Below are 56,387 nucleotides of genomic sequence, written 5' to 3'. Positions count from 1 at the left end.
TGGGCCTGCACCCGGCGCAGGCCGACGGCCCGCAGAAGCGCGAAGGCGACGGCCGCAGCCCGGCCGGCATCTTCACCGTCGGCGAGGCCTTCGGCTACGCCCAGCGCATCGACAGCGCGCTGCCGTACCAGCCGATGCAACAGAGCAGCTATTGCATCGACGTGCCCGATTCGCCGCTGTACAACCGCATCGTCGACGCCGAACGGGTCGGCGCGGACGCGGTGGCCGGCTCCACCGAACCGATGCGCCTGGACCTGCACCACGACGGCGACCGCCGCTACGAAGAGGGCTTCGTGATCGGCCACAACCCGCAGGCGCGGCCCGGCGCCGGCAGCTGCATCTTCGCCCACCTGTGGCGCGCGCCCGGCGAGGCCACCGCCGGCTGCACCGCGATGGAGCCGGCCGACATGCAGCGCCTGCTGGCCTGGCTGCAACCGGAGGCCGCACCGCTGTTCGTGCTGCTGCCGCGCAAGGACTACGCGCGCCTGCGCACCGCCTGGGCGCTGCCCGCCGTGGCGCCGGCGCCATGAGCAGCGCACCCGAACCGAGCCTGGTCCGCGCGGTCAGCCGCTGGCAGATCGTCGGCCTGTCGATCAACGATGTGATCGGCAGCGGCATCTACCTGCTGCCCGCCGCCACCGCCGCGCTGCTAGGACCGATGAGCCTGTGGGCGGTGCTGCTGGCCGGGCTGGCGGTGGGCTTGCTGGTGCTGTGCTACGCGCAGGCGGCCAGCTATTTCGACGAGCCCGGCGGCAGCTACCTGTATGCGCGCGAGGCGTTCGGCCGCTTCGCCGGCTTCGAGATCGGCTGGATGATCTGGCTGACCCGGATCAGCTCGGCGGCCGCGCTCGGCAACGGACTGGCCGATGCGGTGGTGCGCTTCTGGCCGGCCGCGGCCGGCGGCGGCGCGCGCCTGGCGATCGTGGTCGGCTCGCTCGGCCTGCTCACCGCGATCAACGTGATCGGGGTGAAGTCGGCCGCGCGCACCGGCGTGGCGCTGGTGATCGGCAAGCTGGTGCCGTTGCTGCTGTTCGTGGCCATCGGCCTGTTCTACGTGGACTGGTCGTGGGCGTTCTCGGGCAAGGCGCCGGATCCGCGCGACTTCGGCAACATGGGCGAAGCGGCGCTGCTGTTGCTGTTCGCCTACGCCGGCTTCGAGAACATTCCCGCCGCCGCCGGCGAATACCGCAATCCGCGCCGCGACGTGCCGTTCGCGCTGATCACGATGATCGTCACCGTCACCCTGATCTATGCCGCGGTGCAGGTGGTCGCGCAGGGCACGCTGGCGAACGTGGCGCAGTCGGCGACGCCGCTGGCCGACGCCGCCAGCGGCTTCGGCGGCGAGGCGCTGGCGCTGCTGCTCACCGTCGGCGCCACCATCTCCATCCTCGGCACCACCAGCAACACGGTGATGCTGGGGCCGCGCTTCCTGTTCGCGCTCGCACAGGACGGCTACGGCCCGGCGTTCCTGGCGCGGGTGCATCCGCGCTTCCGCACCCCGGCCGCGGCCATCCTGCTGCAGGGCGTGCTGTCCCTGGCCCTGGCGCTGTCCGGCTCGTTCGTGCAGTTGGCGCTGCTGTCGATGGTCACCCGCCTGTTCGCCTACATCGGCACCGCCGCGGCGGTGCTGGTGCTGGCGCGGCGCTATCGCGACCGACCCGGCGCGTTGCGCCTGCCGGGCGGCCCGCTGATCCCGCTGGCGGCGCTGCTGCTGGCGCTGGCGCTGCTGCTCAGCGCCAGCTGGCAGAACCTGGCCGCGGCCGGCGTGGCGCTGCTGGTCGGCGCGCTGTTCTACCGCTTCCCGCGCAAGGCGCCGGCCTAGGCCTTCACGCGGCGTTGCGCCGCTGTCACGCCTGGGTAACCGCGTCGCTTCGACCCTGGACGCCCGCCTCAGCGACGGAGTCCGCGATGAAACTGCGCCATGTCTACAGCGCCCCCGACTTGGCCACCGCCACCCGCGCCCTGCAAGCCGCGCGCAGCGCCGGCATCGACAACGACGACCTGTCGCTGATCGCGCGCGGCGACATCGAACTGGAGGCGATCCCCGACGACCGCAAGGACGTCAAGACCGATACCTTGCCGGCGGCCGCGCGCGGCGCGCTGGGCGGCGGCGCGGCCGGCCTGCTCGCCGGGCTGGCGGCGATCGCGGTGCCGCCGCTGGGCATCACCCTGGCCGGCGCGGGAGTGATGGCGATCGCCGGCGCGCTGGTCGGCAGCTGGTCTTCGGCCCTGGTCGGCGCCACCGTGCCGGACCCGGTGCGGCGCAACTTCGAGGAAGAGATCGAGGCCGGCCGGATCCTGCTGGTGGTCGAAGGCGACGCCGCGCAACTGGACGCCGCCGACGCGGCACTGCGCGCGGCCGGCACGACCGCGCTGCCCTACGAGTCCGCCGCGGCCGCGCAATGACGCGGCCCTGCGTGTCGTAGGCCGGCGACGATCGCCCAGCTAGGACACCTGCGCCGGCGCCAGCGCGCGCATGCGCAGCAGCAGGCCGCCGCTGTGCACCAGCGAGTAGGAGATCAGCGCCGCGGCGATGGCCAGGGTCAGCGGGCTGGCATTCTGCAGCGATTGCGCGCTGCCGCCGGAAAACGCGCCGCTGGCCCAGCGCCAGGCCAGGCGCCCGATCAGCAGCACGCTGAGTCCGGCGCCGATCCACGGATTGGGCGTGTAGTAGCGGCGGCCATCGAGCAATTCGATGCGGGTGTGATGCAGGGCGAAGGCGCCCAGCGCCGCACCGGCCAGCACCCCCAACCCCATGCCCAGCCGCACCGGCGGCAACACCGCCGCCAGATAGCTCAAGCCTGCCGTCGCCAGCGCCAGCAGCAGCAATCGCGCCACGGTGCGCCGCGGCTGCCACGGCTGGCGGCCGAAATAGCGGCGGATGCGCCGGTAGTACAGCCAGCCGATGCCGGCGGTGGCCAGGTACGGGGTGAGCAAGGCGATACCGTTAGCGGCCATGGGAACCTGCGGAGGGGGACGAGCGGCGTTGCCGGATCGTAATCCATTCGCGGCTGCCCGCGTAGCGGCGCTGGGGGCTGCGGAACGTGAACCGCCGCCGCACGCTTCATGCCCCGATCACGCAGCGCTGGACCCGCATTAACGGCGCCATCGCTAACGTCGGACGCCACATTCCCGCAGGAGACACCGATGAGCGTCCCTTATCAGATTCCCGGCCGCGAACCCAACGACGACGACCGCAGCCTCGTCTCGCAATACTGGCGCGAGCGCTTCGCCGAGGAGCCCTACTACAGCGAGGGCGAGCGCTTCGAGGACTACGAGCCGGCCTACCACGCCGGGCACGAGGCGCGCATCCGCAACCTGACCCGCGCCTACGAGCAGGTCGAGGCGGAACTGCACCGCGACTGGGACAGCACCAAGGGCTCGCAGACCCTGAGCTGGAGCAAGGCGCGGCATGCGGTGCGCCGCGCGTGGGAGCGCGCCGGTCAGGATTGAGGCAGGAACGCGATCGCGGGTTGCCGTCGCCGTTGCGTCGGCGTGCCCTGCGGGCCGGCGCGGATGCCGTGGCGCATTGGATCCGCGCTTGGCTTGCAGGAGATTTCAGGCATCTCGCGGGATGGCAGCATCCATCTCGTACGGATGCGTTAGGTCGGGGCTGAAGCCCCTCCTACACAAGAGCGTTAGCGTTCCGGCCACTCCCATCGGCCTGCGACCGCCACCTGTAGGAGCGGCTTCAGCCGCGACGAACGGAGCCTGAAACCTCGACGGCTCGGGAATCCATCGGAGCCGTGACTACTCCCAACTGCGCAGTCAGGTAAAGCGCCGCCCCAAGGTCTCACAAGACAAGCGCCCCCATCGGCGCACCAACCCCACACGGTGCGCCGACAGAAAATCCACCCGCTCGCTCAGCTCTCCACCGGCTGCAATTTCAGCAGGCGTCCGCCGCTGCCGTCCTCCAGCAGCCATAGCGCGCCATCCGGGCCCTGTTCCACCTCGCGGATGCGCTTGCCCATGTCGTAGCGGGCCGCTTCGCTGGCGCTCTCGCCGTTGAACTCGATCCGCACCAGCGACTGCGAGGACAGCCCGCCGATGAAGCCGTTGCCGCGCCATTGCGGGAACGTGCTGCCGCTGTAGATGACGAATCCGGCCGGCGAGATCACCGGCGTCCAGCTGACCTTGGGCGCGGCGAATTCCGGGCGCGTGGAGTGGTCGGGAATCGGCCGGCCGTCGTAGTGGTCGCCGTTGGACACGATCGGATAGCCGTAGTTGGCGCCACGCTGGATCAGGTTCAGTTCGTCGCCGCCGGCCGGACCCATCTCGTGTTCCCACAGCTGGCCGTTGGCGTCGAAGGCCAGGCCGAGCACGTTGCGGTGGCCCAGCGACCACACCTGCGCGGCCACGCCGCCACGGCGCGCGAACGGATTGTCGGCCGGCACGCTGCCGTCGTCGTTGAGGCGCACGATCTTGCCCAGGTTGCCGCTCATGTCCTGCGCCGGATCGAACTTCTGCCGTTCGCTGGAACTGATCCACAGCTTGCGGTCGGGCCCGAACGCCAGGCGATGGCCGTAATGGCCGTTGCCGGAGACCTTGGGCTGCTGGCGCCAGATCACCTTCATCTGCGACAACGTGCCGCCGCCATCGCCGTCCAGGGTCAGCTTGGCGCGCGCCACCGCGCCGCCGCGGGTATCGCCGCTGCCGGCCTCGGCATAGCTCAGGTAGACCAGGCCGTTCTGGGCGAAGCCCGGATGCGGCAGCACGTCGCCGAAACCGCCCTGGCCGCCGTAGGCGACCGCGGGCACGCCGCTGACCGTGCCGGTGCGGCCGCTGGCCGGATCGAAGCGCTTGAGCGTGCCGCCCTTTTCGCTGATCAGCGCGCTGCCGTCGGGCAGGAAGCTCATCGCCCAGGGTTCGTTGAAGGTGGCGAACGGCGTCGCCGAGAACGGCCAATCGCCGCGCCGTTCGGCGCTCTTGGCGGCCGGCGCCGCCTGCGCGGCGGAGATCGCCAGGCTCACTATCACTGCACAGGCCAAACCCAGGGGAGTACGTTGCATGACGTGCACCTATCGGATGGGGTCGAAGGGCGAACCTAGCAAACCCGGCGTTGACGGCAAGCATGCAGCGGCCAAGCCGTGGTCGCGGTCACGCGCGGCGTTCGCGCAACGTAGACGGGTCTGCCGCACGCAATGCGATGCAGCGGCGGCGCCGGCAGGCGCCGCCCGGACGCCCGTGCCCTGGGCGCCCGCATGCAGGTCTCAGGCCGGCGGCAGCAGCTCGAAGCCGACCGATTCGCCGCTGGCCGAGGACGCGCAGACCCACAGGTCGAACTGCCCCGGCTCGGCCTCGAAGCGGCCATCGCGGCCGCTGAAGGCCAGCGTGCGGCGGTCCAGGGTGAACACCACGTCCAGGCCCTGCCCCGGCGCCAGCCGCACCTTGCGGAAGCCCTTCAGTTCGCGCACCGGGCGCACCCGGCTGGCGACGCGGTCGTGCACGTACAGCTGCACCACCTCCTCGCCCTCGCGCTCGCCGACGTTGTCGATGCGGGTGGTCACGGTCAGCGTCTCGTCCCAGCCCAGGCGGGTGCGATCCAGCTGCGGCGCGCCGTAGGCGAAACGGGTGTAGCCGATGCCGTGGCCGAACGGGTACAGCGGCGCGTTCGGGATCTCGCGCCAGCGCGCCTTGAACTCGCTCATCGTCGGCAGTTCCGGGCGGCCGGTGCGCGCGTGGTTGTAGAAGTAGGGCTGCTGGCCCGGATCGAGCGGGAAGCTGACCGGCAACCGCGCCGACGGGTTGTAGTCGCCGAACAGCACGTCGGCCACCGCCGGGCCGGTCTGCGTGCCCAGGTACCAGGTCACCGCGATCGCCGCCGCGTCGCGCACCGCGCCCTGCAGCGCCAGCGCGCGGCCGTTGCGCAGCAGCACCACCAGCGGCGTGCCGGTGGCGGCGACCGCCTCGGCCAGCGCCTGCTGCGCCGGCGGCAGCACGATCTGCGTGCGCGACTGCGCCTCGCCGCTGTAGCGCTGCGGCTCGCCCAGCGCCAGCACCGCCACGTCGGCGGCGCGCGCGGCCGCCACCGCGGCCTCGATGCCGCCGTCCAGCGGCGCTTCCAGCTCGCAGCCCGGCACCACGCTCAGCGCGTCGCCATCCTCCAGCGCCGCGCGCACGCCCGCTTCCAGGGTCACGTAGCGGGTCTTGTCGCCGAACAGCGTCCAGCAGCCCTCGATGTTCTCGCGGTCCTGCACGAACGGCCCGATCAGCGCGATGGCCTGCCCGCGCTTGCGCAGCGGCAGCACCTCGCCGTCGTTCTTCAGCAGCACGATCGAGCGCCGCGCGGCATCGCGCGACAGCGCGTCGTGCGCGGCGATGTGCGACTGGTCGGCCTCGCGCTGCGGGTCCAGCGAACGGTACGGATCGTCGAACAGGCCGATGGTTTCCTTCAGCGCCAGCACCCGCCGCACCGCCTCGTCCAGCGCGGCCATCGGCACTTCGCCGTCGGCCACCAGCGACGGCAGGTGCGCGGCGTAGAAGCCGCTCTGCATGCTCATGTCCATGCCGGCCAGGAACGCCTTCTTGGTCGCGTCGCGCTCGTCGGCCGCATAGCCGTGCGCGATCAGCTCCATGTCGGCGGTGTAGTCGGAGATCACCACGCCGGGGAACTTCCATTCGCCGCGCAGGATCTCGGTCAGCAGTTCGTGGTTGGCGCTGGCCGGCACGCCGTTGATGTCGTTGAACGAGGTCATCACGCTCAATGCGCCGGCGCCGAACGCGGCCTGGAACGGCGGCAGGTGCACGTCGCGCAGGGTCTGCGGGGCGATGTCCACGCTGTTGTATTCCATGCCCGCGGCGACCGCGCCATACGCGGCGAAGTGCTTGGGCGTGGCCAGCAGCGCGTCGTGCGCGCGCAGGTCCGGGCCCTGGAAGCCGCGCACGCGCGCGGCGGCGAACGCGCAGCCCAGCACCACGTCCTCGCCGGCGCCCTCGGCGCCGCGGCCCCAGCGCTGGTCGCGGGCGATGTCCACCGCCGGCGCATAGGTCCAGTGGATGCCGGCGGCGGTGGCTTCGATCGCGGTGGCGCGCGCGGTGCGCTCGGCCAGTTCCGGCTCGAAGCTGGCGGCCTCGCCCAGCGGGATCGGGAACACGGTGCGCATGCCGTGGATCACGTCCGCGGCCAGGATCACCGGAATGCCCAGGCGGCTCTCTTCCAGCGCGGTCTGCTGGATCCGCCGCCCCAGGTCGGCGCCCACGCCGTTGAACAGCGAGCCGACCAGGCCGGCGCGCACCTGCTGCAGCACCTCGTCGGCATTGCTGACGTTCGCTTCCGGATTCACGTCCGGCGCGAACGGGCGCACCATGTCGGCGAAGACGCCGAGCTGGCCGACCTTCTCTTCGACGGTCATGCGGGCGATGAGCGATTCGATACGATCCGAAGCCATGGGGTCCTTTGAGAAAACGTTTACATAGCCGTCAATTCTAGCTCTCCGGCCAGACGAAAGAGCAAATGCCGGCGCCGGATCCGCCTATTCAGGAACAGTGTCTACGGCCGCCAGCCGGCGCTGCCGATCGTCCCATACGCCCCCGAATCCCGTCGCCCAATCGTTTGCGGCGCATGCAGGGCAGCCCCGCGCCAGCCGCCGCGGGCAGGTCGCACCGACAGACGCGGCCGCGCTCGCGGCAGTGCCGCGCCCTCGACCGATGCCGGATTGCGTCTCAACCACCCTGCGACACCCCGCCTCCATACACCCGGCCGGCCGCCGCCCCGACCGGCGGCGCGCCGGCCGTGCCCCGCTCACGAACTGAAATAGGCCTCGGCGATCGCGCTGTGCAGATAGCCCAGGTGGGTCTGGATCTCGTCCATGAACTCCGCCGGGTTGTGCCGCGCCAGGTAGGCCGGGTCGGCGTTGCGCACCAGCCCGTTGATCCGCATCAGCGCGCGCTCCACGTTCGGCCGCGGCGGCATGGTCGGCAGGATGTGCTGGGCGCGGGTCAGGCAGAAATGCACGCTGCGCGGGAAATCGTTGTTCTGCAGCAGGAAGCGCAGCGCGTGCTCGCCGGTGACGCGCTGGCGCACGTGGCGCCGGTACATCTGGTAGGCGGCCAGCGAGCGCAGCACGCTCATCCACTGCATGTTCTGGTAGGCCTCCAGGTCGTCGGCCTTGCGCGGGGTGATCAGGCCCGAGGCGCCGGCGTCGATGATGCGCGTGGTCATGTCGGCCTGTTCGATCGCCGTGCCCAGGCGCAGGAACTGGAAGCCGATGTCGCGGCTGACGTTGGCGGTCAGCAGCCCGGACACCTTCAGGCAGGCGTCGGTGACGTGGCCGAGGAACTCCATCCGGTAGCGGCGGCCGACGCTGCGCTCGCCGTTGGCGTCGATGTACAGGTGCAGGTCGTTGACCGCCTCCCACACTTCCTGCGGCAGCGTGTCGCGGATGCCGCGCAGCAGTTCGCGCGCCTGCCGCGCCGAACTGCGCAGCGAGGACGGATTGCGCTCGTCCAGCAGCAGGAAACGCACCACGTCGGCGTCGCCGACGTCGTCGCCGGCGTTCGGGAACCAGATGTTGAAGATCTCGCCGGCGCCGACCGTGTCGATCATCGGCCGCCAGGCGAAACGCACCGAGCGCGGCAGGTCCAGCTGCAGCAGGCTGCCCACGCCGACCAGCCGCGCGGTGGTCTCGGCGCGGCGCACGTAGCGGCTGAACCAGTAGAGGTTGTCGGCGACGCGCGAGAGCATCAGTCGAGCTCCTCGTCCAGGTCCACCACCCAGGTGTCCTTGGCGCCGCCGCCCTGCGAGGAATTGACCACCAGCGAGCCCTCTTCCATCGCCACCCGGGTCAGCCCGCCGGTGGTGACGTAGACGTCCTCGCGCGACAGGATGAACGGGCGCAGGTCCAGATGCCGCGCCGACGGGCCGACCTCGGTCACGATCGGCGCGGTGGACAGGCCCAGCGTCGGCTGCGCCATGTAGTTGCGCGGATCGGCCTGGATCAGCTTGCGGAACTCCTCGCGCTGGCGCTTGGTCGAGCGCGGCCCGATCAGCATGCCGTAGCCGCCGGATTCGTTGGCCGGCTTCACCACCAGCTGGTCGAGGTGCTCGAGCACGTACTGGCGGTCCTTGTCGTCGTGGCACAGGTAGCTGGGCACGTTGGGCAGGATCGGCTCCTCGTCCAGGTAGTAGCGGATCATCTTCGGCACGTAGGCGAACACCACCTTGTCGTCGGCCACGCCGGCGCCCGGCGCGTTGGCCAGCGCCACCTTGCCGGCGCGCCAGCTGCGGATCAGCCCGGGCACGCCGAGCACCGAATCGGGGTGGAACACCTCCGGGTCGATGAACAGGTCGTCGACCCGGCGGTAGATCACGTCGACCCGGCGCGGCCCGTAGATGGTGCGCATGTAGGTGCAGTCGTCGTCGGCCACGAACAGGTCGTCGCCCTCGACCAGCTCGATGCCCATCGCCTGCGCCAGGTAGGCGTGCTCGAAATAGGCGCTGTTGAAGATGCCCGGGGTCAGCAGCGCGATCACCGGCTGGTCGCCGGGGCGCGGCGACAGCGCGGCCAGGGTGTCGTACAGCTGCGCCGGATACTCGTCCACCGGCAGGATCGCGCTGGTCTCGAACAGCTCGGGAAACACGCGCTTGGCGACCATGCGGTTTTCCAGCATGTACGACACGCCGCTGGGAATGCGCAGGTTGTCCTCCAGCGCGTACAGCGTGCCGTCGGCGTCGCGCACCAGGTCCGAGCCGCAGATATGCGCCCACACCCCCAGCGCCGGGGTGATGCCCACGCATTGCGGGCGGAAGTTCACCGAATGCTCCAGCAGCATCGCCGGGAACACCTTGTCCTTGACGATGCGCTGCGCGCCGTAGACGTCGCCGATGAACAGGTTGAGCGCGCGCATGCGCTGCTTCAGCCCGGCCTCGGTGCGCTGCCATTCGCGCAGCGGGATCACCCGCGGGATCAGGTCGAACGGCAGCGTGCGGTCGACGTTGCGGCCGTCGGAATAGACGGTGAAGGTGATGCCCATGACCCGTGCGGCGACATCGGCGGCGAGCTGGCGCTCGGACAGTTCGCGGCCGGACAGGCTGGACAGGTATTCGATGACCCGGCGGGCGGCGGGACGCGGCTGACCATCTGCCTGGATCAGCTCGTCGTAGGTGGCCGTGCGGTACTTGCTCCAGTCCATCGTGCCCCGTCGTCGTACGCCACCGAGCGCGAGCGGCCAAGTGTTGCGTTGCACAGCAACATGCCCGGAACCGGAATGAGCGTCAAGCGGCTGCGACGCCGCGGCGGAACGCGCTCAGCCGGCGTCGCGGCTGCGTTCGATGATCACGCCCACCGCCTGCGCGCCGCGCACCGCACCCGGCTTGCTCAGCTTCAGGCGCAGCCAGCGCACGTCGAACTCGGCCAGCACCGCGGCCGCGCAGCGCTCGGCCAGCGTCTCCACCAGGCCGAAATCGGACTGCTCGACCAGTTCCACCAGGCGCTTGCTGACCGCCTTGTAGTTGAGCGTATCGGCGATGTCGTCGCTGGCCGCCGGCACGCGGTTGTCGAAGCCCATCTCCAGATCGAAGCGCAGCGTCTGCCGAATGCGCCGCTCCCAATCGTAGATGCCGATCAGCGCGTCGATCTCTAGACCTTCTATGAAGACTTTATCCATTGGGGGCCGGGATTCGGGATTGGGGATTCGGGAATGGTAAGAGCAAAGGCAAAAGCAGGGGCGAAAGCAGAGGCCGGCGCCGCATGGAGCCGCTGCTACGAATCCCCAATCCCCAATCCCGAATCCCGCGCTGCCGCCAACGGCGGCAGCGCCGCCATGTCCCAGCGCGGCGTCACCCGCACCGCCGCGTCGCTGGACTGGCCGGCCTGCAGGCGCAGCGCGCCGGCGAAGGCGATCATCGCGCCGTTGTCGGTGCACAGCGCCGGGCGCGGGAAGCAGGCGCGGCCGCCGCGCGCCTGCGCCATCGCCTGCAGCCTGGTGCGCAGGCGCAGGTTGGCGCCGACGCCGCCGGCGACCACGATGGTGTCGCTGCCCGCCGCCTGCAGCGCGCGCTCGCACTTGATCGCCAGCGTCTCCACCACCGCGTCCTCGAAACCGCGGGCGATGTCGGCGCGCGTGCCCTCGCTCTGGTCGCTGCCGCGCCAGGCCAGCAGCACCTGGGTCTTGAGCCCGGAAAAACTGAAGTCCAGCCCGGGGCGGTCGGTCATCGGCCGCGCGAAGCGGAACCGCCCCGGCGTGCCCTGCGCGGCCAGCGCCGCCAGCTGCGGGCCGCCCGGGTACGGCAGGCCCATCATCTTGGCGGTCTTGTCGAAGGCCTCGCCGGCGGCGTCGTCCAGGGTCTCGCCGAGCAGCCGGTACTGGCCGATCGCCTCCACCGCGATCAGCTGGGTATGCCCGCCGGACACCAGCAGCGCCACGAACGGCGGCGCCGGCACGCCGTGCACCGGATCCGGATCCTCCATCAGCGGCACCAGCAGGTGGCCTTCCATGTGGTGGACGCCGATCGCCGGCACCTCCAGCGCCCAGGCCAGCGCGCGGGCGACGCCGGCGCCGACCAGCAAGGCGCCGACCAGGCCCGGGCCGGCCGTATAGGCCACCCCGTCCAGGTCGCGCACGCCCAGCCCGGCCTCGGCCAGGGTCTGGCGGATCAGCGGCAACAGCTTGCGCACGTGGTCGCGGCTGGCCAGTTCCGGCACCACCCCGCCGTATTCGGCGTGCAGCGCGATCTGGCTGTACAGCCCGTGCGCGCGCAGCGCGGCCGCGCCGGACAGGGCGGTGTCGTAGACGGCGACGCCGGTTTCGTCGCAGCTGGATTCGATGCCGAGGACTCTCATGGCTGCCATTGTGGGGCCGAATCGGCGGCAGGCAAACGCCCCGCTTGCAGCCAGGAAATCAGTCGCTATAATGTGCGGCTCGCCGGGCGTGACCCGGTCACCATTGTGTCCCGGAGATTCCATGCCCAGCGTCAAAGTCCGCGAGAACGAGCCCTTCGAGTTTGCGCTCCGTCGCTTCAAGCGCACCTGCGAAAAGGCCGGCGTGCTGGCCGAAACCCGCAAGCGCGAGTTCTACGAAAAGCCGACCCAGGAACGCAAGCGCAAGGCCGCAGCCGCGGTGAAGCGCCAGCTGCGCCGGACGTCTCGCGACGTCACCAAGCGCCAGCGTCTGTACTGAGGATCGCGGTTTGCGGTAGCGGGTTGTGCCGGTTTCGGCATCCGCTACGGTAAGCCCACGAAGCCGGCACGCGCAAGCGTCGCCGGCTTTTTGTGTGGCCGCGGGTCAGGCCCTGGCCAGCTGCGCGTCGCCGCGCACCCGCCCCATCCGCAGCGGGCCGGCGGCCGCCCCGGCACCCCCGCCACCTGTCCCCAGGCCGGCCTCGGCGCGCCGCCGCCCGCGTCCCACCCGGACCGCCGCGGCGCGGCGCCTAGAATGACCACCCCTTTCTTCCCTTTCCCCTGGAGCCCCTCATGACCCTCAAGCAGCAGCTCACCGACGACATGAAGGCCGCGATGAAGGCCCGCGACACGCACAACCTGGGCGTGATCCGGCTGATCAACGCCGCGATCAAGCAGAAGGAAGTGGACGAGCGCGTGGAACTGGACGACGCCGCGGTGCTGGCGGTGATGGACAAGATGGTCAAGCAGCGCAAGGACTCGGTGAGCCAGTACGAAGCCGCCAACCGCGAGGACCTGGCGGCGATCGAGCGCGAGGAGATCGTGGTGATCGAGCGCTACCTGCCGGCCAAGCTCGGCGAGGCCGAGATCGTCGCCGCGATCCAGGCCGCGATCGCGCAGACCGGCGCCAGCGGCCCGGCCGACATGGGCAAGCTGATGGGCGCGCTGAAGCCGGCGCTGGCCGGCAAGGCCGACATGGGCCTGGTCTCGACGCTGGTCAAGCAGCAGCTGGCCGGCTGATCCGCGCGGCGGGTTTTTCACCCGCCTTTCGGCCGCCGGCTGCTACAACGCCGGCGAGCCTGCGGCACCTTTCGCGCACACGCAGGCCCGGCATCGCGATGCCGCGCCCGTCGGAAGGCCATTGCCGCCCCATGTCCCTGCCGTTGTCGAGTGCACGCCTGCACAAACACCTGGACCGCCTGCAGCAGAGCCTGCCGGCGGCGCTGCTGCGGCGCTTCGTCGAGATCGACGTGATGACCCAGGCCGCCTCGCTGTCGTTCTACGCGCTGCTGTCGCTGGCGCCGCTGCTGGTGCTGCTGCTGTGGCTGACCGCCTCGCTGTACCCGCAGGCGCAGCAGGCCTTCATCGAGCAGATCGGGCAACTGGCGGGACACGGCGCGCGCGAAGTGGCGCAGACCATCATCGACAACGCCAAGAACCAGCCCAACGTCGGCTCGCTGGCCGGGCTGTGGAGCACGCTGCTGCTGTTCGTCGGCGCCACCGCGGTGTTCGCGCAGCTGCAGAACGCGCTGAACCTGATCTTCCGCACCGACAAGCAGCGCCTGGAAGGCATCGTGGCGTGGCTGAAGAAGCGCGTGTTCTCGTTCGGCGTGGTGTTCGCGCTGGGCTTCCTGCTGCTGATCTCGATGATCCTGACCACGGTGCTGCAGGTCGCCTTCGCGCGCCTGCCGTCGCTGCTGCCGGCGGTGGGCTACGCCTCCACGCTGGCGATCTACATCCTGGCCTTCGCCGTGCTCTACCACTACCTGCCGGACCGGCGCGTGGAGTGGCGCCAGGCGGTGATCGGCGGCGCCATCACCGCCTGCCTGTTCGTGGCCGGGCGCTATGCGATCGGCCTGTACATCGCCACCGCCGCGCCGGGCAGCGCCTACGGCTCGATGGGCGCGCTGGTGATCCTGCTGGTGTGGATCTACTACGCCACGGTGGTGTTCTTCGTCGGCGCGCTGATCACCGCGGTGATCGACGAACGCCTGCGCTCGCGGCGCAAGCTGGCCGCGGCCGGGATCGACGCCAGCGCGATCGCCGCGGTTCCGCCGCAGCCCTAGCGCGCTCGACAACGCAACAACGGGTTTCGCGACGCGACCCGTGGCGGCGGCGCGGGCGCATGGCATCCTATCGCCCATGGCCCGCATCCCCGACGCATTCATCGACGACCTGCTCGCCCGCACCGACATCGTCGAGGTGGTCGGCACGCGCGTGCCGCTGAAGCGCCAGGGCAAGGAGTACGCGGCGCGCTGCCCGTTCCACGACGAGCGCTCGGCGTCGTTCACGGTGTCCCCGACCAAGCAGTTCTACCACTGCTTCGGCTGCGGCGCGCACGGCACCGCGATCAGCTTCCTGATGAACTACGACCGCCTGGAGTTCCTCGACGCGGTCGACGAACTGGCCAAGCGCGCCGGCATGGAAGTGCCGCGCGACGCGCAGCAGCGCGGCGCCGCGCAGGCCGCCGGCGACGACCATCGCGACCTGTACTCGGCGCTGGACGCGGCGACCAAGTTCTTCCAGCGCCAGCTCGAGTCCAGCGACAAGGCGCGCAGCTACCTCGACGGCCGCGGCGTGGACGCGGACAACCGCGCGCGCTTCCAGATCGGCTACGCGCCGGACGGCTACAGCGCGCTGAAGGACGCGCTGGGCACCGACGAGCGCCGCCACAAGCTGCTCGAGCGCGCCGGGCTGTTCTCCAAGAACGAGCGCGGCCACGTCTACGACAAGTTCCGCGACCGGGTCATGTTCCCGATCTTCGACCGCCGCGGCCGGGTCATTGCCTTCGGCGGCCGGGTCATGGACAAGGACGACGGCCCCAAGTACCTGAACTCGCCGGAGACCGCGCTGTTCCACAAGGGCCGCGAGCTGTACGGCCTGTGGCAGGTGCGCCAGGCCAACCAGAAGATCGAGCGACTGATCGTGGTCGAGGGCTACATGGACGTGGTCTCGCTGTTCCAGTTCGGCGTCACCCAGGCGGTGGCGACGCTGGGCACCGCGACCACCTCCGAACACGCCGAGCTGCTGTTCCGCAACGCGCCGGACGTGTTCTTCTGCTTCGACGGCGACGCCGCCGGCCGCCGCGCCGGCTGGAAGGCGCTGGAATCGGTGCTGCCGCGGATGAAGGACGGGCGCCAGGCGTTCTTCCTGTTCCTGCCCGACGGCGAGGACCCGGACAGCATCGTGCGCAAGGAAGGCGCCGACGGGTTCGCCGCGCGCCTGCAGCAGGCCACGCCGCTGTCGCAGTTCTTCTTCGACGAACTCTCGCGCGAGGTCAACCTGGCCACGCTCGACGGCAAGGCGCGGCTGGCCGAGCGCGCGCGGCCGATGCTGGCGCAGATCCCCGACGGCGCCTTCGGCGACCTGATGCGCCAGCGCCTGGCCGAGATCACCGGCATCGGCGGCCCCGCGCCCGCCGCCGCGCAGCCGGCCAAGCCGCCGCCGCGCGCGGCGCGGCCGACGCAGAAGCGCAGCCTGGTGCGCGAGGCGATCGTGCGCCTGCTGCACACGCCCGCGCTGGCGCTGGACCTGCCCCCGCCCTACCCGTTCGCCGGCCTGCGCCTGCCCGGCATCGAACTGATGATCGAGCTGCTGGAGATCGTGCACACGCGCCCGGACATCTCCACCGGCGCGCTGCTCGAGCACTTCCACGAACGCGAGGAACTGGCCGCGCTGCAGAAACTGGCGGTGCAGGAGATTCCCGGCGAAACCGCCAGCTGGCGCCAGGAGCTGCACGACGTGGTGGTGCAGCTGGAGCGGCAGACCCTGCAGCAGCGGCTGGAGGAACTGCAGGCCAAGCAGCGCGCGCAGGGCCTGGACGAGACCGACAAGTACGAACTGCGCGAGCTGTTGCGGCTGCGCCCCGGTGCGCGCTGACCCGATGCGTCGATGTGCGGCCAAGCTGCGTGCTGCGCTTGCGCGACCTGCGCGACCTGCGCGCCTACACGGCCGAGGCTGGTCGCGATTCGCGGTGCGCGCGTCCCGCCGTGCGATCGCGCGATGCACCGTTAGCGCGGATCGTGGCCTACGATGGCCTGTGCGCGACGCAACCGCATGCTCCCCTCACGCGATGAGCGCAGGCAATGCCGGCAACGGTGCAGCCGCGCGCGCACTGTCGCCATCGCTTTCGTGCCGCCGCTGCCGACGGCCCCCTTCGCCGAGATTCCATCCCCGATGAGCCTGCTGAAGAAACTCCGCATCGAACCCTTCACCCTGGCCCTGCTCGCGACCGTGCTGCTGGCCTCGCTGCTGCCGGTGCAAGGACAGGCGGCGGCGATCATGGACAACGTCACCGACATCGCCATCGCCGCACTGTTCTTCCTGCACGGCGCGCGCCTGTCGCGCGAGGCGATCGTCGCCGGCGCGCTGCACTGGCGCCTGCACCTGACCATCCTCGCCGCCACCTTCGTGCTGTTCCCGCTGCTGGGGCTGCTGCTCAAGCCGCTGTCGCACTGGCTGCTGACCCCGGAGCTGTACATCGGCGTGCTGTTCCTGTGCGCGCTGCCGTCCACGGTGCAGTCGTCGATCGCGTTCACCTCGATGGCCGGCGGCAACGTGCCGGCGGCGGTGTGCAGCGCATCGCTGTCGAGCCTGCTCGGGGTGTTCCTGACGCCGCTGCTGATGGGCCTGCTGGCCGGCGCGCAGAGCGCGATGGCCAACCCGCTGGAGGCGATGGGCAAGATCATGCTGCAGCTGCTGGTGCCGTTCGTCGCCGGCCACCTGCTGCGGCCCTGGGTCGGCGCCTGGGTCGAGCGGCGCCGCGCGGTGCTGCGCTACACCGACCAGGGCGTGATCCTGCTGGTGGTATACACCGCCTTCAGCGCCGCGGTGATCGAGGGCCTGTGGCGCAAGACGCCGTTGCCGGCGCTGCTCGGCGTGGCGGTGGTGGCCGCGCTGCTGCTGGCGCTGGCGATGGGGCTGATCACCTTCGCCGCGCGGCGGCTGGGCTTCGGCCGCCAGGACGAGATCCCGATCGTGTTCTGCGGCTCCAAGAAGAGCCTGGCCACCGGCGTGCCGATGGCCAAGGTGCTGTTCGCCAGCGGCAGCCTGGGCGCGATCGTGCTGCCGGTGATGATCTACCACCAGATCCAGCTGATCGTCTGCGCCTTCGTCGCGCAGCGCTATGCGCGCGATGCGAAGACCGCGCAGCGCGGCTAGCGCATTCCGCCTCGGGTCCTTGCCGCCGGCGAGGTCCGCCGCCAATGCCGGCTGTCGCGATGGCGCTCCCGGCAAGGCCCGTCGCGGCTGCGGTCCTCCCCCCGACAGGCTGCCTGTGACGAAAAAGCTCAAGCACTCAGTGGGCGCCTCGCGGCGACACGGCATGCCGGCGCGATGGCCCGCCGCGCAGCCGCAGCCCCGCCCCGGCCGCCGCCGCTGAATCGCGGCATATGCAGATGCGCAACCGGCATGTCCGCCGGATACCCGCAGCGGCCGCCGCTAGGTAGAGTGCGCGATTGGCGCCGTGGCCTGCACGGCATGCGCCGCCTCCCCTCCCCGCCCGGTGACCGACGCATGAGCCGCACGCTCCGCCTTTCCGTGATGACGTCCGCCAGCCTTGCCGCCCTGCTGGCACTGGGCGGCTGCGACAAGCCGCCCGCTCCGGCCAAGCCGCAGGCCGCCGCACCGGCCAAGGCGCCGGACAGCGCCGGCATCGCCTGGCGCGAGGGCGACGTCGACGACGCCTTCGCCGAAGCGCGCGAGCAGAACAAGCCGGTGCTGCTGTACTGGGGCGCGGCCTGGTGCCCGCCGTGCAACCGGCTCAAGGCCACCCTGTTCAAGGACCCGGCCTTCATCGCCCGCACCCGCGCCTTCGTCGCGGTGCACCTGGACGGCGATTCGCAGGGCGCGCAGGCCTGGGGCGAACGCTTCGGCATCAAGGGCTATCCGACCATCATCGTGCTGCGCCCGGACCGCAGCGAGGTCACCCGCCTGGCCGGCGACAGCGACACCACGCGCCTGGCCGAGGCGCTGCGCGTGGCCGCGACCCGCACCACCACCTCGGCGCAGTTGCTGCAGAAGGCGCTGCAGGCGCCGGCCACGCTCGACGCCGACGATTGGACCCTGCTCGGCGAGTACGGCTGGGCGGTGGACGCCAGCCAGCTGGTCAAGCCGGGAGAGGCCGCCGGCGTGCTCGCGCAACTGGCCGCCGCCGCGCCGCAACCGGCGCTGCAGCGCCGCTTCGCGCTGCAGGCGCTGGCCGCGCAGGATCCAGGCAAGGCCGGCGCCGCCGACGCCAAGCGCCGCGCCGCCAATCGCAGCCTGCTGCAGGCGGTGCTCGCCGATCCGGCCGAGGTGCGCGCCAACCGCAGCACGCTGACCTACGCAGCGCGCGAGCTGGTGCAGGCCGCGGCCGCCGACGCCGCCGAGCGCGGTACGCTGTCCGGCGCGTTGACCCATGCGCTGGACCAGGTCTACGCCGACAGCAGCCTGCCGATCAGCGATCGCCTGGACACCGCCGCCGCGGACATCGCGCTGGCGCGGCTGGCGCAAGGCCAGCCGGCCGATGCCGGCGACGGGCCGCATCCGCCGCTGCCGGCCGCGGTGGTCGCCAAGGTGCAGCAGCGCGTGCAGTGGGCCGAGCAGGCCGCCAAGACCGACTACGAACGCCAGTCCACGATCAGCACCGCCGCCGGCCTGCTCGACGACGCCGGCGACAGCGCCGGCGCCGAACAGTTGCTGCTGGCCGAGCTGGGGCGCAGCAAGACGCCGTACTACTACATGCCGGACCTGGCCGGCCTGGCCGAGGCGCGCGGCGACAAGCAGACCGCGCTGTACTGGCTGAAGAAGGCCTACGAGAGCGCCGAAGGCCCCGCCACCCGGGTGCAGTGGGGCGTGCTCTACGTCGACGGCCTGATCCGGCTGCAGCCGGACAACGCGGCCGCGATCGAGGCCGCCGCCGGCCAGGTCATCGGCGAGCTGGCCGGACAGCCCGGCGGCTACCACCAGCGCACACGGCAGCGCTTCGACACGCTGGCCAAGACCCTGCAGGGCTGGAGCAAGGGCCACGACGGCAACGCGGTGCTGGCGCGCCTGCAGCGCAAGATGCAGGAAAGCTGCGGCAGCCAGGACCGCGACAGCTGCCAGCATTGGCTGGGGTGAGGGCGCCAGCGCACGCGAGCGGCCGCGACAGGGCCAGGCTCGACCGCGCCGCTGCGCCCGCCGCAGTCCCGGCACGGGGCCTGCGCCGTCGCTGCGGCGCGCTTGTCCCGCGCCGCGCGTACGCGATCTGCCGCGCCTTTCGCTGGCGGCGCGCAAGACGCGCCGCGCCGTCGAGCGATTCCGGTCAGGCCGCCACGCGTGCCGGCGAAACCGGCTGACCGGCGTCGCTGCTGCCGGGGCGGCGTCCGCTGCCGGTATGCGCATTCAGGCCTTGCGCCTGGCCCTCCAGTCCGCGCGCGGCGTCGGCCATCTTCTCGACCAGCGCGGCGTTCTGCTGCGTGGCCGTGTCCATCTGCATCACGATCTGGTTGACCTGCCCGATCCCGGCGCTCTGTTCGCGGCTGGCGGCGGCGATCTCGGCCATGATCCGCTGCACTTCGCGCACCGCGCCGAGCAGTTCGTCCATCGTGGCGCCGGCCCGCGCCACCAGCGCCGAACCGCGCCCGACCTGTTCGTTGGAACTGGCGATCAGGCCGCGCACTTCCCTGGCGGCATCGGCGCAACGCTGGGCCAGGCTGCGCACCTCGGTGGCGACCACCGCGAAACCGCGGCCCTGTTCGCCGGCGCGGGCCGCTTCCACCGCCGCGTTCAGCGCCAGGATGTTGGTCTGGAAGGCGATGCCGTCGATGACGCTGATGATGTCGGCGATCTTGCGCGACGCGGTTTCGATGCCGGACATCGTGTCGACCACGTCGCTCACCACGGTACCGCCGCGTTGGGCCACGTCGCTGGCGCCGTCCACCAGTTGGTTGGCGTGGCCCACGTGGTCCACGTTGCGCTGCACGGTGCTGGTGATTTCCTCCATCGAGCTGGCGGCTTCCTCGAGTGCCGCCGCCTGCTGTTCGGTGCGCCGGGCCAGGTCGGTGTTGTCCTCCACCATCTCCGCCGCCGCCACCTGCAGCGCCCGCGCGGCCTCGCCGAGCTGGCGCGCAGCGTGGATGTCCAGCAGCGCGCCGACCGCGCGCAGCGGCGTGCCGTCGGCCGCGCGCTTGGTCAGCCCGCGCGCGCGGAACCAGCGGTACTGGCCGCTCTTCTGCTGCAGCCGGTACTCCACGTCGAAAGCGGTGCGGCCGCTGCGGTCGTTGAGATGGGCAGCGAAGGCGTTCAGCGCGTCCTGCTTGTCGTCCGGATGCAGGCGCGAGGCCCAGCTGTCGAGCACGTTCGGGAATTCCGCCTCGGAGGCGAAGCCGAGCAGCGTGCGGAACTGCGGCGACCACCAGAACTCGTTGGACGGGTTGATCGGATCGCCGGCGATCACGCTCATGTCCCACAGCCCGTCGTTGAGCATTTCCGCGCCGAGTTCGAAGCGGGTCAGGACCACGTCCAGGAACGCGGCGCGTTCGCGCCGTTCGGAGATGTCGGTGAGCGCGCCGGCCACCCGCAGCGGCGCGCCGTGGGCGTCGCGCTGGGTGGTGCCGAGCGCGCGGAACCAACGGTACTGCCCGTTCTTCAGCAGCAGCCGGTATTCCACGTCGTACGGGGTCAGGCCGCTGCGGTCGGCCAAGTGCGCGGCGAACGCCTCGAGCGTGGCCTGCTTGTCCTCCGGGTGCAGACGCGAGGCCCAGCTGTCGAGCACGTTCGGGAATTCCGCCTCGGAGGCGAAGCCGAGCAAGGCGCGGAACTGCGCCGACCACCAGAATTCGTTGGCCGGGTTGATCGGATCGCCGGCGATCACGCTCATGTCCCACAGCCCGTCGGTGGTGCCGGCGGTCACCAGGTCGAAACGGCCGCGCAGATAGTCCAGCCCGGCGCGCGCGCGCTCGGCCTCGGCGCGGGCGAGATCGCGCTCGGCCTCGGCCTGGCGCACGCGCTCGACCATGCCCTGAACTGCAGCCGCATCACGCTTGTTCCTTCCCCACATACACCCTCCAACGGCCGCGCCGCCAATAGTCGATCGGGTGGTAGCGACACGCGGAAGGGTTTCTTTAGCGGGGCGAACGGGGACGGTTCAGCTGATCCAGTGATCGACCAGCAGGAACGCGAACAGCGCCATCAGGTACACGATCGAGTAGCCGAACATGCGCATCGAGAACATCTCGTCCGGCGGGTCGAGCATGCGCCAGGCGTACCAGACGAACACCGCGTTCAGCACCAGCGCGCCGCCGAGGTAGAACACGCCGCTCATGCCCACCGCCGCCGGCAGCAGCGTCGCCACCACCAGCAGCAGCGTGTACACCAGGATCTGCTTGCGCGTATGCGCCACGCCGTGGGTGACCGGCAGCATCGGCACCGACGCCTTGGCGTAGTCGGCGCGGCGGAAGATCGCCAGCGCCCAGAAGTGCGGCGGCGTCCACACGAAGATGATCAGCACCAGCAGCGACGCGTAGGCCCAGTCCCACTGGCCCTGCATGCCGGTGATCGCGGCCCAGCCCAGCAGCGGCGGCGCCGCGCCGGCCAGGCCGCCGATGACGATGTTCTGCGGCGTGGTGCGCTTCAGGAACACGGTGTAGATCACCGCATAGCCGATCAGCGAGGCGAAGGTCAGCACCGCGGTGATGGTGTTGACCCAGATCACCAGGATCGCCATCGACAGCGCAGTCAGCGCCGTGGCGAACAGCAGCACCTGCCACGGCAGCACCTTGCCCACCACCAGCGGCCGCCACGAGGTGCGCGCCATCTGCGCGTCGATGCGCGCGTCCAGCAACTGGTTGATCGCCGCCGCGGCCGAGGCCGCCAGCCAGATGCCGAAGAAGCCGATCAGCCCGGTGCGCACCTGCAGCCAGGTCGGCGCACCGGGAATCGCCAGGCACATGCCGACCAGCGCGGTGAACACGATCAGCGCCACCACCTTGGGCTTGGTCAGGTCCCAGTAGTCGCGCCAGTGGATGCCCTTGGCGCTCATTGCGGCGCCCGCAGCCGCGCCAGCAACGACACCAGCACGAACAGCAGCGCCACCGCGCCGGCGTTGTGCAGCACCGCCACCGGCAACGGCAGCGCCAGCTTGACGTTGAGGATGCCGAGGCTGACCTGCGCGACCAGCAGCAGCACCAGCGCCGCCGCCCAGCCGCGCATACCCGGCGAGCGGCTCAACCGCCAGCCCAGCCACAGCAGGTAGGCCGCCACCAGCAGCGCCATCATCCGGTGCGCCATCTGGATCGCGATGCGCGCCGCGCCGTCGAGCACTCCGCCTTCGTAGTCCACGCCGATGCCGCGCCACAGGGTGAAGCCTTCGCGGAAATCGTGCGGCGGCCACCACTGGCTGACGCAGCGCGGGAAGTTGTCGGCCGACCAGCTGCCGCCGCCGCAGGCCAGCGCCGCGTAGTTGGCGCTGACCCAGCCGCCGAGCGCGATCTGCAGCGCCAGCACCGCCACGCCGATGCGCAGCAGCCACTTCAGCCGCGCCGCATCGGCCAGGGTGATCGGCAGGTGGGTGGCGCGCCAGGCCATCCAGACCAGCAGCGAGAACATCAGCAGGCCGCCGAGCAGATGCCCCATCACCACGATCGGCTTGAGCAGCAGGGTCACCGTCCACATGCCCAGCAACGCCTGGAAGATCACCACCGCCAGGGTCAGCACCGCCGCGCGCGCCAGGTCGGCATTGGACCAGCGCAGCGCCGCCAGCAGCAGGATCGCTTCCCCGGCGCCCGCCAGCGCCATCGCCAGCGTCGGCCAACCGGACATGTACAGCGGGATCGACAGCGCCACCAGCAGCGCGGCGCCGACGATCTGCGCGATGCCGAGCCGGCGCCGGCGCGCGGCCAGCAGCGACAGCACCAGCACTTCCACGCCCAGCGCCCCGGCCAGGAAGCGGTGCACCTGCTCGCGCCAGGCCTTGTGCGTCTCCAGCGGGCGGATCTTGCTGGCCGCGTGCGCGTTGGCCTCGGCGCTGCTCTGCGGCCAGGTCACCCGGCCGTAGCAGGTCGGCCAGTCCGGACAGCTCATCCCCGCGTCGGACAGGCGCACGAACGAACCGAACATGATCGTGCTGGCGGTGAACAGCGCCGCCAGCCAGGCCATGCGGTGGAAGTGCCGAAACAGCGCCGGTGGCGCGAACAGGTTCATAGGGGGACGGCTCACAGGAGTTTCAGCAGCTTCGACAGGTCGGCGCGCAGCCCGGCCGGGTCGAAGCCCGGCGCGTAGCGCAGCACCACGAAGCCGTTAGGATCGATCACGTAGACCGGCACCCCCGCCGCATCGTGCACGCGCGGCAGGCCGGCCAGCAGCGCCGCGTCGGCGCGCAGCACGCGCACCTGCGGCAGCGCGCGCGCCGCTGCCGGCGGCGTGCCGATCCACAGGATCTGCACGTGGTCGGCGTCGTGGCCGAACAGTTGCCAGACCTTGTCCAGGTCGCGCGCCAGCGCCTCGCAGGCGCTGGCGCAGTCGCTCGGCGGCGCCAGCGCGATGCGCCACAGCCGCTGCTGCGGTTGCCAGGCATAGACCTTGCCATCGTCCAGCCGCGGCTGCAGCGCGCGCAGGTCGGCCGGCGGCTGCAGCAGCTCGCCGTGGTTGCGGTTGCCCGGCGGCTGCCAGCCGGAGAAGCGCAAGGCGCCGGCGACCAGCATCGAGCCGAAGAACAGGGCGAACAGGGCGATCAACGTCCAGCGGCCGCGCGGGGCCGCCTGGCGCGGGGCCGGGGGGGAGGCATTCATGCCGGGGATTTTCTCATGCGCGCGCGCTCAGCGCCCGCCTCGTCCCTTGCGCGCGCGCCAGCTGAGCAGCCCCGCGGTGATCAGCACCGCCAGCGCCAGGCCGAACCATTGCACCGCGTAACCCAGGTGGCGCTCGGGTGGCAGCGTGTTCGGCAGCATGTCCAGGTCGCGCGGATAGCCCAGCGGCAGGGCCGGATCCAGGCGCAGCACCTGCGACAAAATGTCGCGGCGTCCGAGCGCCTGGCCGATCGCCGCCGGCTCGATGCGCATCGCCAGCCACAGCTGCGGCGCCGGCGCGGCGACCAGCGCCGGCCCCAGGGTCAGCCCGTGCGACGGCGCCGGCCCGAGCAGGCCGACCAGCGTGTACTGCCCCTGCAACGGCAGCGGCGTCGGCAGCGCGCGATCGGCCGGCAGCGGCAGCCAGCCCAGTTCCACCAGCAGCGGCGCGCGCGCGCCATCGGCCAGGAACGGCTGATACACCTTGACCCCGCTGCGGCCCTCGCGCAGCTGGTTGTCGAGCAGGACCTGCCCAGGCAGGAAACGGCCGCTGCCGTGCACCCAGGCCAGTTCCGCCGGCCGCGCGGCACGCAACGCATCCGCCAGCGCCTGCGGGCGATCGCGGATATGCGCGGCCTGCGCGAGCAGCGCCTGTTTCTCGTGCATGCGCAGCAATTGCCAGCGGCCGAGCGCGCAGAATCCCAGCGCCACCGCCAGCGCGACGCTCCAGCCCAGCCACAGCGGCATGCGCGCGCGCGCGGCGACGCGCGAGGACGCGGTCAGGGTCATAATGCGCCGATACCGTGCACCGAGACGCCCATGAACGACTCGCTGAAAACCCTGCTGATCGTCGCGTTCCTGCTGGTCATTCTGTGGAACCTCGGCGCCGGCCTGTACTACCTGTTGGTGGACCGCGGCCAGAGCAAGCGCACGGTGAACGCATTGACCTGGCGCATCGGCCTATCGGTGTGCCTGATCCTGCTGGTGATCCTGGGCATCTACACCGGCGTGATCAAGCCGCATGGGCTAGGCCGCTGACGCGGCCTAGCCGGGAATGGAGAATCGGGAATAGGGAATCGCAAGAGCAGCACCCCTGCTTTGCCGAATCCCCAATCCCGAATCCCTAATCCCAGCTCTCAAAGTACATAGACGAACAGGAACAACGCCAACCACACCACGTCGACGAAGTGCCAGTACCACGCCGCCGCTTCGAAGGCGAAGTGGTTGTCGCGGCTGAAATGCCCGCGCGCCGAGCGCAGCCACATCACCAGCAGCATGATCGTGCCCAGCAGCACGTGCGCGCCGTGGAAGCCGGTGAGCATGAAGAAGGTCGAGCCGTAGATGCCCGAGCCCAGGGTCAGGTTGAGTTCCTTGTAGGCGTGGATGTATTCCTCGGCCTGGAAGTACAGGAAGGTGCAGCCCAGCAGCACGGTCAGCCCCTGGAACACCAGCAGCCGCGTGCGCTGCCCGGCCTTCAGCGCGTGGTGGGCGATGGTCAGGGTCACGCCGGAGCTGAGCAGGATCAGCGTGTTGATCAGCGGCAGGCCCCATGCCGGGATGGTCTGGAACTGGCCGCCGATCGCGGCCGGGCCGTTGGTCGGCCAGGCCGCCGAATAGCCGTCCCACAGCAGCGCGTTGGTCATCACTCCGTCGCCGTCGCCGCCCAGCCACGGCAGGATGAAGGTGCGGGTGTAGAACAGCGCGCCGAAGAACGCGCCGAAGAACATCACCTCGGAAAAGATGAACCAGACCATGCCCATGCGGAACGACACGTCGACCTGGCGGTTGTAGTGCCCGGCGATCGACTCGCGGATCACGTCGCCGAACCACATGAACAAGGTCGCCACCAGCATTGCGATGCCGGTGAAGAAGGTCCACTTGCCCCAGGCCGCGTCGTTGAGCCAACTGGCCACGCCGATCATGGTCACGAACATCGCGATCGAGCCGATGAACGGCCAGCGGCTGTGGCTGGGCACGTAATAGGCGGTGGCGTCGGTGCTGGGCTGGGCCATGGCGGGCGTTCCGGGTCGGGTCAGGGGGCCGCGCGCGCGGAACCGGCCAGTTTCGGCGATCCCAGTTCCGCGCTCAGCGCATCGTTCTTGAAGAAGGTGTACGACAGGGTGATGGTGGTGATGTCGCCGGGCAGGTTCGGATCGACGATGAAGCGCACCGGCATGTCGCGCTTCTCGCCGGCCTGCAGGGTCTGCGCGGTGAAGCAGAAACACTCGGTCTTGGTGAAGTAGCCCGAAGCGCGCGCCGGCGCCACCGACGGCACCGCGCTACCGACGATCGCGCGTTCGCTGTCGTTGCGCGCGTAGTACAGCGCTTCGTTGAGTTCGCCGGGCACCACCTGCATGGTCATCTGCTCGGGATGGAACGACCACGGCAGCTTGGAATTCACGCCGCCGTCGAACTCGACCTTGACCGTGCGCTTGCCGAGCAGCGGCTTGCCCGCCTGCGGGCCTTCGCCAGGGCCGCGCTCCAGGCGCACGCCGAACACCTTCTCGCAGGCGATGCGGTACAGCGGCACCAGCGAGAAGGTCAGCACGAACACCGCCAGCGCCACGCCGACCAGCTTGAACAGCCCGGCGCTGTTGTGCACCTGCGGCGCCGGCGCGCTCATCGGCCGATCACCCCGGACAGGATGAAGCCGGCATAGATCAGCACCGCGACCGCGCCCACCACCAGCGCGGTGCGCACGGCGCGCTTGCGGCGCAGGGCCAGATCGTCGAGCGGGGGCTGCGCGGTCATCAGTGGCTGATGTCGTCGTGGGCCAGGTCGCCGGGCTTGAGCACCGGCGGCAGGGTGAAGGTATGCGCCGGCGCCGGCGACGGCACGGTCCACTCCAGGCCGCGCGCGCCTTCCCAGGCCCGCGCCTCGGCGCGCGCGCCGTTGCGCAGCGACGCCAGCAGGATGCCGGCCATCAGGAACGGGGTGACGAACATGCCGAACGCGCCGATCGAGCTGACCAGGTTCCAGTCGGCGAACACCACGTTGTAGTCGGGGATGCGCCGCGGCATGCCGGCCAGGCCGAGGAAGTGCTGCGGGAAGAACAGCAGGTTGACGAACAGCATCGTCCACCAGAAATGGAACTTGCCCCAGGCCTCGCTGTACATGCGCCCGGTCCACTTCGGCCACCAGTAGTACACCGCGGCGATCAGCCCGAACACCGCGCCGGTGACCAGCACGTAGTGGAAGTGCGCGACCACGAAATAGGTGTCGTGGTACTGGAAGTCGGCCGGCACGATCGCCAGCATCAGCCCGGAGAAGCCGCCGATGGTGAACAGGATGACGAACGACACCGCCCACAGCATCGGCGCCTCGAAGGTCAACGAGCCCTGCCACATGGTGCTGACCCAGTTGAACACCTTCACCCCGGTGGGAATGGAGATCAGCATGGTGGCGAACATGAAGTAGATCTCGCCGCCCAGCGGCATGCCCACGGTGAACATGTGGTGGGCCCAGACGATGAAGCTCAGGAACGCGATCGCGGCGATCGCGTACACCATCGCCTGGTAGCCGAACAGCGGCTTGCGGCTGAAGGTCGGGATGATCTCGCTGACCACGCCGAACGCCGGCAGGATCATGATGTAGACCTCGGGATGGCCGAAGAACCAGAAGATGTGCTGGTACATCACCGGGTCGCCGCCGCCGGCGGCGTTGAAGAAGCTGGTGCCGAAGAACTTGTCGGTCAGCAGCATGGTCACCGCGCCGGCCAGCACCGGCATCACCGCGATCAGCAGGAACGCGGTGATCAGCCAGGCCCAGCAGAAGATCGGCATCTTCAGCAGGTCGATGCCGGGCGCGCGCATGTTCAGCACGGTGGCGATGATGTTGATCGCGCCCATGATCGAACTGATGCCGGCGACGTGGATCGCGAACACGCTGAAGGCCACGTTGTAGCCGCCCTGCAGCGACAGCGGCGGATACAGCGTCCAGCCGCCGGCCGGCGCGCCGCCGGGCAGGAACAGGGTCAGCAGCAGCAGGGTGAAGGCCACCGGCAGCAGCCAGAACGACCAGTTGTTCATGCGCGGCAGGGCCATGTCCGGCGCGCCGATCTGCAGCGGGATCATCCAGTTGGCCAGGCCGACGAAGGCCGGCATCACCCCGCCGAAGATCATCACCAGCGCGTGCACGGTGGTCATCTGGTTGAAGAACTCGGGCTTGACGAACTGCAGGCCCGGTTGCGCCAGCTCCGCACGGATCACCACGCTCATCGCCGCGCCGATGATGAACATCGTGAAGCTGAAAAGCAGGTACAGCGTGCCGATGTCCTTGTGGTTGGTGGAGAAGAACCACCGTTCCACGAAGCTCTGCTGATGCCCGTGCTCGTCGTGGTGATCGACTGCGGAATGGGCCATGGCGGCTACCTCAAAAAGGAATGCAGGAGATCAGGCGGCTTGCACGGTCGGGTGCGAGCCGGAACGAAGACGGGGCAGCGCGGCCTGCGGCGGCGCGGCCGGCGCAGTCGCCTCGGGCGCGGGCGCGGGCGCAGGCTCGGCGGCCGGTGCGGCAGCCGCAGGCGCGGCCGGGGCCGCCGCCGGGGCCGGCTTGCGCGACGCCAGCCATTTCTGGAAGTCCTGCTTGGACACCGCCTCGACCACGATCGGCATGAAGCCGTGGTCCTTGCCGCACAGTTCCGCGCACTGGCCGCGGTACACGCCGGGCGTGTCGATGTCGGTCCAGGCTTCGTTGATGATTCCGGGGATCGCGTCCTGCTTCCAGCCCAGCGCCGGCACCCACCAGGCGTGGATCACGTCGTCGGAGGTGATCACGAAGCGCACCTTGGTGTTCACCGGCAGCACCAGCCGGTTGTCCACGTCGAGCAGGTAGTGCGGATTGCTCGCCAGGGTCGGCACCTGGCCGCTCTGGCGCATGCGGTCCGAGTCGCGCGCCAGGCGGCTGGTGAAGGACACGTTCTCGCCCAGGTATTCGTAGCGCCACATCCACTGGTAGCCGGTGACCTTGACCGTCAGCTCGGCGTCGCGGGTGTCGTACATGGCGATCAGCTTGGCCGTGGCCGGCCAGGCCATCGCGATCAGGATCAGCACCGGGATCACCGTCCAGATCACCTCGGCCTTGGTGTTGTGGCTGAACTGCGCCGCGACCGCGCCCTTGGACTTGCGGAACTTGAACATCGCATAGCCCATCGCGCCGAACACCAGCACGCCGATGACCGCGCAGATCCACAGCGACAGCATGTTCGAATCGTAGGCGTTGCGCGCGCTCTGGGTGACGCCGCGGCCCATGTTCAACTGCCAGGGTTTCGGATCGGCCGATTGTGCCCACGCCATCGGTGCGGCCAGCGCCGCCGCCAATGCCATTCCGCCCCTGACCGCCTGTTGCTTCCACATGCCGCATTGCTTCATTGCCTAGACCCCTTGGAGCGTCATCGGTTGCGGCCGGTCGCGGCCGCCAGCAAGCCTTCCAGGGTCTGCGCCAGCGCGCGGCGCTCGTCCGGGCCGAGGAACTCGCCGACCCGGACCTGCTTGCCGCTGCACGCCAGCACCACCCTGTCGTCGCCTTCGATCCGCAGCCGCACCCAATGCGGGTGGGCGCGGAACGCCGGCGTTCCTGCATTCGTGCGGGTCACTTCCACGCAGCCCGGACCCACCCGGATGTCCTCTTCGCGATCGCCGCTGCGCCATGACCAGCGCAGCGCGAGCGCCACCACGATGCTGTGCAACAAGGCGAACGCCGGCGCGAACACGTTGCCGGCGAACCACCCCAACACCGCCACTGCCCACATCGCCCCGGCCAGCGCCGCGAACAACATCACGAATTGCCGGGCACTGAGCGCCCGTGGCGGCCGCAGCCGCAGCTGCGTCCCCGCTCCCTCCGCAGAAAACGGAAACATTTCGATCATGTCGAACCGCGCTTCCGAGCCGCCGCGCTGTGCCAGCCGCGAGCAACGATTCGATGGTAGCCCCGGGCCTGCGCGCCGGCAAGCGCGGGTTCATCATAAAAAATGCTGCATTGCAACCAGATTCTCGCCGCGGGCGTTCAGGCATCCAGGCGCGGCGTTGTCCAGCGGACGCGTCGCCGCCGCACTGCGCGAGCGGGCGCTGGCATAAAATGCGCGCATCTTTCCTGGTCCTTCCTGCATGAACGCTCTGTCTGGCGCCGGTTCCGCACCGGCGATGCCGTCCGCGTCTCCCTCGCCGTTGCTTGCCCCCGAACTGCCCCCCGCCTCCCACGCGCTGCGCGCCGCGATCACCGCCGCGTGGCTGAAGGACGAGGCCGACCACGTGCGCGAACTGCTCGAGCAGGCGCGCCTGCCCGCCGCCGACCAGGCCAAGGTGCAGGCGCTGGCCGCCGACCTGGTCACCCGCGTGCGCGCCCGCGCCCAGGACCAGGGCGCGATCGAGGCCTTCATGCGCCAGTACGACCTGGGCAGCGAGGAAGGCGTGCTGCTGATGTGCGTGGCCGAGGCGCTGCTGCGCATCCCCGACCAGGAGACCGCCGACAAGCTGATCCGCGACAAGCTCGGCGACGCGGACTGGAAGAAGCACATGGGCGAGAGCGACTCGGTGCTGGTCAACGCCTCCACCTGGGGCCTGATGCTCACCGGCAAGCTGGTGCAGATCAACGACCTGACCCGCGCCGACGTGGCCGGCGCGTTCAAGCGCCTGATCGGCCGCGTCGGCGAGCCGGTGATCCGCCTGGCGGTGCGCCAGGCGATGAAGATCATGGGCCACCAGTTCGTGATGGGCCGCACCATCGGCGAGGCCTTGTCGCGCTCGAAGAAGGGCGACAACGCGCACTACCGCTATTCGTTCGACATGCTCGGCGAAGGCGCGCTGACGATGCAGGACGCGCGCCGCTACCTCGACGCCTACCGCCAGGCGATCCACGCGATCGGGCGCAGCGGCCCCAACGGCTCGTACACGGGCAGCGACGTGTTCGCCGCGCCCAGCATCTCGATCAAGCTGTCGGCGCTGTACCCGCGCTACGAGCACGCCAAGCGCGCGCGGGTGATGGCCGAGCTGGTGCCGGGCGTGCTGGAGCTGGCGCAACTGGCCAGGTCCTACGGCATCGGCTACACGGTGGACGCCGAGGAAGCCGACCGCCTGGAGCTGTCGCTGGACATCATCGAGGCCACCTTCTCCGATCCGTCGCTGGACGGCTGGGAAGGCTACGGCCTGGCGGTGCAGGCGTACCAGAAGCGCACCCCGTACACGATCGACTTCCTCGCCGACCTGGCGCGCCGCGTCGGCCGCCGCATCCCGGTGCGCCTGGTCAAGGGCGCGTACTGGGACGCGGAGATCAAGCGCGCGCAGGTCGAGGGCCATCCGGGCTACCCGGTGTTCACCCGCAAGCAGAACACCGACGTGTCCTACCTGGCCTGCGCCAAGCGCATGTTCGCGCACAGCGACGCGCTGTACCCGATGTTCGCCACCCACAACGCGCAGACCATCGCCGCGGTGCGCGCCATCGCCGGCAGCAAGGACTACGAACACCAGAAGCTGCACGGCATGGGCGACGACCTCTACGCCGAGGTGATTCCCGCCGACCGCCTGTGCGTGCCGTGCCGCGTGTACGCGCCGGTCGGATCGCACGAGGACCTGCTGCCGTACCTGGTGCGGCGCCTGCTCGAGAACGGTGCCAACTCCAGCTTCGTCAACCGCATCACCGACGAGGACGTGGCCATCGAGGACCTGATCCGCGACCCGGTCGAAGCCGTGTCCGCGTTCGCCTCCATCCCGCATCCGAAGATCCCGCTGCCGGCCGACCTGCTGCGCAGCCAGAACCAGAACAGGAAGAATTCCATGGGCGCCAACCTCGCCAACGACAACGACCTGCGCGCGCTGGCCGACCAGCTCAACGCCGCGATCAAGCCCTGGCAGGCCGCGCCGCTGGTGCCGGGCGCGGTGATCGCCAGCGAGCCGCTGCCGGTGACCAACCCCGCCGACCGCCGCCAGGTGGTGGGCCGCTGGCAGCCGGCCGACGCCGCCACCGTGGAGAAGGCGCTGGCCAACGCAGTGGCCGCGCAGCCGGGCTGGAACCGCACCCCGGCCGCCAGCCGCGCCACCATCCTCGAGCACGCCGCCGACCTGCTGGAAGCGCGCATGCCCGAGTTCATCGCGCTGTGCGTCAAGGAAGCCGGCAAGACCCTGCCCGACGGCGTCGCCGAAGTGCGCGAGGCGGTGGATTTCCTGCGCTACTACGCCGGCCAGGCGCGCGCCCAGTTCGGCGCGCCCGAGCGCCTGCCCGGGCCCACCGGCGAATCCAACGAGCTGCAGCTGCACGGGCGCGGCGTGTTCGTGTGCATCAGCCCGTGGAACTTCCCGCTGGCGATCTTCCTCGGCCAGGTCGCCGCGGCGCTGGCCGCCGGCAACAGCGTCATCGCCAAGCCGGCCGAGCAGACCAACCTGGTCGGCCATGCCGCGGTGAAGCTGCTGCACGAGGCCGGCGTGCCGGAGGCGGCGGTGCAGTTCCTGCCCGGCGACGGCGCCACCGTCGGCGCCGCGCTGACCCGCGATGCGCGCGTGTCCGGCGTCGCCTTCACCGGCTCCACCGAGACCGCGCGCGCGATCAACCGCGCGCTGGCCGCGCGCGATGCCGCGATCGGCGTGCTGATCGCCGAGACCGGCGGCCAGAACGCGTTCATCGCCGACTCCTCGTCGCTGCCCGAGGCGGTGGTCAAGGACGCGATCTCCAGCGCCTTCATCTCCGCCGGCCAGCGCTGCTCGGCCGCGCGCGTGCTGTTCGTGCAGGACGACATCGCCGACAAGGTGATGACCATGCTCGCCGGCGCGATGGCCGAACTGAAGATCGGCGACCCGGGCCTGCTGTCCACCGACGTCGGCCCGGTGATCGATGCCGACGCACTGCAGATCCTCAGCGACCACGCCGCGCGCATGGACCGCGAAGCGCGCCTGATCGCGGTGGCCGCCAGCGACGACGGCACCGCGCACGGCAGCTTCTTCGCCCCGCGCGCCTACGAACTGCAGTCGCTGGCGCAGCTGCAGCGCGAGGTGTTCGGCCCGGTGCTGCACGTGATCCGCTGGAAGGCCGACCAGCTCGACGCGGTGATCGAGCAGATCAACGCCACCGGCTACGGCCTGACCCTGGGCGTGCATTCGCGCATCGACGAGACCATCGAGCGCATCGCCGCGCGCGTGCAGGTCGGCAACGTCTACGTCAACCGCAACCAGATCGGCGCGGTGGTCGGGGTGCAGCCGTTCGGCGGCCAGGGCCTGTCCGGCACCGGCCCCAAGGCCGGCGGCCCGCACTACCTGCTGCGCTTCGCCACCGAGAAGGTGGTCACGGTCAACACCACCGCGGCCGGCGGCAACGCCTCGCTGCTGACGCTGGGCGACTGATCGCGGCCTCGCCAGCGCGTTTTTTCCGTTTTACGGATAGTGTGGTTGTTGTGGGAGCGACTTCAGTCGCGACGGGCATTCCCGGTAACGCCTGTCGCGACTGAAGTCGCTCCCACAGGGATGCTTGGCGACAATCAGCATGGCCGCCTTTGCGGGAGCGATGCGGCGGCGGATTTACGTCCGTCGCCGCACACTCGTTTTACTCAGCCATGCCAATGCATCGGCCCCTGGCACAGGCACTGGCCGTCGTCGCTGAGGTGCCCGAACAGGCTCTCCAGCAAGTCGTGCGACGGCGTCCATTCGCCGATCGCCGGATGGATCAGCATCGCCTTGCGCGCGGTCAGGCGGCTGCCCGACAGCACCGCCTCGATCGCCGCGCGCTCGTAGGCCTTCACCGCGCGGATCAGGCCATGCACCGCGTCCGGCAGCGGCGCGGTCGGGCACGGCACGATGCGGTCGCGGTCGATGTGCGAGGAAATCTCCACGATGTCGTCGTCGGGCAGATCGGCGATCGCGCCCTGGTTGCGCACGTTGACCACGATCTTCGCCGGCACCGCGCCGGTCAGCGCGCTCATCACGTCGATGGCGATGCGGTGGTAGCCGGTGCTGACCCGGAACGGATCGGCCTGCAGGCTGACTCCGGCATCGAACGCCGACCCGCCTTCGGCCTCGAGCTTCATGTACGAGCCCGAGCGCTGGTTCAGATACGCCGCATAGGTCTGCACCGCGCCGTGGCCGTCGCCGGCCTGCAGGCGGCTGCCGAGCGCGGCGATCAGGGCATGGTTCAAGGTCTCGATCTCGGCGCCGCGGCTCGCGCCCTGGGTGCGCTGGTTGGCCAGCGCGCGGCGCCGCTCGTAGTAGAAGAACAGGTATTCGGTGGGGATCAGCCGCAATGCGCGGATCATGTCGAAATCGAACAGCGGCGCCAGGTACAGCTGGCGCAGCAGCGCGTCGTCGCCCAGCAAGCGGTCGATGACCTCCTCGCCGTGCAGGCGCACGCCGCGCACCCAGCCCAGGTGGTTGAGGCCGACGTAATCGCATTCCACCGCGTCGTGGTGCGCGCCCAGCGCATGCGCGATGTTGTGGAACAGCTCGGTCGGGGTATCGCAGATGCCGACGATCTTGGCGCGGGTATGCGTGGTCACCGCCTGGGTGATCAAGCCGGCCGGATTGGTGAAGTTGACCAGCCATGCGTCCGGGCTCAACCGCTCCACCAGCCGCGCCTGCGCGATCGACACCGGCACGGTGCGCAAGGCCATGGCCACGCCGGCCGGGCCGGTGGTCTCCTGCCCCGGATAGCCCTGGTCGATGCTCACCCGCTCGTCGGCGGCGCGCTGCGCGATGCCGCCGATGCGGATGCTGTTGAGCACGAAGTCCGCGCCTTCGATCGCGTCTTCCAGCGAATCGGCGGCGCGCAGCTGCAACTCGCCGCCGAACTCGGCCACCACCGCGCGGCCCAGCGCGACCATCAGCCGTACCCGCTCCGGATCCGGGTCGTACAGCACCATCTCCCGCACGCCCAGTGCCGCGGCCGCCTCGTTGACCCCGTACACGACCAGCGGCGAGCGTACCCCGCCGCCGCCGATCAAGGCGATCTTACGATTCATTGCTGTCATTACGGTTCCTCAGTTGGTCGAAATCGGGGAGGCCGTCCAGCGCGCCGAGCGCGGCGCAGCAGGACGCGCCGCAGAAGCAGGCGCGGCGCAGGCATTCGTCGAGTCCTGCGCCGTCGAGCAGCGCATCGATGAAGCCCGCGTCGAAGGCGTCGCCGGCGCCGGTGGTGTCGCGCACCTGCACCGCGGGCGCGGCCACCAGGCGCGCGCCGGCCGCATCGACCGCCATCGCGCCGGCGCCGCCGAGCTTGATCGCCGCATGGCGCAAGCCCAGCGATGCGGCCCAGTGGCGGCAGGCCTCGGCGCCGTCGCCGCAGCCGAGCAGCGCGGCCTCTTTCTGGTTGGGCAGGAAATAGTCCACCTCGCGGCAGGTGGCGAGGTTGTGTGGCGCAGTCAGCCATTCCAGGCTGAAGCCCACGTCCAGCGAGGTCGTGCAGCCGGCCGCGGCCAGCGCCGGCAGCAGCGTCTGCGCCAGCGCGCGCGACAGCGGCATCGCGAAATGCACGTGGCGCGCCGCGCACAGTTCGTCCAGCACCTCGGCGCGCGCGAGCAGCGCGTCGAGTTGGGTGTTGGCGCCCAGGTAGGTGAAGAACGCCCGGTCGTCGGGCATCGACACGCTGACCGTGATCCCGGTGCCGGCCGGGTCGCTGCGCAGCCCGTCGCTGCGCACCTGGAACTGGCCCAGCCGCTGTTCGAACCACGGCCGGTCGCTCTCGCCGATCAGGCCGATCAGGCGCGTGCTGCGTCCCAGCCGCGCCAGCCCGCAGGCGGTGTTGACGGTGCCGCCGCCGAGTTCGCGCAGATAGGCGCTGGCCAGGGCTTCCTCGCCCGGCTGCGGCCAGCGCTGGAAGCCACTGAGGATGTGATCGGCGTAGATCTCGCCGACCACCGCCACGTCGTACGCGGTCATTTCGGTTCGCAAGGCCATGTGCCCTGTCTCCTGGCCTGGATGAAGAACAGCGCCGTGCCCAGGCACAGCGCCACGACCGCGGCGAGCAGGTGGCGGCCCTGGCTGGTGGCCAGGATGTACAGCCAGCCGGCCACGCTCACCCACAGCGGCCACGGGTACAACGGCATCGAGAACGCGTCGGGCGGGCGCTGCGGTTGCCGCCGCAGCAGCACCACCGCCAGGCACTGCGCCATGAACTGGAACATGATCTGGATGACCATGAGCGTGGCGATCAGGTCGTCCAGCGACAGCAGGCAGGCCAGCGCCGAGGTCGCGCCGACGAACAGCAGCGACACGGTGGGAAAGCGGCCGCGCGGATGCAGCCGCGCGAACACGCGGAAGAACTGGCCTTCGGCCGCCGCCGCGTACGGCACCCGCGAATAGCCCAGCAGCACCACCAGCGCCGATCCCCAGCTGGCGAGCATGATCAGCGCGACCGCGACGGTGCTGCCGACATGCCCGTAGATCGCCTGCATGAAGTCGGCCACCACCGCCTTGGACTGCGCCGCCTGCTGCCACGGCAGCACGCCGAGGATGGCCACGTTCAGGCCCAGGTACAGCGCCGCCACGATCGGAATCGAACACAGCACCGCCAGCGGGATGTTGCGCCGCGGCTGGCGGATCTCGCCGCCGAGCATGCACACGTTGTTGTAGCCGCCGTAGTCGTACACCGCGATCAGCGCCACCGCGCCGAAGCCGAGCCAGAACCCATGCGGCGAGTCGGTCCCCGCGTGCAGGAAGCGCCGCGCGAGCGCCATGTCGAAATGCAGCATGCCGCTGGCCACGATCCACACCACCGCGGCCACCACCGCCGCGGTGACCAGCAGCGACAGCAACTGCACCGAGCGCACCTCGCGGTACAGCAAGGCGGTGTTGAACAGGCACAAGGTCGCAGCGATCGCGGTCAGTTGCCACGACGCCAGGCCGGGGACCAGAAAGGCCAGGTACTGGGTGAAACCGACCGCCGCCGCGCCGATCGACAACGGCGCGGTCAACAGCGTCTGCCACAGGTACAGAAAGCCGAACAGGCTGCCCAGGCGGTCGCGGCCATAGGCCTCGCGCAGATAGTGGTACGGCCCGCCGGACTTGGGGATCGCCGACCCCAGTTCCGCCCAGACCAGGCCGTCGCACAGGCACAGCAGCGCGCCGGCCACCCAGCCCAGCAACACCATCGGCCCGGCCAGCGCCGACAGCGCCAGCGGGATGGTGATGAACGGGCCGATGCCAATCATGTTCAGCAGGTTCGCGGACAGACCGCCCCAGAATCCGATCGCGCGCGGCGGCGCGCGGTCGGCATCGTGGCGCGCGGAGGCATCGGGCGTGGTCAGCAGCATGCGGGCTTCCTCGTCGCCGGGGCGACGCAGTGGATCGGATGGGGGCGGTCGGTACGTCCGCGGCGCAGGCTCATGCGCGCGCGCCTCGCAACGAGTCCGCACAGCGGATCGCCGCGGCGCGGGTGCGGTGCAGATCGAGCACCAGCACCTCGTTGCGGCCCTGCCGCAGCCACGGTCCCGGGCAGTACAGGCATTGCTGCGGCCCGATGCGCCAATAGCGGCCGAGCAACTGGCCGTTGACCCACAGATAGCCCTTGTCCCACTCGCGCATGTCCAGGTAGGCGTCGCCGGGCGTCTCGACCACGACCTCCGCGCGGAAGAACAACCCCGGCCGCGACGACGCAGTTCGCAGCGGCCGCAGCGACTGGATCCAGGCATCGTCCAGCGCGATCGGATACGCCTGCCAATCCTGCAGCGGCGCGCCTTGCAACTGCACGGCGCCGACCAGGCCCTTGGCATCGCCCAGCGCCGGACCGAAATTGATGTGGCCGAAGCTGTCGACCAGGATCTCCAGCGCGCGCTCCGCCGCCTGCGCCCGCGGCAGCATCAGCTGCGCCGAGGAGTGCAGCGCGGGGTGCCGCACCCGCGACACGTGCCCCACTTCCGCGCCATCCACATGCACCACGGCGTAGTCGTGCACGCCGTCCACGCGCAGCTGCGCGCCGGGACCGATGCGGCGGCGATACAGCACCAGCCCCTGGTCCTGGCCGAACAGCACCTCGTTGCCGGTCGGCGCCACGGTCGCGACCGGCGCCGCCGGCAGGTTGTCCCACAAGGACGCATACGGCAGCGCCAGCGTCGGCGCGAAGTGCGTGCGTGGCGGCGCCGGCGGCAGCGCCGGCAATGGCCGCGGCAGATGCGCGGCGATCGCCTCGCGCAGCGCGAAGTACGCCGGCGTCGCCGCGCCGCGCTCGTCGATCGGCGCGCTGTAGTCGTAGCTGGTCAACGCCGGCTGGAAATTGGAGCCGTCGTCGTCGGCATTGGCGCCGGCGCTCAGGCCGAAGTTGCTGCCGCCATGCACCACGTACAGGTTGAACGAATGTCCGTGCGCCAGCAGCCGGCGCAGCGTCGGCAGGTAGTCGCGGCGCGCGAAGTCGGCCTCGCCCCAATGCGTCAGCCAGCCCGGATAGCCTTCGGCCACCCACACCGGCGCGGTGCCGGCGAAGGCGCGGCCGTGCTGCAGGTCGGCCAGGTCGGCGCCGTCCAGGCCCAGCGCCGCGCCGGGCAGGTAGGCCTTGCGCCGGCGCAGGTCCTTCATGCCGTCGGCGACCGCGAACGGCCCATCGATGCCGTGTTCCTGCCACAGCGCGCGCAACGCCTGCAGGTAGCCGACGTCGGCGCCGAACATCGAATACTCGTTCTCGATCTGCAGCATCAGCACCGGCCCGCCGGCCGACGCCAGCAACGGCGCGATGCGCGGCGCCACCGCGGCGATGTAGCGCCGCACCGCCGCCATGTAGCGCGCATCGCCGGCATCGCGCAGGCGCATGCCCGGTTCGCGCAACAGATACGCGGGCAGGCCGCCCAGCGTCCACTCGGCGCAGACGTAGGGGCCGGGCCGCAGATAGACCCACATGCCTTCCTGCGCGCACAGGCGGACGAAGGCGACGAAATCGCGGCGCCCGCCGTCCAGGTCGAACACGCCGGGTTCGGCTTCCAATGCGTTCCACATCAGGTACAGGGCGATGGTGTTCAGGCCCATCGCCTTGGCCATGCGGATCCGGTGCAACCAGTCCTCGCGCGGGATGCGCAGCGGATGCATCTCGCCGCTGCGGATCTGCCACGGCTGGCCGTCCAGCACGAACTGCCCCTGGGCGAAACCGAACGCGTGCGGGCGTCCATCCGGTTCGGGCGCGGCGGCCACGGCGGCCGCGCCCGCCGGCACGGCCGCCATTCCCAGCGGCGCGAGCAGGCCGATGACACAGAACGTGCGACGTTTCATCAAGATCTCCGGGGTGGGGCGCGACACGGGGAGCGGTGCTTGCCGGCACCGCCCCCGATCCCGCGGAGAGCGGACTAGAACGCGTACTTGGCGGTGAGCAACGTGGTCATGCCGGCATCGACGATGTCCGAGACCGCCAGATCGCTGCGGCCCACGTGCGCCCAGTAGCTGTACTCCTTGGTCAGGTTGGAGATCGACAGGTCCAGGCTCAGGCCGTTGTCGAAGTGGTAGCCGGCATGCAGGTCCACGCGCCGGGTCGGGCGCGCCCACAGGTCGTCCCACGTCGCGCCCTGGCGCAGGTAGTCGTAGCTGAGCAGGTACGAGCTGCTGAAGTGGTAGCTCAGGTTCACCGAGAAGCGCTCGCGTTCGTAGAACAGCTCGACGTTGGCCATGGCGTTGGGCGCCGACTGCATGTGCTCGTTCTCGAAGCCGTCCATGCCCAGGTCGGCGCGCGCATGCTGGCGGGTGGCGTTGAAGCTCACGCCCAGCCCGTTCAGCGGTTCGGGCAGGTCCTGGAAACGCTGCCGCGCGCTGACTTCCAGGCCGTAGACGCGGCCGTCGCCGCCGTTGGTCGGCATCGTGTAGAGCACCGTGCCGCTGCCGCTGCCGCTGGAATTGGCCTGGCTGGCGCCTGCGTCGTAGATGTAGTTGCGCAGGCGCTTGTAGAAGCCGGCGACCGAGAAGAAGCCGCCGTGTTCGGTGGACCATTCGCCGGACAGGTCCAGGTTGGTCGATTCGATCGGCTTCAGGTCCGGATTGCCCTGGGTGATCGTGGTGATCCCGTTGGAGATGCTGATATTGCTGCCGCCGCCCAGCTGCACGAACGCGGGCCGGGTATAGCTGGTCCACAGCGAGGCGCGGTAGGCGGTGCGCGGGTCGGGACGCCAGGTCAGGAACACGCTCGGCAGCGGCTCGTCGTAGGTGGTGTGGTTGCTGTCGAAATAGCCGACCGTCTGGTTGCCGTCGGCGTCGGACGGCGTCACCCAGAACGTGTTGTGGATGCTGCTGTGCTCGAAGCGCACGCCCGGCACGACTTCCAGGTTGCCGAGCGAGAAGGTGGCCATGGCGTAGGCCGCGGCCACCGCCTCGGTGCCGCGCATCGTGTTGCAGTTCCAGTTGTTGACGTAGTACGCGCTGCCGCAGCTGTCCAGGTCGTCGTCGCGCAGATGGCTGTAGATGACGTTGCTGACCGCGGTCTCGCTGACCTTGGGCGTGACCCAGGAATACTTGCCGGGGAAGATCGCGCTGTAGTTGCCGTTGAAGATGCCCAGATCGCCGAGCGTGCTGGTGTCGTCGACGCCGCCGGTCCACCAGTCGCGGTTGCTGAAATTGCGCGAGCTCTTGCTGTACTTCACCCCGAACTGCAGCGCCGACAGCGCGCCGTCCTCGAAGTCGTAGCGGACGTCGAACTTGGCGCCGCCCTTCTTCTGCCCGGAATAGATCTTGGTCAGTTCGCCGTAGCTGCTGGCGTACAGCGAGGGGATGTCGTTGACCTGCGCCAGCAGCGCCGGGGTCAGCTGCGGATACGGGAACGCGCCGCTGCCGTAGCGCACCAGCGAGCTGCCGGAATAGGCGTAGTTGGTCTGCGAGAACTTGTCCTCGCGACCATCGATCTCGACGTGGTCGGGACGGTCGTTGTCGCCGAAGCTGTAGAAAAGGTTGGGCATGAAGGTCCAGCCGCCGGAGGTCTTGCGCGCGCCGATCTGGAACGTCGCCAGGTCGGCGATCTCCGGGTTGGTTTCGTACCAGAAGCGCGAGGCGATGCGGCCGATGTTGGGCGTGTAGACGCCTGCGGTCGCGCTCGGCACGTAGGTCACGTCCTGCGGCAGCAGCTGCACGAAGGTGGTGCCCTGGTCGGTCTTGGCGTAGGCGTAGGTGGCGCGCGCGTACAGCGACAGGCTGTCGTCGACCTGCCAGTCGAACGAGGCATTGCCGCCGTAGCGGCGTTCCCAGCCGGCGACCACGCCGACGTTCATGCCGGTGCTGGTCAGGTTGTGCTGCGGATCGTAGCCGGCCGCGTTGCCGCCGTCGGCATCGGCATGCAGGAACGCCCACGAATGGTCGTTGAGCGCGCTGGTCGCCGCGGCGACCTCGCTGTTGGTCGAGGTGCGGTAGTCGTAATAGGCGCTGGCGTAGAAGCCGAACTGCTGTTCGTCGCCGAACTTGTGCTGGAACTCGCCGGCCAGGCCGCCGCCCAGGCCGTCGCCGCCGTAGTCGCGCGCGCGGCTCTCCAGGCGGCCGCTGCCGGTCACGCTGCCGCTGGTGGTCTGCTTGAAGTCGAACGCGGTCGGCGTGCGGAAATCGATGGTGCCGCCGATCGCGTCGCCGTCCATGTCGGCGGTGGAGGTCTTGTTGACCACGATGGTCTGCAATCCCGACGGCGGCAGCAGGCTGAGCTGCACGCTGCGGCTGTAGGGCATGCCCTGCGCGACGGTGACGCCGTCGATCAGGTTGACGTTGTACTCCGAGGGCAGGCCGCGCACCGAGGCGAACATGCCCTCGCCGCGCGCCGCGCCGTCCACGCCGCCGAAATAGCCCGAACCGGTGGTGGTGATGTTGATGCCCGAGATCAGCCCCAGCGCCTCGGCGACGTTGTGCACCGCGGTGTGCTGCAGGTCGTTGGCGGACAGCACGTCCACCGTGTTCACCGCGTTCATCTTCAGGTTGCTGGCGTCGTAGCGATTGGCGACGACGGTGATGTTCTTCAGCTGCTTGACCTCGTCCAGCGCGATGTTGAGCGCGGTGGTGCCGGTGTCGCTCACCTCGAAGCTGGTCTGCGCGGCGCTGAAACCCGGGTAGCTCGACTCCAGCGCGTACTGCCCCGCCGGCACGTCGGCGATGACGAAATGCCCATTGGCATCGGTCACCGCCGTATACGCGGTCCCGGCGATGCCGACCCGCGCGTTCGCGGCAGGTTTGCCGCTGCCTTGCACGCTGACCTCGCCGGTCACCGTCCCCGCCACCGCCGTCAATGCGGCGCTCGCCCCCAGTACCGCCAGAATCGCCTCAACCAGGACCTTGCCGTTCGAACGCTTGCCAATGCACATGATGCTTCCCCTCGCCAAAAGTGCCATGCACCGGGCGCGACGCATGTCGGCAACCCGGATGTCGTTGGGACCGACCGGACGCACGGCGGATGCATGGCGCGCACGCTGCGGCGCTGCGCGCAAGACGAGCGCGCACGGGCAACGGGACACGGGAAACAAACGCGACGGCGTCGGTCAGGTCAGACCGCGATGCACGATTAGCGTCGAGGCGGCGAGTAGCCGGCGACGCACTTGTCGCGTGAGCGCAGGGCACTCAGTTTGTGGCGAACGGTCATGCCGGCCCGCCTTGGGAAACGCGGACGGCAGCCAGTGCCGACGGCGCGGTACGGGAAAGCAGCGGCGCTGCAACGCACGACAAATGGTTGTACTCACGATGGTGCATTACCAACGTCCCCCATTCGACGCCCGCAGGCCGGATGGCGACGGCATCGGAGCCGTGGCCGCATGCCGATGTCATCCCCATCGGCTTCACAAGCCTTCTACGCCCGGGTGGGATGTCTGTCAAGCATTCGCAGCGATATGCGCGAAGCCGCGTCAACAGAAGGGAAAGACGCACAAAAAAGCCCCGCCGAAGCGGGGCTTTGGTGGCTCGTGGCCTGCGCCGCGAGACTGTCGCGCAAGCGATCGATCAGAACTTGTAGTTGACCGACGCCGCCAGCACGTTGCCGCTGACGTCGTAGCTGCCGACCAGGGTGTTGCCGGTGGCGGTGGTCGAGTTGATGCTCGGATCGCTGGTGAACAGGTGGGTATAGCCGAAGCTGTACTCGGCCTGCTCGGACGGACGCCAGCTCAGACCCAGCGAGACCCACTTGCGGCTCGCGTCGGGCACGCGCACGTCGCGGTGCTCGTTGCTGGTCGGGGTTTCGTCGTAGGCCAGGCCGCCGCGCAGGGTCAGCGTGTCGCTCATGCGGTAGTCGGCACCGATCGAGACGAAGGTGGTGTCGTGGTAGGCGAAGTTCAGCACGCTGTCCGGCTGGTTCGACGCGAAGTCCACCGTCACCTGGTCGAACTTGCTCCAGGCGGTGCGGCTGACGTCGGCCATCACCGTCCACTGCTCGTTGATGTTGTGGGTGAAGCTGGCGGTCGCGCTGGCCGGCAGGGTGACCGTGGCGCGGCCCTTGGTGTCGACGAAGGTGCCCGGCGCGGCGACGGCCAGCACCGTGGCGGCGTTGGCCGGGGTGGTGAAGTCGGCCGTGCCGTTGGTGATCTTGTGCTCGACCTTCGAGCGGTAGCTGAAGCCGATGTGGGTGTTCTCGTCGATGCTGAACAGGCCGCCCAGGGTGTAGCCGATATCGGTGCTGTCGCCCTTGATGCGCGAGAAGCCGTCGGCGCTGCCCGGCGCGAAGCCCGGCACCCGGCGCGCGGCCAGGACGCTGCCGAGATCGATGGCGTTGGACAGATCGATGTCCAGGCGCTCGGCGAACACCGACGCGCCGAACGACACGTACGGGTTCACGTCGTAGGAGAAGGCCAGGTTGAGGTCGATCGCCTGCAGTTCGGTCTTGACGCCGTTGTAGCGGCCGACCCAGTCGCGGTCGTATTCGGTCTTGAAGCCGTACGGCACGGTCAGCGAGGTGCCGAAGTGCATGTTGTTGTTCTCGCCGAACGGCAGGTGGAAGTAGACCGCCGGGACCGGCGCGATCGTACCGGCATCGCCGCCGTTGCCGCCGGAGATCGCCGAGCCGGTGGCGTAGGTGCCGGTGCCATCGTACTTGGCGGCGAACTGGATGGCGCTGACGTCGGCCTGGAACACCTTGCCGTCGAGCTGGCGCATGCCGGCCGGGTTGTTGGCGATGATCGAGGCGTCGCCGGGGGCGCTGCCGGAGCCGGCGAAGGCGCGGCCCAGGCCCTTGGCGCTGTTTTCCTTGAGCTGGAACGCGGCGCCGTGCGCCTGACCGATGGTCAGGGCGCCGACGATGCCGACGGCCAGGGCGGTGAAACGGACGAACTGGGTTGCGTTTTGCATGGCTTGTAACTCTCCGGAAGACGAAAATGTCTGTGTTCGCGCCTGCGCATCCCCCGCTGAGCAAGCGGAGGAATGCGCGCCGGAGTCCCCTCCCGACATACGACGCCGTATGCAGTATAACCATCTGCGTTAACCCAACAATAACAATATCGCCCGTTCAGCTTCGCGCGGAGTGGGCGTGCGTTCAGCCGAATGAAGCCGGTATCGTTACAGGCCGAGTTCCCCGGTATTGGCATGTTCGTCTCCATCCCCTCCCGCGACCGGACCACGCTGCGCTGGGCCACGCCGTTGCTGTTCGCGGCCATGTGGCTGGCGTTCCTGTGGTCGATCAGCCGCCCCAACCAGGCCCGCGCCACGCTGTGGCTGGACTGGGGCGCGCTCTCGGCCGGCGTCGCCAGCCCGCGCGACTGGCTGGCGACGGTGCAGGACGGCAGCGTGCTGCGCCTGTTCACCGCGCTGTTCCTGCATGCGGACTGGTCGCACCTGCTCGGCAACCTGGTGTTCCTGCTGATCTTCGGCCTGCCGGCCGAGCGCGTGCTCGGGCCGTGGCGCTTCCTGCTGCTGTTCCTGGGCGGCGGCGCCATTTCCAACCTGGCCGCGGTGTTCGCGATCGGCACCCCGGACCGGGTCATCATCGGCGCCAGCGGCGCGGTCTCGGCGCTGATCGGCACCTACCTGGCGCTGTTCCCGCGCGCCAAGCTCGGCGTGGTGCTGCCGCTGGGGCTGTTCCTGGAATTCGTGCGCGCGCCGGCCTCGCTGCTGATCGGCACCTGGGCGGCGCTGCAGGTGGTGTTCGCCTACATCGGCCCGGCGTTCGGCATGGTCGCCTGGTCGGCGCACCTGACCGGCTTCGCCTTCGGCATGGCCTACGGGCTGTACGTGCGCGCGGCGATCGCGCGGCGCCTGCGCAAGCGCAAGGGCTTCTGAGCCGAAACGCCGGCACGGCGCTCTATACTTCGCGCATGGCCAAGCCCCTGTACAAAGTGACATTCCTCAACCACGGCAAGGTGTACGAGCTGTACGCGCAGCACGTGGGCAGCAGCCACCTGTGGGGCTTCAGCGAGATCGGCGCGCTGGTGTTCGACCTGCACGACGGCCTGGTCATCGATCCCACCGAAGAACGCCTGCGCGAGGAATTCGGTGATACCAAGATGCTGCACCTGCCGATGCAGAGCATCGTGCGCATCGAGGAAGTGGAGAAGAAGGGCCAGTCGGCGATCCGCGACGCGGCCACCGGCGAAAAGGTCATCACGCCGTTCCCGATGCCGGCCAAGCCGCGCTGAGCCGAGGCGGCGCCCGATCGCGGGCGGATGGCGCGTGCGGCTATCGGCGCTGTGCGATTTTTTTGCAGGAGCGGCTTCAGCCGCGACCTGGCATTACCGATAACTCGAGGTCGCGGCCGAAGCCGCTCCTGCACGTTTCGGTGGCAGCGTCCGATCCGCAAATGCGCGGCGGCGTCCGTCCACCACGCCGAGACGCATGCCGTCGCGGCGTGCTGCGACCATCGCGATCGCGGCCTCAGTCGCCCGAAGGCGGCGGCGCCGTCGTGTCGGTCTTGGGCACGTCGCCCTTGGCCGGCTCGGCCTTCGGCGCGTCGCTCTTCGGTGCCACGTTCCTGGGCGCGAGCGTCGCCGGCTTGGCGGCGCTCGGCGCGGCGGCTTTCGGCTTCGCCTTGGCCTGCTTGGCGGCAGCGGCCCTGGCCACCGCGCCGGGCTGCTTCAGTTCGGCCAGCGCCTGCGCGATCGGCGCATCGCCGGGCAGCACGTCGCCGGCGCTATAGCCCTCGGCGCCTTCGTCGTCGCCATGCAGGTGGCCGGGCAGCGTGGCTTCGCTGTAGTCGGCCAGCACCGCCGGCTTGTCCGCGTCCTCCTTGCTCTCCTCCGGGCGCAGCACCACGTCCGGCACGATGCCGCTGGCCTGGATCGACTTGCCGCTGGGCGTGTAGTAGCGCGCCGTGGTCAGCTTGACCGAATCGCCGTTGTCCAGCGGCAGCACGGTCTGCACCGAGCCCTTGCCGAAGGTGCGGCTGCCGACGATGCGCGCGCGCTTGTTGTCGCGCAGCGCGCCGGCCAGCACTTCCGAGGCGCTGGCCGAGCCGGCGTCGACCAGGGCGACCATCGGCGCGCCGTTGAGCAGGTCGCCGGGGGTGGCGTCGAACTTGGAATCGCTGACCGAGATGCGCCCGCGCGTGGTCACGATGGTGCCCTTGTCGAGCACGTCGTCGGCCACCTGCACCGCCGCGGTGAGCAGCCCGCCGGGATTGCTGCGCAGGTCCAGCACCAGGCCGCGCAGCTTGCCGCCGGACTGCGCCTGCAGCTGCTGCAGCTGCTTGTGGAAATCCGCGCCGGTATCGGCCTGGAAGGTGCTGATGCGGATGTAGCCATAGCCCGGCTCGAGCATGCGGCTGCGCACGCTGGCCACGCGGATGGTCTGCCGGGTCAGGGTCACGTCGAACGGCTTGTCCACTTTCTCGCGGACGATGGTCAGCACCACCTTGCTGCCCGACTCGCCGCGCAACGGCTCCATCGCCTTGACCGCGCTGATCGGCTTGCCGTCGATGGCGACGATGATGTCGCCCGAGCGCACGCCGGCGCGCGCGGCCGGGGTGTCGTCGATCGGCGAGACCACCTTGAGCGTGTTGTCCGGCAGCTGCAGCAACTCCACGCCGATGCCGTCGTAGGCGCCGGTGGCCTGTTCGTCGAAGGCCTCGGCGTCTTCCTTGCTGAAGTAGGTGCTGTGCGGATCCAGGTCCAGCAGCAGGCCGCGGATCGCCGACTGCATCAGTTTCTTGTCGTCGACCGGATCGACGTAGGCTTCCTTCACCGCGTTGTACACCGCCACGTAGCGGCGGATCTCGTCCAGCGGCACGCGCGAGGTGGCCGATTCGGTGGCGTCCGGATCGTCGGCGCTGGCCGTCGGGGCCGTGGGCGTCTGTTCGCCGGCGCTCTGCGCCATCGACGGCAGCGGCGCCAGGGCAAGCAACAAGGCAGCGGACAGGACTACGCGCATGAAGCACTCCGATTGGGGGATGGCCTGCGCCGTGCACGGCGCAACTGTCCGGATTATGCGCGAAAGCAGGCTAAATTCGCGTTGAATGCCGCGCCGCGGCGGCGCTCAGCGGCGCTGCAGCCACGATGAGGGATCCACCGGCTGGCCGTTGCGGCGCAATTCGAAATACAGCGCCGGGCGCCCCTGGCCGCCGGAATTGCCGACCTTGGCCACCGCATCGCCGCGCTTGACCCGGTCGCCGGGATCGCGCAGCAACGCATCGTTGTGGGCGTACAGGCTCATGTAGCCGTTGCCGTGGTCCACGATCAGGATCATGCCGTAGCCGGTCATCCAGTCGGAGAACACCACCGTGCCGTCGGCCACGGCGGTGATGGTGCTGCCGGCCGGCGCGGCGATCAGCACCCCGTTGCTGGTGCGCCCGTCCGGCAGCTTGCCGCCGTAGCGCGCGATCAGATCGCCGGACAGCGGCCAGCCCAGGCCGCCGACCTTCAGCGCCGGCGCCGAGGCCACCACCTTGGGCGGCACCTTGCTGCCGCCGCGCGAAGGATTCTTCGCCGCGGCCTTGGCCTGCGCGGCCTGTTCGGCCGCGGCGCGCTTGGCCGCCGCGCGGCGCTCGGCCTCGGCACGCGCGGCGGCCGCGCGCAGATTGGCCAACAGCGTTTCCAGCGCCTTGGCGTCCTGGCCCAGCGCCTTCTCGCGCTCGCTGCGGTCCTGGTAGCGCTGGTCCAGTTCGGACACCAGGCTGGCGCGCTGCTTGCGGTCGCGCTGCAGGGCTGCCGCCTGTTCCTGCTGCTGGCGCTGCGCTGCGCTCAGTTGCTGCTGCTTGGCCGTCACCTCGTGCTGTACCTGTTCCAATGCCTGCAGCTCATGGGTCAGTGTGGCGATGCGCTGCGCGCGCTCGCGCTGCAGATAGCGGTGATAGGCCAGCAGGCGGTTGGCGTCGGCCACCCGGTCCTGCGCCAGCAGCAGCTTCAGCGGCGCGTTGCCGCCGATCGCGTAGGCCGCGCGCAGCAGCTGCGCCAGTTCGGCGCGCTGCCGCACCAGGCCGTTGCGCAGCGTGTCGCGCTTGCGCTCCAGTTCGGCCAGGGTCTGCTGGTGCTGGCGCAGCGCCTGCTGGGTCTGCGCCAGGCTGCGCCCGGTCGTGGCCACCTTCTCGTCGGCCTCGCGCAGCTGCCGCGCGGCGTCGCCACGCTTGCCTTCCAGCTGGCGCCGCTCCTCGGCCACGCTCTTCAGCTCGCCGCGCACTTTCTCCAGGCGCCGCTCGGCCTCGCGCGGGTTCTGCGCCGGCGCCAGGCTCGCGGCCAGCAGCAACAGCGTCGCCATCAGCAGCTGCGTCGCCGCGCGCCGACAGGCGGACAGGCGCCGCCCCGCCCCGGGGGGCAACGCGGGACGCAACGGAGCGGAGACGGTTGCGGGCAAGGGCGGGTCCAATGACTTCAGGCAGGTGCGGATTGTAGCGAAGCGTGTTGTGATCGCCCCCACGATTGCTGCCGCGACTGGCCGGCGTTCTGGAGGTGGATGATGAAGCGTACGCATTTATCGGTCCTGTTGGCGCTGGCCCTGATCGCCGGACCCGCCCTGGCCGCGGAAGGCATCAGCAAGGTCAACGGCAGCATCACCGCCGAGGCCGGCAAGCAGTATGGCGACCTGGAAACGGTGAACGGCGGGATCAGCGTCGAATCCGGCGCCAGCGTCGGCGATGTGGAAACCGTCAACGGCAGCCTCAAGATCGCCGACAACGCGCAGGCCAAGGGCCTGTCCACGGTCAACGGCGGCATCCGCGTGGGCCAGCAGGTGCAGATCGCCGATTCCATCGAGACGGTCAACGGCGGCATCTTCGTCGACCGCGGCGGCCGCGTCGGCGGCAGCGTGGAGAGCGTCAACGGCAGCATCGGCCTGGTCGCCACGCAGCTGCAGGGCGGCATCGAGACGGTCAACGGCGACATCACCGTCGGCCACGACTCGCACGTCGGCGGCGGCATCGAAATCAAGAAGCCCAGCTTCAGCATGTCGTTCAAGCCGGCGCGCAAGCCGCGCATCATCATCGGCCCGCGCGCGGTGATCGACGGGCCGCTGCATTTCGAGCGCGAAGTGAGCCTGTACGTGCACCGCAGCGCCAAGACCGGTCCGATCAGCGGCGCCACCGCGCAGCCGTTCGACGGCGACACAGCGCCGGACAACTGATCCGGCGTTGCCTGCGCCGGCGACAACGCCTGCGCGGAACTTGCCTATAGAATCGGGATTCCTCAGACCCCAGGAGCCCCCATGTCCCGCAAGCTTGTGCTGTGCCTGGCCGCCGCGGCCGCGCTGACCGCGTGCAAGCGCGAGGCGCCCGCCCCGGCCGCCGATACCGCGCCGCCGCCGCCCGCTCCTGTGGCCGCCGCGGCCCACGCCTTCTCTCCCGAGATCACGCCGGCCGACTTCGGCGAGTTGGTCAAGACCCTGTCCTCGGACGCGTTCGAAGGCCGCGGCCCCGGCACCGCCGGCGAGGAAAAGACCGTCTCCTACATCCGCGACCAGATGCAGCGCATCGGCCTGCAGCCCGGCAACGGCGACAGCTGGTTCCAGGACGTGGCGATGACCGAGACCACGGCCGATCCGAACACCACGCTGAAGCTGGAACAGAACGGCAAGCCGCGCGAACTGAAGTTCGGCACCGACATGGTGATCGGCACCCGCACCGGCCAGACCGAGGTCAAGATCGACGCCAGCGACATGGTGTTCGTCGGCTACGGCGTGGACGCCCCCGAGCAGAAGTGGAACGACTACGCGGACCAGGACTGGAAGGGCAAGACGGTGGTGATGTTCGTCAACGACCCCGGCTTCCACACCGAGGACGGCGCGTTGTTCGAAGGCAAGCGCATGACCTACTACGGGCGCTGGACCTACAAGTTCGAGGAAGCCGCGCGCAAGGGCGCGGCGGCCGCGCTGATCGTGCACGACACCCCCGGCGCCAGCTACGGTTGGGACGTGGTGAAGAATTCCTGGTCCGGCGCGCAGTACGACCTGCCGGCCAAGGACGATCCGGAACCGCGCATCCCGGCACAGGGCTGGATCACCGCGCAGGCCGCCAAGCAGCTGTTCGCCGACGCCGGGCTGGATCTCGACCAGGCCTACAAGGACGCGAGCAAGCGCGGCTTCAAGCCGGTGCCGCTGAAGGCCAAGCTGTCGGTGGACCTGAAGAGCACCATCTCCGAGAAGAAGTCGCGCAACGTGGTCGGCGTGCTGCCCGGCGGCAGCCGCGCCGACGAAGCGGTGCTGTACATGGCGCACTGGGATCACCTGGGCAAGCACGAGGGCGAAGCCGGCGACAACATCTACAACGGCGCGGTCGACAACGCGACCGGCGTCGCCGGCATCCTCGAGGTCGCCGACGCGTTCGTGCACCAGCAGCCCAAACCGGAGCGCTCGGTGGTGTTCCTGGCGGTGACCCTGGAGGAATCGGGCCTGCTCGGTTCCAAGTACTACGTCGCCCACCCGACCTTCCCGCTGAACAAGATCGCCGGCGTCATCAACCTCGACGCCATGCCGGTCGCCGGCCGCGCCAAGGATCTGGTGGTCAACGGGTTCGGCAGCTCGGAGCTGGAAGACCTGCTCAAGCCGATCGCCGCCGCGCAGGGTCGCGTGCTGCATGCCGAGTCGTCGCCGCAGAGCGGCTTCTACTTCCGTTCCGATCACTTCAACTTCGCCAAGGCCGGCGTGCCGGCGCTGTACATCGATGGCGGCGAAGACCTGATCGACGGCGGCATCGATGCCGGCAAGCGTGCCTCCGAGGACTACGGCAAGCACCGCTACCACACCCCCGCCGACCAGTACGATCCGGCCACCTGGAAGCTCGACGGGGTGATGGACGACCTGCAGGCCGTCTATGGCGTCGGCAAGGAACTGGCGGCAGGCGACACGTGGCCGAACTGGTACCAGGACAATCCGTTCAAGGCGGCCCGCGACAGCATGATGGGCGGCGCCAAGCCGGCGACGCCGGCACCGGGCAAATGATCGGCTGACGCGCTGCTTGGCGACGGTCACGACAACGGCGCTGCGGCGCCGTTGTCGTTTCGAACCGTTGTGCACGGCATCGACAGCGCCGCTGGCGCTCGAGCCAGCGCTTCCCTGTAGGAGCGGCTTTAGCCGCGACAGGCGCTCCCGATAAGGCCTGGTGCAATAAACCGTCCTGGGTCACGGTCCCCAGAGCCGCTCCTACAAGTTTCGTTGCCTATCACCACGGGGACGCAAACCGCTCAACGTAAGGTCATGACGCATAACCCGCATAAAAAACGCCTGGGCACTCGCGTGTCCAGGCGTCTGGTCGAACATTGCGCAGCGAGAGCGCATGGCCGACCGCGCGGTTGCGCGGCCGGCTATGCCACCGCATCAAGCGGCCTGCTTGGCGTTCTTCAGGCTGGCCATGTCGATGACGAAGCGGTACTTCACGTCGCCCTTGAGCATGCGCTCGTAGGCCTCGTTGATCTGCCCCATCTCGATCGTCTCGATGTCCGACACGATGCCGTGCTTGGCGCAGAAATCGAGCATCTCCTGGGTCTCGCGGATGCCGCCGATCAACGAGCCGGCCAGCTGCCGGCGCTTCATGATCAGGTTGAACACGGTCGGCGAGGGATGCGGTTCGGCCGGTGCACCGACCAGTGTCATCGTGCCATCGCGCTTGAGCAGGGTCAGGAACGCGTCCAGGTCGTGCGAGGCGGCGACGGTATTGAGGATGAAGTCGAAGCTGTTGGTATGCGCCGCCATCTCTTCCGGCGACTTGGACACCACCACTTCGTCGGCGCCCAGGCGCAGCGCGTCGGCCTTCTTGTTGGCCGACGTCGTGAACAGCACCACATGCGCGCCCATCGCGTGCGCGATCTTCACGCCCATGTGGCCCAGACCGCCCAGGCCGACGATGCCGACCTTCTTGCCCGGTCCCACCTTCCAGTGGTTCAGCGGCGAATAGGTGGTGATGCCGGCGCACAGCAGCGGCGCCACCGCGGCGAGGTCCTGTTCGGCATGGCGGATATGCAGCACGTACTTCTGATCGACCACGATATGGTCGGAGTAGCCGCCATAGGTGTTCTCGCCGCCGAACATCGGGCCGTTGTAGGTACCGACGAAGCCGCTCTCGCAGTACTGCTCCTCGCCGTCGGCGCAGGAGGCGCAATGCCGGCAGCTGTCGACCATGCAACCGACGCCGGCCAGATCGCCGACCTTGAAGGCAGCGACCTGGTCGCCGACGGCCGTCACGCGCCCGACGATTTCATGCCCGGGGACCGACGGGTACTGGGTGTTGTGCCACTCGTTGCGCGCCGTATGCAGATCGGAGTGGCAGACGCCGCAGTAGAGGATCTCGATGCTGACGTCGTGCGGCCCGGTCGCGCGGCGCTCGAAGGCGTAAGGGGTCAGCGGCTGATCGGACGCCAGTGCGGCGTATCCATTGGCTTGGCTCATGGGAGAGTTCTCTGGTGACGGGGGAAGGGGCTGCGGCTTTGCGAGGCCGATGTCGTCGGCACCGACAAGGCACGTCAAAGCTGGCATGGCAGGCAAAAAGTCTAAGCCCCCATGCATTAAAAGCACGCATCGTCGATGGAACGGAGCGAACCATCCCGCCCAGTCGCAAGTGAAAGCGCCATCCCATGGCGGCGCAGCGCTGACCCAGTCGCAGGTGAAGGCGCTGCTGAGCGAACAAGGCTATACCAAGCTGGACAGGCTCAAATTCGAAGACGGTCTCTGGAAGACCGAAGCCACCAGCGGGGACGGCAAGCGCGGGGAGGTGCGAGTGGGCCCGCGCGGAGGCCGTGTGTACGCGGAAGGGGTGCCGTCGAAGCTGAGCGCTTCAGAGGTCGACGTCCCCCCGCTTTCAGTAGCGGGGCTCTTTAGAGTCAGGGTTTCATCGTAGCGGCTTTGGCCGCTAGATGTTGGGCATAGGCGGCCGGGGTCAGGCCGCCCAAGATCTTCTTCGGTCGCTCCTCGTTATATTCCCGTCGCCAGGTCTCGATCTCGGTGCGGGCGTGCAGCAGCGTCGGGAACCAGTGCTCGTTGAGGCATTCGTCGCGCAGGCGGCCGTTGAAGCTCTCGATGTAGGCGTTCTGGTTCGGCTTGCCTGGCTGGATCAAGCGCAGCTGCACACCGCGCTCGTGGGCCCACGTCACCATCGACTTGCCGCAGAACTCCTTGCCGTTGTCGGTGCGGATCACCTGCGGCAGACCCCGTGTCAGCGCCAGCCGATCCAGCACCCGGGCCACGCCGTGGCCGGAGATGGCCCGCTCCACCTCGATCGCCACCGCCTCGCGCGTGGCATCGTCGACGATGGTCAGGGCCTTGAGCACCCGGCCCTCGGCTGTGCGGTCGAACACGAAGTCCATCGATCAGACCTGGTTGGCGGCTTCAGGCCGAAGCAACGGTTGGCGCTCGCCCTGCAGCACCTTCTTCCGCTTGCGCCGGCGCACCTGCAACCTGGCCTGCTGATACAGCCGTTCCACCCGCTTGTAGTTCACCTGCCACTGCTCCTGCCGCAGCTTCAGATAGATCATCCCGACGCCGTAGCGCTTGTGCCGCTGCGCCAGCGCCAGGATCCGCTCGCGCAGCTCGACGTTGCGATCCGGACGCGGGACGTAGCGCAGCGCGCTGGCGCTCATCCGCACCACGGCCAGCGCCCGGCGCTCAGTGAGCCCGCGCTCCATCAGGTGCCGCACCAGCATCCTGCGCGCCGGTGCGGTCACCACTTTTTTCGCAGGGCGTCCTTGATGACGTCGTTCTCGAACAGCTGCTCGGCCAGCAGCTTCTTCAGCCGCGTGTTCTCTGCCTCCAGCTCCTTGAGCCGCTTGGCCTCCGGCACGCTCATGCCGCCGAACTTGCTGCGCCACAGGTAGTAGGACGCCTCGCTGAACCCGTGACGCCGGCACAGGTCCTTCACCGCCACGCCGGCTTCGGCCTCACGCAGGAAGCCGATGATCTGCTCTTCGGAAAAGCGCTTCTTCACGTCCAATCTCCGTCTCGTTGGGGATTGGACTCCAAATCGCCGTGCTACTCAAAACCGGGGGGACGTCGAGGTGACGGCGGCACTGACGGCGGCGGGGTACACGCAGGTGCACGACGTGCACTACGACGAGGGACTGTGGGAAGCGCAGGCGCGCACGTCGACGGGCCAGCGGGTGGAACTGCGTGCGGATCCGGGCGACGGCAGCGTGGTGAGCGCGCAGGAGGATTGAGGTGGTGGTGTGTTGCGTTTGTCGGGCGCAATAAAAAATCCCCGTCCTTGCGGACGGGGATTTGGGGTAAAGCCCCTGGCGATGACCTACTCTCGCATGGCTTGAGCCACACTACCATCGGCGCAGCTGCGTTTCACTTCCGAGTTCGGGATGGGATCGGGTGGTTCCACAGCGCTAATTTCACCAGGGAGACGGTTGGAGTGTCGCCGCGATGCGTCTTCGAACAGCGCACGGAGGTGCGGTGTGGGAAGGACGGCATTGGGCGCCAGCCTCTCATAGGGTGTGACGTAGCGAGCGTTTGGATAGCTATCGACGTGTGTCGTGCTAAGGGATGCTTGGAAGCACCTTGAGGTTATATGGTCAAGCCGCACGGATCATTAGTATCAGTTAGCTCAATGCATTGCTGCACTTACACACCTGACCTATCAACCACGTAGTCTACATGGTTCCTTAAGGGGGCTTGTGCCCCGGGAAGTCTCATCTTGAGGCGCGCTTCCCGCTTAGATGCTTTCAGCGGTTATCGCTTCCGAACATAGCTACCCGGCAATGCCACTGGCGTGACAACCGGAACACCAGAGGTTCGTCCACTCCGGTCCTCTCGTACTAGGAGCAGCCCCTCTCAAACTTCCAACGCCCATGGCAGATAGGGACCGAACTGTCTCACGACGTTCTGAACCCAGCTCGCGTACCACTTTAAATGGCGAACAGCCATACCCTTGGGACCGACTACAGCCCCAGGATGTGATGAGCCGACATCGAGGTGCCAAACACCGCCGTCGATATGAACTCTTGGGCGGTATCAGCCTGTTATCCCCGGAGTACCTTTTATCCGTTGAGCGATGGCCCTTCCATACAGAACCACCGGATCACTAAGACCTACTTTCGTACCTGCTTGATCCGTCGATCTTGCAGTCAAGCACGCTTATGCCTTTGCACACAGTGCGCGATGTCCGACCGCGCTGAGCGTACCTTCGTGCTCCTCCGTTACTCTTTAGGAGGAGACCGCCCCAGTCAAACTACCCACCATACACGGTCCCCGATCCGGATTACGGACCTAGGTTAGAACGTCAAGCACGACAGGGTGGTATTTCAAGGATGGCTCCACTGCAGCTAGCGCCACAGTTTCATAGCCTCCCACCTATCCTACACAGACGAACTCAACGTTCAGTGTAAAGCTATAGTAAAGGTTCACGGGGTCTTTCCGTCTTGCCACGGGAACGCTGCATCTTCACAGCGATTTCAATTTCACTGAGTCTCGGGTGGAGACAGCGCCGCTGTCGTTACGCCATTCGTGCAGGTCGGAACTTACCCGACAAGGAATTTCGCTACCTTAGGACCGTTATAGTTACGGCCGCCGTTTACTGGGGCTTCGATCAAGAGCTTCGCCTTGCGGCTGACCCCATCAATTAACCTTCCAGCACCGGGCAGGCGTCACACCCTATACGTCCACTTTCGTGTTTGCAGAGTGCTGTGTTTTTGATAAACAGTCGCAGCGGCCTGGTTTCTGCGACCCTCTTCAGCTATAGCTCGCATGAGCCACCAAAAAGGGTGCACCTTCTCCCGAAGTTACGGTGCCATGTTGCCTAGTTCCTTCACCCGAGTTCTCTCAAGCGCCTGAGAATTCTCATCCTACCCACCTGTGTCGGTTTACGGTACGGTCTGCGTAAGCTGAAGCTTAGGAGCTTTTCCTGGAAGCGTGGTATCAGTGACTTCGTCTAAAAGACTCGTCTCGGTGCTCGGTCTTAAAGGATCCCGGATTTGCCAAAGATCCAAACCTACCGCCTTTCCCCGGGACAACCAACGCCCGGTACACCTAACCTTCTCCGTCCCTCCATCGCACTTACGCGAGGTGCAGGAATATTAACCTGCTTCCCATCGACTACGGCTTTCGCCCTCGCCTTAGGGGCCGACTCACCCTGCGCCGATTAACGTTGCGCAAGGAAACCTTGGGCTTTCGGCGTGCGGGTTTTTCACCCGCATTATCGTTACTCATGTCAGCATTCGCACTTCCGATACCTCCAGCGGACTTCTCAATCCACCTTCGCAGGCTTACGGAACGCTCCTCTACCGCGCATCGCTTATCGCGATGCACCCCAAGCTTCGGTTCACTGCTTAGCCCCGTTAAATCTTCCGCGCAGACCGACTCGACCAGTGAGCTATTACGCTTTCTTTAAAGGGTGGCTGCTTCTAAGCCAACCTCCTGGCTGTCTGTGCCTTTCCACATCGTTTTCCACTTAGCAGTGAATTTGGGACCTTAGCTGTGGGTCTGGGTTGTTTCCCTTTTCACGACGGACGTTAGCACCCGCCGTGTGTCTCCCGGATAGTACGTACTGGTATTCGGAGTTTGCAATGGTTTGGTAAGTCGCGATGACCCCCTAGCCATAACAGTGCTCTACCCCCAGCAGTATTCGTCCGAGG

Annotated in this window: 46 protein-coding genes, 2 rRNA genes and 1 pseudogene (2 of these 49 running past the window's edge); 18 read left to right on the top strand and 31 right to left on the bottom strand. The window is 69.1% G+C overall.

What is annotated here, in order from left to right; translation table 11 throughout:
- The 3 genes from AB3X10_RS02800 to AB3X10_RS02790 all read left to right on the top strand — a co-directional run.
- Window positions 1-530, top strand: the 3' portion of a protein-coding gene (locus tag AB3X10_RS02800) for a L,D-transpeptidase family protein (RefSeq protein WP_369978874.1). Its footprint begins 292 nt before the window's first position; the window shows 530 of its 822 coding nt (coding positions 293-822); the start codon falls outside the window, past its left edge; it ends in the stop codon at window positions 528-530.
- Window positions 527-1,822, top strand: a complete 1,296-nt coding sequence (locus tag AB3X10_RS02795) for an APC family permease (protein ID WP_369978872.1) — start codon at window positions 527-529, stop codon at window positions 1,820-1,822. Before AB3X10_RS02800 ends, AB3X10_RS02795 begins: the two co-directional genes overlap by 4 nt.
- Window positions 1,823-1,908: 86 nt before the next feature.
- Entirely contained in the window at window positions 1,909-2,406 is a 498-nt protein-coding gene (locus AB3X10_RS02790; protein WP_369978870.1) for a hypothetical protein, read from the top strand.
- A 39-nt stretch (window positions 2,407-2,445) separates the two neighbouring features.
- Here AB3X10_RS02790 and AB3X10_RS02785 read toward each other — a convergent pair whose 3' ends face one another.
- Window positions 2,446-2,958, bottom strand: a complete 513-nt coding sequence (locus AB3X10_RS02785) for a hypothetical protein (protein WP_369978868.1) — start codon at window positions 2,956-2,958, stop codon at window positions 2,446-2,448.
- A gap of 189 nt (window positions 2,959-3,147) precedes the next feature.
- On the opposite strand from AB3X10_RS02785, the gene AB3X10_RS02780 reads away from it, so the two are divergent.
- Window positions 3,148-3,453: a hypothetical protein gene (locus AB3X10_RS02780; RefSeq protein WP_369978866.1), complete on the top strand. Its 306-nt coding sequence runs from the start codon at window positions 3,148-3,150 to the stop codon at window positions 3,451-3,453.
- 410 nt (window positions 3,454-3,863) lie between these two features.
- Here AB3X10_RS02780 and AB3X10_RS02775 read toward each other — a convergent pair whose 3' ends face one another.
- The 6 genes from AB3X10_RS02775 to tsaD all read right to left on the bottom strand — a co-directional run bounded on the left by AB3X10_RS02775 (window position 3,864) and on the right by tsaD (window position 11,780).
- Window positions 3,864-5,009, bottom strand: coding sequence for a PQQ-dependent sugar dehydrogenase (locus tag AB3X10_RS02775; protein WP_369978864.1), 1,146 nt, complete (start codon window positions 5,007-5,009; stop codon window positions 3,864-3,866).
- 201 nt (window positions 5,010-5,210) lie between these two features.
- Window positions 5,211-7,388 carry a glycoside hydrolase family 3 N-terminal domain-containing protein gene (locus tag AB3X10_RS02770; RefSeq protein ID WP_369978862.1) on the bottom strand — a complete coding sequence of 726 codons (2,178 nt, stop codon included), beginning with the start codon at window positions 7,386-7,388 and terminating at the stop codon, window positions 5,211-5,213.
- Window positions 7,389-7,741: 353 nt separating this feature from the next.
- Window positions 7,742-8,683 (bottom strand): alpha-E domain-containing protein, encoded by a 942-nt coding sequence (locus tag AB3X10_RS02765; protein ID WP_369978860.1) that lies wholly within the window; start codon window positions 8,681-8,683, stop codon window positions 7,742-7,744.
- Window positions 8,683-10,131, bottom strand: a complete 1,449-nt coding sequence (locus AB3X10_RS02760) for a circularly permuted type 2 ATP-grasp protein (protein WP_369978858.1) — start codon at window positions 10,129-10,131, stop codon at window positions 8,683-8,685. The genes AB3X10_RS02765 and AB3X10_RS02760 overlap by 1 nt, the downstream gene beginning before the upstream one ends.
- 114 nt (window positions 10,132-10,245) lie before the next feature.
- A complete protein-coding gene (gene folB, locus AB3X10_RS02755) occupies window positions 10,246-10,605 on the bottom strand; it encodes a dihydroneopterin aldolase (protein WP_369978856.1) in 360 nt (119 codons plus the stop codon).
- A 95-nt stretch (window positions 10,606-10,700) separates the two neighbouring features.
- Entirely contained in the window at window positions 10,701-11,780 is a 1,080-nt protein-coding gene (gene tsaD / locus AB3X10_RS02750; protein ID WP_369978854.1) for a tRNA (adenosine(37)-N6)-threonylcarbamoyltransferase complex transferase subunit TsaD, read from the bottom strand.
- A 121-nt stretch (window positions 11,781-11,901) separates the two neighbouring features.
- Between tsaD and rpsU the strand changes: the two genes are divergently transcribed.
- From rpsU to AB3X10_RS02720, 6 genes are all read left to right on the top strand, one after another.
- On the top strand, window positions 11,902-12,117 hold the full coding sequence (gene rpsU, locus AB3X10_RS02745; protein ID WP_003465342.1) for a 30S ribosomal protein S21: 216 nt from the start codon (window positions 11,902-11,904) through the stop codon (window positions 12,115-12,117).
- A gap of 293 nt (window positions 12,118-12,410) precedes the next feature.
- Complete coding sequence (locus AB3X10_RS02740) at window positions 12,411-12,857, top strand: GatB/YqeY domain-containing protein (protein WP_369978852.1); 447 nt, start codon at window positions 12,411-12,413, stop codon at window positions 12,855-12,857.
- A 131-nt stretch (window positions 12,858-12,988) separates the two neighbouring features.
- Window positions 12,989-13,903 carry a YihY/virulence factor BrkB family protein gene (locus AB3X10_RS02735; RefSeq protein WP_369978850.1) on the top strand — a complete coding sequence of 305 codons (915 nt, stop codon included), beginning with the start codon at window positions 12,989-12,991 and terminating at the stop codon, window positions 13,901-13,903.
- 76 nt (window positions 13,904-13,979) lie between these two features.
- Entirely contained in the window at window positions 13,980-15,716 is a 1,737-nt protein-coding gene (dnaG, locus tag AB3X10_RS02730) for a DNA primase (RefSeq protein ID WP_369978848.1), read from the top strand.
- A gap of 297 nt (window positions 15,717-16,013) precedes the next feature.
- Complete coding sequence (locus AB3X10_RS02725; protein ID WP_369978847.1) at window positions 16,014-16,997, top strand: bile acid:sodium symporter family protein; 984 nt, start codon at window positions 16,014-16,016, stop codon at window positions 16,995-16,997.
- 354 nt (window positions 16,998-17,351) lie between these two features.
- A complete protein-coding gene (locus AB3X10_RS02720) occupies window positions 17,352-18,938 on the top strand; it encodes a thioredoxin family protein (RefSeq protein WP_369978846.1) in 1,587 nt (528 codons plus the stop codon).
- 184 nt (window positions 18,939-19,122) lie between these two features.
- Here AB3X10_RS02720 and AB3X10_RS02715 read toward each other — a convergent pair whose 3' ends face one another.
- From AB3X10_RS02715 to AB3X10_RS02695, 5 genes are all read right to left on the bottom strand, one after another.
- Entirely contained in the window at window positions 19,123-20,859 is a 1,737-nt protein-coding gene (locus AB3X10_RS02715; RefSeq protein ID WP_369978845.1) for a methyl-accepting chemotaxis protein, read from the bottom strand.
- An 87-nt stretch (window positions 20,860-20,946) separates the two neighbouring features.
- On the bottom strand, window positions 20,947-21,840 hold the full coding sequence (cyoE, locus tag AB3X10_RS02710; RefSeq protein WP_369978844.1) for a heme o synthase: 894 nt from the start codon (window positions 21,838-21,840) through the stop codon (window positions 20,947-20,949).
- Window positions 21,837-23,000 (bottom strand): COX15/CtaA family protein, encoded by a 1,164-nt coding sequence (locus tag AB3X10_RS02705; RefSeq protein ID WP_369981616.1) that lies wholly within the window; start codon window positions 22,998-23,000, stop codon window positions 21,837-21,839. Before AB3X10_RS02705 ends, cyoE begins: the two co-directional genes overlap by 4 nt.
- Before the next feature lie 11 nt (window positions 23,001-23,011).
- On the bottom strand, window positions 23,012-23,587 hold the full coding sequence (locus tag AB3X10_RS02700) for a hypothetical protein (RefSeq protein ID WP_369978842.1): 576 nt from the start codon (window positions 23,585-23,587) through the stop codon (window positions 23,012-23,014).
- A 27-nt stretch (window positions 23,588-23,614) separates the two neighbouring features.
- A complete protein-coding gene (locus AB3X10_RS02695) occupies window positions 23,615-24,373 on the bottom strand; it encodes an SURF1 family protein (RefSeq protein WP_369978840.1) in 759 nt (252 codons plus the stop codon).
- A gap of 30 nt (window positions 24,374-24,403) precedes the next feature.
- Between AB3X10_RS02695 and AB3X10_RS02690 the strand changes: the two genes are divergently transcribed.
- The gene (locus tag AB3X10_RS02690) at window positions 24,404-24,622 is read left to right on the top strand and encodes a twin transmembrane helix small protein (protein ID WP_003480622.1); all 219 of its coding nucleotides are present in this window, start codon (window positions 24,404-24,406) and stop codon (window positions 24,620-24,622) included.
- 98 nt (window positions 24,623-24,720) lie between these two features.
- Here AB3X10_RS02690 and AB3X10_RS02685 read toward each other — a convergent pair whose 3' ends face one another.
- The 7 genes from AB3X10_RS02685 to AB3X10_RS02655 form a co-directional block, all read right to left on the bottom strand.
- The gene (locus AB3X10_RS02685; protein ID WP_145708740.1) at window positions 24,721-25,596 is read right to left on the bottom strand and encodes a cytochrome c oxidase subunit 3; all 876 of its coding nucleotides are present in this window, start codon (window positions 25,594-25,596) and stop codon (window positions 24,721-24,723) included.
- 20 nt (window positions 25,597-25,616) lie between these two features.
- Window positions 25,617-26,207 (bottom strand): cytochrome c oxidase assembly protein, encoded by a 591-nt coding sequence (locus AB3X10_RS02680; protein ID WP_369978838.1) that lies wholly within the window; start codon window positions 26,205-26,207, stop codon window positions 25,617-25,619.
- Entirely contained in the window at window positions 26,204-26,335 is a 132-nt protein-coding gene (locus tag AB3X10_RS02675) for a hypothetical protein (protein WP_369978836.1), read from the bottom strand. The genes AB3X10_RS02680 and AB3X10_RS02675 overlap by 4 nt, the downstream gene beginning before the upstream one ends.
- The gene (gene ctaD / locus AB3X10_RS02670) at window positions 26,335-27,945 is read right to left on the bottom strand and encodes a cytochrome c oxidase subunit I (protein WP_369978834.1); all 1,611 of its coding nucleotides are present in this window, start codon (window positions 27,943-27,945) and stop codon (window positions 26,335-26,337) included. Before ctaD ends, AB3X10_RS02675 begins: the two co-directional genes overlap by 1 nt.
- Window positions 27,946-27,975: 30 nt before the next feature.
- Window positions 27,976-28,953, bottom strand: a complete 978-nt coding sequence (gene coxB, locus AB3X10_RS02665; RefSeq protein WP_369978832.1) for a cytochrome c oxidase subunit II — start codon at window positions 28,951-28,953, stop codon at window positions 27,976-27,978.
- A gap of 20 nt (window positions 28,954-28,973) precedes the next feature.
- Window positions 28,974-29,450: a DUF2244 domain-containing protein gene (locus tag AB3X10_RS02660; RefSeq protein ID WP_145708748.1), complete on the bottom strand. Its 477-nt coding sequence runs from the start codon at window positions 29,448-29,450 to the stop codon at window positions 28,974-28,976.
- A gap of 93 nt (window positions 29,451-29,543) precedes the next feature.
- The gene (locus AB3X10_RS02655; RefSeq protein WP_369978831.1) at window positions 29,544-29,669 is read right to left on the bottom strand and encodes a hypothetical protein; all 126 of its coding nucleotides are present in this window, start codon (window positions 29,667-29,669) and stop codon (window positions 29,544-29,546) included.
- Between the two features lie 55 nt (window positions 29,670-29,724).
- Here AB3X10_RS02655 and putA point away from each other — a divergent pair, with 55 nt between their 5' ends.
- Complete coding sequence (gene putA / locus AB3X10_RS02650) at window positions 29,725-32,910, top strand: bifunctional proline dehydrogenase/L-glutamate gamma-semialdehyde dehydrogenase PutA (RefSeq protein ID WP_369981614.1); 3,186 nt, start codon at window positions 29,725-29,727, stop codon at window positions 32,908-32,910.
- A 203-nt stretch (window positions 32,911-33,113) separates the two neighbouring features.
- On the opposite strand, the gene AB3X10_RS02645 is transcribed toward putA, so the two are convergent.
- From AB3X10_RS02645 to AB3X10_RS02620, 6 genes are all read right to left on the bottom strand, one after another.
- Window positions 33,114-34,517, bottom strand: a complete 1,404-nt coding sequence (locus AB3X10_RS02645; protein ID WP_369978829.1) for a 6-phospho-beta-glucosidase — start codon at window positions 34,515-34,517, stop codon at window positions 33,114-33,116.
- A complete protein-coding gene (locus AB3X10_RS02640; protein ID WP_369981612.1) occupies window positions 34,507-35,433 on the bottom strand; it encodes a carbohydrate kinase family protein in 927 nt (308 codons plus the stop codon). The genes AB3X10_RS02645 and AB3X10_RS02640 overlap by 11 nt, the downstream gene beginning before the upstream one ends.
- Window positions 35,430-36,806, bottom strand: coding sequence for an APC family permease (locus AB3X10_RS02635; protein ID WP_369978827.1), 1,377 nt, complete (start codon window positions 36,804-36,806; stop codon window positions 35,430-35,432). The genes AB3X10_RS02640 and AB3X10_RS02635 overlap by 4 nt, the downstream gene beginning before the upstream one ends.
- 70 nt (window positions 36,807-36,876) lie before the next feature.
- Window positions 36,877-38,748: a beta-galactosidase gene (locus tag AB3X10_RS02630; RefSeq protein ID WP_369978825.1), complete on the bottom strand. Its 1,872-nt coding sequence runs from the start codon at window positions 38,746-38,748 to the stop codon at window positions 36,877-36,879.
- Between the two features lie 74 nt (window positions 38,749-38,822).
- Entirely contained in the window at window positions 38,823-41,795 is a 2,973-nt protein-coding gene (locus AB3X10_RS02625) for a TonB-dependent receptor (RefSeq protein ID WP_369978823.1), read from the bottom strand.
- A gap of 628 nt (window positions 41,796-42,423) precedes the next feature.
- Window positions 42,424-43,761, bottom strand: coding sequence for an outer membrane protein transport protein (locus tag AB3X10_RS02620; RefSeq protein WP_369978821.1), 1,338 nt, complete (start codon window positions 43,759-43,761; stop codon window positions 42,424-42,426).
- Between the two features lie 234 nt (window positions 43,762-43,995).
- Here AB3X10_RS02620 and AB3X10_RS02615 point away from each other — a divergent pair, with 234 nt between their 5' ends.
- Complete coding sequence (locus AB3X10_RS02615) at window positions 43,996-44,688, top strand: rhomboid family intramembrane serine protease (protein ID WP_145708760.1); 693 nt, start codon at window positions 43,996-43,998, stop codon at window positions 44,686-44,688.
- 35 nt (window positions 44,689-44,723) lie between these two features.
- Window positions 44,724-45,044, top strand: a complete 321-nt coding sequence (locus AB3X10_RS02610) for a DUF1820 family protein (protein ID WP_145708762.1) — start codon at window positions 44,724-44,726, stop codon at window positions 45,042-45,044.
- A gap of 235 nt (window positions 45,045-45,279) precedes the next feature.
- On the opposite strand, the gene AB3X10_RS02605 is transcribed toward AB3X10_RS02610, so the two are convergent.
- Window positions 45,280-46,770: a S41 family peptidase gene (locus AB3X10_RS02605; protein ID WP_369978818.1), complete on the bottom strand. Its 1,491-nt coding sequence runs from the start codon at window positions 46,768-46,770 to the stop codon at window positions 45,280-45,282.
- A gap of 105 nt (window positions 46,771-46,875) precedes the next feature.
- Window positions 46,876-48,093, bottom strand: coding sequence for a murein hydrolase activator EnvC family protein (locus AB3X10_RS02600; protein WP_369978816.1), 1,218 nt, complete (start codon window positions 48,091-48,093; stop codon window positions 46,876-46,878).
- A gap of 198 nt (window positions 48,094-48,291) precedes the next feature.
- On the opposite strand from AB3X10_RS02600, the gene AB3X10_RS02595 reads away from it, so the two are divergent.
- Entirely contained in the window at window positions 48,292-48,954 is a 663-nt protein-coding gene (locus AB3X10_RS02595; protein WP_369981610.1) for a hypothetical protein, read from the top strand.
- 81 nt (window positions 48,955-49,035) lie between these two features.
- On the top strand, window positions 49,036-50,766 hold the full coding sequence (locus AB3X10_RS02590; RefSeq protein WP_369978815.1) for a M28 family metallopeptidase: 1,731 nt from the start codon (window positions 49,036-49,038) through the stop codon (window positions 50,764-50,766).
- A 375-nt stretch (window positions 50,767-51,141) separates the two neighbouring features.
- Here AB3X10_RS02590 and AB3X10_RS02585 read toward each other — a convergent pair whose 3' ends face one another.
- On the bottom strand, window positions 51,142-52,209 hold the full coding sequence (locus AB3X10_RS02585) for an NAD(P)-dependent alcohol dehydrogenase (protein WP_369978813.1): 1,068 nt from the start codon (window positions 52,207-52,209) through the stop codon (window positions 51,142-51,144).
- On the opposite strand from AB3X10_RS02585, the gene AB3X10_RS02580 reads away from it, so the two are divergent.
- Window positions 52,208-52,657 carry a PepSY domain-containing protein gene (locus AB3X10_RS02580; protein ID WP_369978811.1) on the top strand — a complete coding sequence of 150 codons (450 nt, stop codon included), beginning with the start codon at window positions 52,208-52,210 and terminating at the stop codon, window positions 52,655-52,657. The genes AB3X10_RS02585 and AB3X10_RS02580 overlap by 2 nt on opposite strands.
- Here AB3X10_RS02580 and AB3X10_RS02575 read toward each other — a convergent pair.
- Window positions 52,641-53,740 (bottom strand): annotated as a pseudogene (locus AB3X10_RS02575) (IS3 family transposase). The gene AB3X10_RS02580 and the pseudogene AB3X10_RS02575 sit on opposite strands and share 17 nt — an antisense overlap.
- 70 nt (window positions 53,741-53,810) lie before the next feature.
- On the opposite strand from AB3X10_RS02575, the gene AB3X10_RS02570 reads away from it, so the two are divergent.
- Window positions 53,811-53,969, top strand: a complete 159-nt coding sequence (locus tag AB3X10_RS02570) for a PepSY domain-containing protein (RefSeq protein WP_369978809.1) — start codon at window positions 53,811-53,813, stop codon at window positions 53,967-53,969.
- Window positions 53,970-54,042: 73 nt separating this feature from the next.
- Here AB3X10_RS02570 and rrf read toward each other — a convergent pair.
- Together rrf and AB3X10_RS02560 are read right to left on the bottom strand one after the other, a co-directional pair.
- Window positions 54,043-54,157: ribosomal RNA gene (gene rrf / locus AB3X10_RS02565) — 5S ribosomal RNA — on the bottom strand.
- 168 nt (window positions 54,158-54,325) lie between these two features.
- Window positions 54,326-56,387 (bottom strand): 23S ribosomal RNA (locus tag AB3X10_RS02560); it runs 818 nt beyond the window's last position.

This window comes from Xanthomonas sp. DAR 80977, from assembly GCF_041240605.1.
Taxonomy (GTDB): Bacteria; Pseudomonadota; Gammaproteobacteria; order Xanthomonadales; family Xanthomonadaceae; genus Xanthomonas_A; species Xanthomonas_A bundabergensis.
This window is presented reverse-complemented; position numbering and strand designations above follow the sequence as displayed.

What these genes read in the sequence shown, in the direction of transcription:
- AB3X10_RS02795 (WP_369978872.1), top strand. Translation starts at nt 527, where the DNA reads ATGAGCAGCGCACCCGAACCGAGCCTGGTCCGCGCGGTCAGCCGCTGG.
- AB3X10_RS02780 (WP_369978866.1), top strand. Translation starts at nt 3,148, where the DNA reads ATGAGCGTCCCTTATCAGATTCCCGGCCGCGAACCCAACGACGACGAC.
- AB3X10_RS02760 (WP_369978858.1), bottom strand. Translation starts at nt 10,131, where the DNA reads ATGGACTGGAGCAAGTACCGCACGGCCACCTACGACGAGCTGATCCAG.
- AB3X10_RS02700 (WP_369978842.1), bottom strand. Translation starts at nt 23,587, where the DNA reads ATGAATGCCTCCCCCCCGGCCCCGCGCCAGGCGGCCCCGCGCGGCCGC.
- AB3X10_RS02695 (WP_369978840.1), bottom strand. Translation starts at nt 24,373, where the DNA reads ATGACCCTGACCGCGTCCTCGCGCGTCGCCGCGCGCGCGCGCATGCCG.
- AB3X10_RS02740 (WP_369978852.1), top strand. Translation starts at nt 12,411, where the DNA reads ATGACCCTCAAGCAGCAGCTCACCGACGACATGAAGGCCGCGATGAAG.
- AB3X10_RS02635 (WP_369978827.1), bottom strand. Translation starts at nt 36,806, where the DNA reads ATGCTGCTGACCACGCCCGATGCCTCCGCGCGCCACGATGCCGACCGC.
- AB3X10_RS02775 (WP_369978864.1), bottom strand. Translation starts at nt 5,009, where the DNA reads ATGCAACGTACTCCCCTGGGTTTGGCCTGTGCAGTGATAGTGAGCCTG.
- AB3X10_RS02655 (WP_369978831.1), bottom strand. Translation starts at nt 29,669, where the DNA reads ATGCGCGCATTTTATGCCAGCGCCCGCTCGCGCAGTGCGGCGGCGACG.
- rpsU (WP_003465342.1), top strand. Translation starts at nt 11,902, where the DNA reads ATGCCCAGCGTCAAAGTCCGCGAGAACGAGCCCTTCGAGTTTGCGCTC.
- AB3X10_RS02690 (WP_003480622.1), top strand. Translation starts at nt 24,404, where the DNA reads ATGAACGACTCGCTGAAAACCCTGCTGATCGTCGCGTTCCTGCTGGTC.
- folB (WP_369978856.1), bottom strand. Translation starts at nt 10,605, where the DNA reads ATGGATAAAGTCTTCATAGAAGGTCTAGAGATCGACGCGCTGATCGGC.
- tsaD (WP_369978854.1), bottom strand. Translation starts at nt 11,780, where the DNA reads ATGAGAGTCCTCGGCATCGAATCCAGCTGCGACGAAACCGGCGTCGCC.
- AB3X10_RS02770 (WP_369978862.1), bottom strand. Translation starts at nt 7,388, where the DNA reads ATGGCTTCGGATCGTATCGAATCGCTCATCGCCCGCATGACCGTCGAA.
- AB3X10_RS02640 (WP_369981612.1), bottom strand. Translation starts at nt 35,433, where the DNA reads ATGACCGCGTACGACGTGGCGGTGGTCGGCGAGATCTACGCCGATCAC.
- AB3X10_RS02735 (WP_369978850.1), top strand. Translation starts at nt 12,989, where the DNA reads ATGTCCCTGCCGTTGTCGAGTGCACGCCTGCACAAACACCTGGACCGC.
- AB3X10_RS02580 (WP_369978811.1), top strand. Translation starts at nt 52,208, where the DNA reads ATGGGAGAGTTCTCTGGTGACGGGGGAAGGGGCTGCGGCTTTGCGAGG.
- AB3X10_RS02685 (WP_145708740.1), bottom strand. Translation starts at nt 25,596, where the DNA reads ATGGCCCAGCCCAGCACCGACGCCACCGCCTATTACGTGCCCAGCCAC.
- dnaG (WP_369978848.1), top strand. Translation starts at nt 13,980, where the DNA reads ATGGCCCGCATCCCCGACGCATTCATCGACGACCTGCTCGCCCGCACC.
- AB3X10_RS02725 (WP_369978847.1), top strand. Translation starts at nt 16,014, where the DNA reads ATGAGCCTGCTGAAGAAACTCCGCATCGAACCCTTCACCCTGGCCCTG.
- AB3X10_RS02620 (WP_369978821.1), bottom strand. Translation starts at nt 43,761, where the DNA reads ATGCAAAACGCAACCCAGTTCGTCCGTTTCACCGCCCTGGCCGTCGGC.
- AB3X10_RS02715 (WP_369978845.1), bottom strand. Translation starts at nt 20,859, where the DNA reads ATGTGGGGAAGGAACAAGCGTGATGCGGCTGCAGTTCAGGGCATGGTC.
- ctaD (WP_369978834.1), bottom strand. Translation starts at nt 27,945, where the DNA reads ATGGCCCATTCCGCAGTCGATCACCACGACGAGCACGGGCATCAGCAG.
- AB3X10_RS02590 (WP_369978815.1), top strand. Translation starts at nt 49,036, where the DNA reads ATGTCCCGCAAGCTTGTGCTGTGCCTGGCCGCCGCGGCCGCGCTGACC.
- AB3X10_RS02625 (WP_369978823.1), bottom strand. Translation starts at nt 41,795, where the DNA reads ATGTGCATTGGCAAGCGTTCGAACGGCAAGGTCCTGGTTGAGGCGATT.
- AB3X10_RS02680 (WP_369978838.1), bottom strand. Translation starts at nt 26,207, where the DNA reads ATGAGCGCGCCGGCGCCGCAGGTGCACAACAGCGCCGGGCTGTTCAAG.
- AB3X10_RS02720 (WP_369978846.1), top strand. Translation starts at nt 17,352, where the DNA reads ATGAGCCGCACGCTCCGCCTTTCCGTGATGACGTCCGCCAGCCTTGCC.
- AB3X10_RS02585 (WP_369978813.1), bottom strand. Translation starts at nt 52,209, where the DNA reads ATGAGCCAAGCCAATGGATACGCCGCACTGGCGTCCGATCAGCCGCTG.
- AB3X10_RS02605 (WP_369978818.1), bottom strand. Translation starts at nt 46,770, where the DNA reads ATGCGCGTAGTCCTGTCCGCTGCCTTGTTGCTTGCCCTGGCGCCGCTG.
- AB3X10_RS02675 (WP_369978836.1), bottom strand. Translation starts at nt 26,335, where the DNA reads ATGACCGCGCAGCCCCCGCTCGACGATCTGGCCCTGCGCCGCAAGCGC.
- coxB (WP_369978832.1), bottom strand. Translation starts at nt 28,953, where the DNA reads ATGAAGCAATGCGGCATGTGGAAGCAACAGGCGGTCAGGGGCGGAATG.
- AB3X10_RS02790 (WP_369978870.1), top strand. Translation starts at nt 1,909, where the DNA reads ATGAAACTGCGCCATGTCTACAGCGCCCCCGACTTGGCCACCGCCACC.
- AB3X10_RS02765 (WP_369978860.1), bottom strand. Translation starts at nt 8,683, where the DNA reads ATGCTCTCGCGCGTCGCCGACAACCTCTACTGGTTCAGCCGCTACGTG.
- AB3X10_RS02600 (WP_369978816.1), bottom strand. Translation starts at nt 48,093, where the DNA reads ATGGCGACGCTGTTGCTGCTGGCCGCGAGCCTGGCGCCGGCGCAGAAC.
- AB3X10_RS02785 (WP_369978868.1), bottom strand. Translation starts at nt 2,958, where the DNA reads ATGGCCGCTAACGGTATCGCCTTGCTCACCCCGTACCTGGCCACCGCC.
- AB3X10_RS02615 (WP_145708760.1), top strand. Translation starts at nt 43,996, where the DNA reads ATGTTCGTCTCCATCCCCTCCCGCGACCGGACCACGCTGCGCTGGGCC.
- putA (WP_369981614.1), top strand. Translation starts at nt 29,725, where the DNA reads ATGCCGTCCGCGTCTCCCTCGCCGTTGCTTGCCCCCGAACTGCCCCCC.
- AB3X10_RS02705 (WP_369981616.1), bottom strand. Translation starts at nt 23,000, where the DNA reads ATGAACCTGTTCGCGCCACCGGCGCTGTTTCGGCACTTCCACCGCATG.
- AB3X10_RS02660 (WP_145708748.1), bottom strand. Translation starts at nt 29,450, where the DNA reads ATGATCGAAATGTTTCCGTTTTCTGCGGAGGGAGCGGGGACGCAGCTG.
- AB3X10_RS02645 (WP_369978829.1), bottom strand. Translation starts at nt 34,517, where the DNA reads ATGAATCGTAAGATCGCCTTGATCGGCGGCGGCGGGGTACGCTCGCCG.
- AB3X10_RS02610 (WP_145708762.1), top strand. Translation starts at nt 44,724, where the DNA reads ATGGCCAAGCCCCTGTACAAAGTGACATTCCTCAACCACGGCAAGGTG.
- AB3X10_RS02630 (WP_369978825.1), bottom strand. Translation starts at nt 38,748, where the DNA reads ATGAAACGTCGCACGTTCTGTGTCATCGGCCTGCTCGCGCCGCTGGGA.
- cyoE (WP_369978844.1), bottom strand. Translation starts at nt 21,840, where the DNA reads ATGAGCGCCAAGGGCATCCACTGGCGCGACTACTGGGACCTGACCAAG.
- AB3X10_RS02595 (WP_369981610.1), top strand. Translation starts at nt 48,292, where the DNA reads ATGAAGCGTACGCATTTATCGGTCCTGTTGGCGCTGGCCCTGATCGCC.